Here is a 55,582-nt window from a genome sequence, read left to right on the forward strand (position 1 = left end):
GGTGGGTGTCGGCATGGCCTGGATGGCGGTGACCTGCCGGCCCCAGCCGCTCGTCTCGGGCACGAGCTGGCGGTCGCGCTGGACGAAGCGGCCGCGCACCAGCGTGTGGACGGGGATGCCGGTGACGGAGACGCCCTCGAAGGGGGTGATCTTGCCGCGCGACTGGAGGGTCTCCGCGCGGATCGTCTCGGTCCGGTTCATGTCGACGACGGCGATGTCGGCTTCCGCGCCAGCCTCGATGCGCCCCTTATGGGGCCAGAGGCCGAAGGCCTTGGCCGGCTTCTCGGCCGAGATGGTGACGTAGTGCTCCAGCGTGATGCGCCCTTTCGAGACCTCGTTCAGCATCAGCGGCATCTGCGTCTCGACGCCGGGGAAGCCGCAATCGGCCTGCCAGATCACGTCCTTGGTCTTTTCCTCGACGGTATGGGGCGCGTGGTCGGTCGCGATCATGTCGACCACGCCCGAGTGCAGCGCCGCCCAGATCGCCTCCGAATCCGAGGCTTCCCGCACCGGCGGGTTGACGCGGATGATCGAGCCGAGCCGCGCATAGTCGCGTGAGTCGAGCAGGAGATAGCAGGGGCAGGTCTCGCCGGTGATCTCGACGCCGCGCGCCTTGGCTTCGGCGAGCGGGCGCAGTTCGGCGGCCGAGGAGATGTGCAGGATGTGGATGCGCGCGCCGGTCCACTCCGCCAGCTCCGCTGCGCGGCTGACGGCTTCAGAGGCGACGATGGCCGGGCGCGCCGCGATATGGGCGAGCGGGTCGTTGCGGCCGGCCTCCATCAGGCGATTCTGGCGCCAGGCCATGATCGAGGCCGTCTCGGCATGGAGCGAGATGCGCAGGCCCGAGGGCGCGATGATCTCGAAGCCCTCCAGCATCGCCCCCGTGGAGGGCGAGGGCAGGTTGCCGAAGGTGTTGCCCATGAAGCATTTGAAGGCGTTGACGCCGCCCTCGATCAGGCCCTGGAGCTCGTCGATATTGTCCTCGGCGAGCAGGCCATAGATGCCGTAGTCGACATGGGCCTTGGCGGCGGCCTCCTGCTTCTGGCGCAGCTCCTTGACCGAGCGCGTCGGCGGATTGGTGTTGGGCATCTCGAAGACGGTGGTGGTGCCGCCCATCGCAGCCGCCGCGCTGCCCGTGCGCCAGTCCTCCTTGTGGGTGTAGCCGGGCTCACGGAAATGGACGTGCACGTCGATGGCGCCGGGCAACAGGAACTGGCCGGACACGTCGACCGTTTCGCGCGCCGCCGGCATCGCGGCCGGCGCGCCGACCAGCGCGATCAGCCCGTCCTTGATCGCGACATCGGCAGGGTAGCGCGTCTGGCCGGTGACGACGGTGCCGCCCGTGAGGACGAGATCGGCGATGAAGGGCGTGTCTGTCACGGCTTCGCTCACAGCATGGCCCAGCCGCCATCGACCGGCAGGTCGACGCCGGTGATCTGGCGGGAGACGTCGGAGGCGAGGAAGAGGCAGGCATTGGCCACGTCCTCATCGGTCGAGACGCGCTTCAGCGCGTAGTCGGCAGCGTGCTTCTCGAAGGCGGCCTCCTCCGAGATGCCAAGGCGCTTGGCCATCTCCGGCACGACCTTGCCGCGGAAGCGCGGCCCGTCGACCATGCCCGGCGCGACGCAGTTGACGTTGATGCCGTAGGGGCCGGCTTCGAGCGCGAAGCTCTTGGTGATGCCGCGCAGGCCCCATTTCGAGGCCGAATAGGCCATGCGCCCGGCCCGGCCGCGCATGCCGAAGGTGCCGCCGACATTGACGATCTTGCCGCCCTTCTGCGCGATCATCGCCGGCAGGCAGGCGCGCATGGTGTTGAAGCAGCCGCGCATGTTGAGATCGACGATCTCGTCGAACTCCTCCTCCGTGGTCTCCCAGCCGGTCTTGCCGATCGGCCCCGAGCCGCCGGCAACGTTGACGAGGATGTCGATGCGCCCGCCGAAGGCCGACAGCGTCCGGGCGATGGCGGCCTCGCAATCGCTGCCCTTGGTGATGTCGCAGGCGATGACGATGGCCTGCGCGCCGTTCGCGCGGATCTCCGCCGCGACGGGCTCGATCGCGGCGATGTCGCGGCCGATCAGGGCGAGCCGGCAGCCCTCGGCGGCGAAGGCCCGGGTGACGGCGGCGCCCATGCCCTTGGCCGGGCCGGTGATGACCGCGACGCGGCCGGTGAGGTTCAGATCCATGCTTATGTTCTCGGCAATCGGGCAGGTGTTCGCGGTGGCTCTTGGGTTTGCTGTCATTCCGGGGCGCCCCGCAGGGGCGAACCCGGAATCCACGGGCGAGGTCGCGGCCGTTTCCGACCCTCAGGGTTCACCCGGTCGTGGGTTCCGGGTGCTCGCTGCGCGAGCCCCGGAATGACGGGTGCGGCTCACCCCAGCTTGGTGATGCGGTCGGCCACCGGCGGCAGGAAGGCGCGGCTGAAGACCTCGTCGGGGGCCGGCACGCGCGGCAGGCTGTCGGCCTCGACGACGATCGCGATCGACTTCTTGAAACGGGCGTCGTCGATGTCGCCGATGCCGATTGTGGCGACCTCGGGATGGCTCATTTCCGAGGCGAGGGTGGCGACCAGGCGCTCCTTCTCGACGACCTTGTTGATCAACGGCTCGCGCTTCGCCACCGCCTCGATCGCGGCGTCGTTGTCCTTCAGCGTGTCCTTCAGGCCGCGGTTGATCGCGCGCAGCAGGCCTTTCAGCGCATTGGGGTTCTCGGTCGCGAGTTTGCGCGAGGCGATCATCGCGTTGGAGTAGAGGTCCATCCCGTAATCGCCGAAATTGATGAAGCGGAAGTCCTTGGTGGGGTCGATGCCGACGAGCTTGGCCGAGAAGGCGATGGTGTTGACGAAGCCAAAGACGCCGTCGACCTGCCCGCGCTGCAGCATCTGCTCGCGCAGATTGGGCTGCATGTTGGTGATGGCGACCTTGGTGGCATCGATGCCGGCGAGCTTGGCGAAGGCCGGGAAGAGCTTGAGCGCGCCGTCATTGGCCGGGCCGCCGAGGGTGCGGCCTTCGAGATCCTTCGGCGTCTTGATCGGCCCATCGGCCTTGACCGCGATGGTGAAGGGCGGGCGGTTGTACAACGCCGCGATCGCCAGCGGCGTCGCGGCGCCGGGCTGGGCCCGGGCGACGAGCTGGATCAGCGCGTTGATGTCGCCGAAGCCGATGTCATAGGAACCCGACGCGACCGCCCCGACCGCCGCACCCGAGCCGTTGCCCTGGTCCATAACGATCTCGAGGCCTTCCTCGCGGAAATAGCCCCGGTCGTCGGCCAGGAAGAACCAGCCCTGCGGGCCCTGGTAGCGCCAGTTCAGGATCATCTTCAGGCGGGTGGGGGCCTGCGCCAGCGCCGGCCGCGGCAGGGCGGAGGCCAGTGCGGCGGCACCGGCCGCGAGGGTGAAACGGCGTCGGCTGATCGCGTGCGTCATGCGAACTCTCCCATCGCGGCCCTGTGCCGCTGCCATGGGAAAATCCTAAGGGAGCTTGACCGGTGCCGTCTTGTGCTGACTTCGTGCAAGATCGGTTCGAAAAACGCATCGCTCGGAGAGCTGCGCCATGAGGAACGCGCCATGAGGCATCTGCGCCTGCTGAACTATATCGACGAGGTCGCGCGGGTGGGCTCGATCCGGAAGGCGGCGGAGCGTCTGAACATCACCGCCTCGGCGCTGAACCGGCGTGTGCAGGACGTCGAGGACGAACTCGGCACCAAGATCTTCGAGCGGCTGCCGCGCGGGGTCAGGCTGAATGCGGCCGGCGAATTGCTGATCCGGCACATCCGCAGCCAGCTCGCCGATATGGGCCGGGTCCGCTCGCAGATCGAGGATTTGTCGGGTTTCCGGCGCGGGACGGTCGCGATCGCCTGCAGCCATGCCCTGGCGCATGATTTCCTGCCGGTCGAGATCGCCTCCTATCGCCGGGCGTTTCCGCTCGTCGAGTTCGACGTGCGCGTCGCCAGCCATGGCGAGGCCCTGCGCGCGCTGGCGGGTTACGAGGTCGATCTCGCCCTGATCTTCCGGCTCGACACCAGCATCGGCTTCCAGATCATCGCGTCAGCCGAGCAGCGCCTCGTCGCGATCATGCGGCAGGAGCATCCGCTCGCGAAGGAGGGCAGCATCCGCCTGCGGGACTGCAGCGGCTACCCCCTGGCGCTGCCCGACCGCAGCTATGGCGGGCGTCAGCTGCTCGACCAGGCCGTCGCCAGGAGCTCATTCAAGCTCGTCCCGGTGATCGAATCGAACTCCTTCGAGTTCCTGCGCAACTATGTCCGGCTGGAGGACGCCATCACCTTCCAGATCGAGATCGGTGCCCCCGCCAGCCTGAAGCATCGCGATGGGCTGATCTCGCGCCCCATCGACGAGCGCGACATCCAGCCGGCCCGCTTCGCGATGGGCCAGCTCCATGGCCGGCCGCTGCCCGTGGCTGCGGCAAAATTCGCCGAGCAACTCGCCGCGCGCCTCGAGACGGGCCGGTCTAGAGCCATTTCGGAACGGTGACGCGCTCGAACTGTGCAAGCCCGTCGAGCAGGGCGGAAGGGTCGGGCGAAACCACGATGCCATCCCGATGCGCGCGCGGCAGGAACTCCTGCGCGATCATATGATCGATGAAGCCGATGAAGGGCTGATAATAGCCCGCCACGTCATAGAGGCCGGCGGGTTTGTCGAGCTCGCCGAGCTGGTTCATGGTCCAGGCCTCCATGAACTCCTCGAGCGTGCCGATGCCGCCGGGCATGGCGATGAAGGCATCGGCGAGCGCCGCCATGCGTTCCTGGCGCTGGCGCAGCGTGGGCACGATCTCGGACAGGGTCAGGGCGGGGTGCAGATGACCGAGGCCGGCGAGGCGCTGGGTGATGACGCCATGCGCCCGTCCGCCGGCCGCCAGCACCGCGTCGGCCACGACACCCATCAGGCCCTTATGCGTGCCGCCATAGACGAGCGTGATGCCGCGCCGGCCGATCTCGCGGCCCAGCGCGCGCGCGGCCAGCGTGTAGGTGTCGCCGAGGCCCGCATTGGAGCCGCAGAACAGGGCGATGGAGGAGATGGAGCGTGTCATGAGCTCAGAAGGGTCGGTCGCCGATGAAATTGCAAGCCCGCTGCCGGGCCCGGAGCGTTGCAGGGAGCCGGCGCCGGAGAGACGCTTCACCAGGGCCGGCGCGGGCCGGTGTCGACATGCAGGATCCCGTTCCAGTAGACCTTGTGCCCACCAACCTCGGGCAGGCTGCGCACCCAGGCCATGACGAGGCTCGGGCGCACGCCCGGCACGCGGAAATCCATCGCCTCGCAACGCCGGTGATAGGACCCGCGCCGGGCCCGCCAGGGCGGCCGCCAGGTCGAGGTGACTTTGACCGATCCGAACTTGTCGGAGATCTTGGCCAGGATCAGCTTGAGCTGCGGCGGCAGGCAGGCGGTCGAGGTTCCGGGGTCGGTCGAGATCCCCGGGCGCTCGGGCTTCTCGTCGGGATCGAAAGCCGGTTCGGCGCCCGCCTTCTGGCCCGGTGTCAGCCGTGGCCATTCGGGCCCCTCGTCCTCGTCAGGCTCCGCAGTCGTCGGCATGGCGGGCTCGGGGGGCGATCCCTCCGCAGCCGGGGCGGGCGGCGGCGCCACCACAATGGGCGGCAGCATCGGGCTGGACGGCAGGTCGAGATCGAAAGGGCGCTGCGGCGGCAAGGGCGCGCGCATCGTCTGGCCGTCCTGCGCTGCGGCGGCGACGTTCAGGACGCAGGCAAGCACCAGGGCGCAGCCCGCGAAAGAGGCCAGCCGCATGATCAGGGTGTCGGAGCTTGGATGAAGACGGCCCGCGTCTCGGCGCTGACCAGCGCGAGCTGCGGCGATTTCGAGCACAGCTCGGTGAGCGCGGCGGGCGCCGCGGTGATCTTGTCGAGATCCAGCAGCGGCCGCATCGCGCTCCCGGCAAAATAACCCGCCAGCCATAGCGAGAGCTGGGTCTTGTCGGTTTCGTTCATGGCGGCGAAGTCGGAGCAGCTGGCCCGTGTGAGATCGAGGGCTTCGGCGCGTGCGCTCGGTGTCAGCCACAACGACGCGACCAGGAGCAGCATCGCGGTCGGCAGGGGCCTCACAGGCGCGGTCATGCTGCGTCCTTTTTGGAAGGGTCGGCGAACGCCGCGGCGAATCGGGTCGGCACGACTGTGTCGTGCCGCATCATAATCTGCCAGTCAGAAGCCAGCGCTATACGGCGAAAATCCGGCAGGGCGGGGGGCGAAGAGGCAGTCCGTCTCGAAAAAATGCGCGACTTGCACGAGGATCAACCCAGTTGCGCGATTGTGCGGCGCGGCAGAGTCTTGCTTCATTCTAATGCAGGGTCTAATCGACAGCGGCGGTACAACGCCGCGTCCGTTTGAAGCGGGATCGACCATGCAAGCCCTTCAAGTGCCGTCCCTGCTGAACGACTATCTGCCGCTGGTCATTTTCATCGGCGTGTCCGCGTTCATCGGCCTGGCGCTGCTGATCGCGCCTTTTGCGATTGCCTATTCGAAGCCCGATCCCGAGAAGCTTTCGGCCTATGAATGCGGCTTCAACGCCTTCGACGATGCGCGCATGAAGTTCGACGTCCGCTTCTATCTGGTGGCGATTTTGTTCATCATCTTCGATCTCGAGGTCGCCTTCCTGTTCCCCTGGGCGGTCGCTTTCGGAGGCCTCGGCTGGTATGGTTTTGGGTCGATGATGATCTTCTTGGGCGTGCTGACCGTCGGCTTCGTCTATGAGTGGCGCAAGGGTGCGCTGGAGTGGGACTAACTGTCATCTCGCAGGCGCACAGCGCGCCGCCTACCTGACAGTCACGGTTCACAAGGATACGAGAATGGCAACAACAGCGATCGACCGCGGCGATCCGCTCGTCGCGCCTGCGCCGAAGGGCCTGCTCGGGCCTGACGGTCTGCCTGTCGGCCAGCGCGATCCGTTCTTCACCGCGATCAACAGCGAACTGGCCGACAAGGGCTTTCTGGTCACGGCCACCGACGACCTGATCAACTGGTCGCGCACCGGCTCGCTGATGTGGATGACCTTCGGGCTCGCCTGCTGCGCCGTCGAGATGATGCAGCTGTCGATGCCGCGCTATGACGTCGAGCGCTTCGGCTTCGCGCCGCGCGCGTCTCCCCGCCAGTCCGACGTGATGATCGTGGCGGGCACGCTGACCAACAAGATGGCGCCGGCGCTGCGCAAGGTCTACGACCAGATGCCCGAGCCGCGCTACGTCATCTCGATGGGCTCCTGCGCCAATGGCGGCGGCTACTACCATTACAGCTACTCGGTGGTGCGCGGCTGCGACCGCATCGTGCCGATCGACATCTATGTGCCGGGCTGCCCGCCGACGGCCGAAGCGCTGCTCTACGGCGTGCTGCTGCTGCAGAAGAAGATCCGCCGCACCGGCACGATCGAGAGGTAGGCCATGGCTGAGCCCGTCGATATGATCATGCCAATGCTGCGCGACATGCGGGCCGACATTCTGGCGCGGCTCGACCAGCACTCGACCCGCTTCGATCTCGTGGACAGACGTTTGACGAAGATCGAAGGGCATATCGAGTCCTCCCGGCATGCTCTGACGGCGGACACGTTGATGAGCAAACTCGTCACCGGTGAATTCGAGGAGCGGATCGAAGCTCTCGAAGCCAAGGTTCGCGAGCTGGAGACGCACAAATGAGCGAAGCGCTCGTACAACTCGGCGAAGAGATCAAGGCGGCGCTTCCGGGCGCGGTTACCGAAGCCGTCGTCGCCTTCGACGAACTGACGGTCCATGCCGAGGCGGCCTCGATCGTCGAGGTGATGAAGACGCTCTCGGGCGACCGCCGCTTCCGCTTCGTCAACTTCACCGACATCGCCGGCGCGGACTATCCCGGGCGCGAGAAGCGCTTCGACGTCGTCTACCATCTGCTGGCGCCCTATTCGAACCACCGCATCCGCGTGAAGGTCCAGACCGACGAGGCGACGCCCGTCCCCTCGATCATCGAGGTTTTCCCGGCCGCGAACTGGTACGAGCGCGAGGCCTATGATTTCTACGGCATCCTTTTCTCGGGCCACCCAGACCTGCGCCGCATCCTCACCGATTACGGTTTCGAGGGCTATCCGCTGCGCAAGGACTTCCCGCTGACCGGCTATGTCGAGGTCCGCTATGACGACGAGCAGAAGCGCGTCGTCTACGAGCCGGTGAAGCTCAACCAGGAATTCCGCAACTTCGATTTTCTCTCGCCCTGGGAAGGCACGGACTACGTCCTGCCGGGCGATGAAAAAGCGAAGACGGCGTGATCGGAGCCGGCCATGTCAGAGCATAACATCCGGAACTTCTCGATCAATTTCGGCCCGCAGCACCCTGCGGCGCACGGCGTGCTGCGCCTCGTGCTGGAACTCGACGGCGAGATCGTCGAGCGTGTCGATCCCCATATCGGCCTGCTGCATCGCGGCACCGAGAAACTGATCGAGGCCAAGACCTATCTCCAGGCGCTGCCCTATTTCGACCGGCTCGACTATGTCGCGCCGATGAACCAGGAGCATGCCTACTGCCTGGCGGTCGAGAAGCTGATGGGCGTCACTGTTCCGCGCCGCGGCCAGCTGATCCGCGTGCTCTACTCCGAGATCGGCCGCATCCTCTCGCATATCCTCAACGTCACCACGCAGGCGATGGACGTCGGTGCGTTGACGCCCCCGCTCTGGGGGTTCGAGGAGCGCGAGAAGCTGATGATCTTCTACGAGCGCGCCTCCGGCTCGCGCATGCATGCCGCCTATTTCCGGCCCGGCGGCGTCCATCAGGACCTGCCGCCCTCGCTGATCCACGACATCGCCGACTGGTGCGATCCGTTCCTGCAGGTCTGCGACGACCTCGAGACCTTGCTCACCGACAACCGGATCTTCAAGCAGCGCAATGTCGACATCGGCGTCGTCGATCTCGACACCTGCTGGAAATGGGGTTTCTCGGGCGTGATGGTGCGCGGTTCCGGCGCTGCCTGGGATCTGCGCAAGTCGCAGCCCTATGAATGCTATGACGAGATGGAATTCGACATTCCGATCGGCAAGAACGGCGACTGCTACGACCGCTACTGCATCCGCATGGAAGAGATGCGCCAGTCGGTGCGGATCATGAAGCAGTGCTGCGAGAAGCTTCTGTCCGCCGATGGCGGCGGGCGGGTGTCTTCGCTCGACGGCAAGATGGTGCCGCCCAAGCGCGGCGAGATGAAGCGCTCGATGGAAGGGCTGATCCACCACTTCAAGCTCTACACCGAGGGCTTCAAGGTGCCCGAGGGCGAGGTCTACGCTGCGGTGGAGGCGCCGAAGGGGGAGTTCGGCGTCTACCTCGTCGCCGACGGCACCAACAAGCCCTACCGCCTCAAGATCAAGGCGCCGGGCTTCGCCCATCTCCAGGCCATGGATTTCATGTGCCGCAAGCACATGCTCGCCGACGTCTCCGCGATCCTCGGTTCCCTCGATATCGTCTTTGGTGAAGTTGACCGCTGATGTCCGTCCGTCGTCTCGCCCCCGATCACGTCCAGCCCGCTTCCTTCGCCTTCGACGCGGCGAACGAGAACTGGGCCGACCAGCAGATCGCCAAATATCCGGAAGGCCGCCAGGCCTCGGCCGTGATCCCGCTCTTGTGGAAGGCGCAGGAGCAGCATGATGGCTGGGTGCCGCGCGCCGCCATCGAGGCGGTCGCGCGCAAGCTCGGCATGGCGCCGATGCGCGTCATGGAGATCGCGACCTTCTACACGATGTTCAACCTGCAGCCGGTGGGCGCGCATTTCGTCCAGCTCTGCGGCACCACGCCCTGCGCGCTGCGCGGCGCCGAGGCGCTGAAGAAGGTCTGCCAGGACGTGATCGGCCCGCAATCGACGGTCAGCGCCGACGGCAAGCTCTCCTGGCTCGAGGTCGAATGCCTCGGCGCCTGCTGCAACGCCCCGATGGCGCAGATCAACTTCGACTATTACGAGGATCTGACGCCGGAGAACTTCAAGGCCCTGCTCGAGGATCTGCGCCACGGCCGCCCGGTCAAGACGGGTTCGCAGATCGGCCGCTCCGGCTCCGAGCCGTTCGGCGGCGGCGAGACCCTGAAGGACCCGGCCCTGTATGACGGCACGATGATCGGCGCCGGCGACTGGCAGACGCGCGTCACCGAGCAGCGCAAGGCCGCCGCCGAAGCCGCCGCCGCCAAGGCCGCGGCCGAAGCGGAAGCCAAGAAGGCCGAGGCACCAAAGCCCGACGCGCCCAAGCCCGACGCTCCGAAGACCGATGCGACGCCCGCAGCGGCGACGAAACCGGCGACGGAGACGGCGGCAGCGGGGCGCCCCAAGCCCTCGGAGCCGGACCAGCCCACGGGCGCCGCCAACGATACGCCCGCCGCCAATGGCAAGGTCGATGCGAAGTCCGCCGCGGAATCGGTCAAGCCGGCCGACGCCCCCGCCGACAAGCCGGTGAAGTGAGGTAAGACGATGCTCGCCGACCGCGACCGGATTTTCACCAATCTCTACGGCCTTCACGACCTGTCGCTGAAGGGCGCCATGGCGCGTGGCGCGTGGGACGGCACCAAGTTCCTGCTTGAGCAGGGCCGCGACTGGATCATCGACGAGATGAAGAAGTCCGGCCTGCGTGGTCGCGGCGGCGCCGGCTTCCCGACCGGCCTGAAATGGTCGTTCATGCCCAAGCAGAACGACGGGCGCCCGCACTACCTCGTCGTCAACGCCGACGAGTCGGAGCCCGGCACCTGCAAGGATCGCGAGATCATGCGCAACGACCCGCATACGCTGGTCGAGGGCTGCCTGATCGCCTCCTTCGCGATGGGGGCGCACGCCGCCTATATCTACATCCGCGGCGAATACATCCGCGAGCGCGAGGCGCTGCAGCGCGCCGTCGACGAGGCCTATGCCGCTAAGCTCATCGGCAAGGACAACGTCCACGGCTATCCCTTTGATCTCTATGTGCATCACGGCGCCGGTGCCTATATCTGCGGCGAGGAGACGGCCCTGCTCGAAAGCCTCGAGGGCAAGAAGGGCATGCCGCGGATGAAGCCGCCATTCCCGGCCAATGTCGGCTTGTATGGCTGCCCGACCACGGTCAACAACGTCGAGTCGATCGCGGTGGCGCCAACCATCCTGCGCCGCGGCGCGAGCTGGTTCTCCTCGCTCGGAAACCCCAACAATGTCGGCACCAAGCTGTTCTGCATCTCGGGCCATGTGAACAAGCCCTGCAATGTCGAGGAGGTGATGGGCATCACCTTCCGCGAGCTGATCGACCGGCATTGCGGCGGCGTCCGTGGCGGCTGGGACAATCTCAAGGCGGTCATCCCGGGCGGCTCCTCGGTGCGGATGGTGCCGGCCGAGCAGATCATCGACACGCCGATGGATTTCGACTCTCTCTCCAAGCTGAAATCGGGCCTCGGCACCGCGGCCGTGATCGTCATGGACAAGTCCACGGACGTCATCCGCGCCATCGCCCGCCTCAGCCATTTCTACAAGCATGAGAGCTGCGGCCAGTGCACGCCCTGCCGCGAGGGCACCGGCTGGATGTGGCGCGTCATGGAGCGCATGGTCGAGGGCCGCGCCCAGAAGCGCGAGATCGACATGCTGCTCGACGTCACCAAGCAGATCGAAGGCCACACCATCTGCGCACTGGGCGATGCCGCCGCCTGGCCGATCCAGGGCCTGATCGCGCATTTCCGTCACGAGATCGAGCAGCGCATCGACGACTATGCCGCCAACCCGCACAGCGAGCCCGTGCGCATGATGGCGGCGGAGTGAGAGCATGACCAAACTCATCATCGACGGCATCGAGGTCGACGTCCCCGCCGAATACACGGTCCTGCAGGCCTGCGAGGCGGCGGGCGCCGAGGTGCCGCGCTTCTGCTTCCATGAGCGGCTCTCCATCGCCGGCAATTGCCGCATGTGCCTCGTCGAGGTGAAGGGCGGCCCGCCGAAGCCGCAGGCCTCCTGCGCCATCGGCGTGCGCGATCTGCGCCCCGGCCCCAATGGCGAGCCGCCGGTCGTCTCGACCAAGTCGCCCATGGTCAAGAAGGCGCGCGAGGGGGTGATGGAGTTCCTCCTCATCAACCACCCGCTGGATTGCCCGATCTGCGACCAGGGCGGCGAGTGCGACCTGCAGGACCAGGCGATGGCCTATGGCGTCGACACATCGCGCTATGCCGAGAACAAGCGCGCGGTCGAGGACAAGTATATCGGCCCGCTGGTGAAGACCTCGATGACGCGCTGCATCCAGTGCACGCGCTGCGTCCGCTTCACCACGGAAGTCGCCGGCGGCCAGGATCTCGGCGCCATCGGCCGCGGCGAGGACATGGAGATCACCACCTATCTCGAGCAGGCGATGACCTCGGAGCTCCAGGGCAACGTCGTCGATCTCTGCCCGGTCGGCGCGCTGACCTCGAAGCCCTACCAGAACAAGGCCCGGCCCTGGGAGCTGACCAAGACGCAGTCGATCGACGTAATGGACGCTGTCGGCTCGGCCATCCGCGTCGATTCCCGTGGCAAGGAGGTCATGCGCATCCTGCCCCGCCTCAACGAGGCGGTGAACGAGGAGTGGATCTCCGACAAGACCCGCCACATCGTCGATGGCCTGCGCACGCAGCGTCTCGACCGGCCCTATATCCGCCAGAACGGTGCTCTGCGTCCGGCCACCTGGGCCGAGGCCTTCGCGCTGATCGCGCAGAAGGTGAAGGCGGCGGCGCCTCAGAAGATCGGCGCGATCGCCGGCGATCTCGCCGCTGTCGAAGAGATGTTCGCGCTCCAGAGCCTGATGGCCGCGCTCGGCAGCGCCAATCTCGACTGTCGTCAGGATGGCACAAAGCTGCATCCGAAGTTCGGCCGCGCCAGCTACATCCTCAATGCCGGCATCGCCGGGATCGAGCAGGCCGATGCACTGATGATCATCGGCGCCAATCCGCGCAAGGAGGCGCCGATCCTGAACGCGCGCATCCGCAAGCGCTGGCTGCGCGGCGATTTCACGCTCGGCCTGATCGGCGAGAAGGTCGATCTGACCTATGACTACGCTCATCTGGGCGCAGGGCCGGACACGCTCGCCGGTTTCGGCGACCATGCCCCGGCCAATCGGCAGAAGCCGATGCTGCTGATCGGGCAGGGCGCTTTGGCCCGTCCCGATGGCGAGGCCATCCTGGCCATGGCTGCCAAGGCGGCCCATGCGCTCGGCGTCGTCAAGGACGGCTGGAACGGTTTTGGCGTGCTGCACACGGCGGCCTCGCGCGTCGGCGGGCTCGATCTCGGCTTCGTGCCGGGCGAAGGCGGCCTCGACGTCGCCGGCATGCTCGCGCCGGGTGCGCTCGACGTGCTGTTCCTGCTCGGCGCCGACGAGATCGAGGTGCCGGCAGGCGCCTTCGTGGTCTATCAAGGCACGCATGGCGACAAGGGCGCGCATCGCGCCGACGTCATCCTGCCGGGCTCGGCCTACACCGAGAAATCCGGCACCTACGTCAACACCGAAGGCCGCGTGCAGATGACCGACCGCGCCACCTTCCCGCCGGGCGACGCCCGCGAGGACTGGGCGATCCTGCGGGCGCTCTCTGCCGCTCTGGCTAAGACGCTGCCCTTCGACTCGCTGGCCGGCCTGCGCAAGGCGCTCTACGCGGCGCACCCGCATTTCGCCGCGCTCGACCGGCTCGATCCGGCGGACGCCTCGGGGCTCGGCACGCTCGCCGATCTCGGCGGCAAGGCCGAAAAGACCGGCTTCGTCTCGCCGGTTGCCGATTTCTACCAGACCAACCCGATCGCGCGCGCTTCCGCCGTGATGGCCGAATGTTCGGCACTGGCTTCGGGCCGGTTGCAGCAGGCGGCGGAGTAAGCGGCCATGAACTGGGACCTCGTTCTCGATCTCGCGATCATGCTGGGCAAGAGCTTCCTGCTCATCGCCTGCCTGCTGGTCTTCATCGCCTATATCCTGCTGGCCGATCGCAAGATCTGGGCGGCGGTGCAGTTGCGGCGCGGCCCCAACGTGGTCGGGCCCTTCGGCCTGTTCCAGAGCTTCGCCGATCTGCTGAAATTCGCCTTCAAGGAGCCGATCATCCCGTCGGGCGCCAACAAGGGCGTCTTCCTGCTGGCGCCGCTGGTCACCTGCCTGCTGGCGCTGTCGGCCTGGGCGGTGATCCCGGTCGCCGAAGGCTGGGCGATCGCCGACATCAATGTCGGTATCCTCTATGTGCTCGCGATCTCGTCGCTCGGCATCTACGGCATCATCATGGCCGGCTGGGCCTCGAACTCGAAATACCCCTTCATGGGCGCGCTGCGCTCGGCGGCGCAGATGGTGTCCTACGAGGTCTCGATCGGCTTCGTCATCATCACCGTCCTGCTCTGCGTGGGCTCGCTGAACCTCTCGGCCATCGTTGAGGCGCAGAACACCAAGGTCGGCCTGTTCGGCTGGTACTGGCTGCCGCTGTTCCCGATGTTCGTGATCTTCTTCATCTCGGCGCTGGCCGAGACGAACCGGCCGCCCTTCGATCTGCCGGAGGCGGAATCGGAGCTCGTGGCCGGCTACATGGTCGAATACTCGTCGACCCCGTATCTGCTGTTCATGCTCGGCGAATACGTGGCGATCATGACCATGTGCGCCATGATGGTGATCCTGTTCCTTGGAGGCTGGCTGCCGCCGTTCCCGATCGCGCCCTTCACCTGGGTGCCGGGCGTCATCTGGTTCATGCTCAAGGTCTGCGCGGTCTTCTTCATGTTCGCGATGGTGAAGGCCTTCGTGCCGCGCTACCGCTACGACCAGCTGATGCGGCTGGGCTGGAAGGTCTTCCTGCCGCTCTCGCTGGTCTCGGTCGTGGTCGTGGCGTTCGTGCTGCAGCTCACGGGCTGGGGCCCGGCGCGCTGATGACGGTCTCGGCCGGCCTGATCGGCGCGCTGATCGGGCTGGTGCTGGGGATCGTGGAATACAGGATCGTGTCGGGGCTGCTCATCGGGGCGCTGCGCCGAACCGATCGATCGCAGACGCAGGCCGAGCGCGACGACTACGAGCGTCGCATCGGCTTCGTCAGGGCGGCGCTGGTGGTGTTGATGATCGGCGTCACGCCGGTGCTGGGTTATCTCATCGGCCAGACGGTGTTTGGCTGAGTTGGAAGGACAGGAAGGCGATGTCGCTCGCACAAGCCGCCAAGGGCCTGCTGCTGAAGGAGTTCGTCGGCGCGTTCGCGCTGTCGATGCGCTATTTCTTCAAGCCGAAGGCGACCTTGAACTACCCCTTCGAGAAGGGGCAGCTCAGCCCGCGCTTCCGCGGCGAGCACGCGCTGCGCCGCTATCCCAACGGGGAAGAGCGCTGCATCGCCTGCAAGCTCTGCGAGGCGATCTGCCCGGCGCAGGCCATCACCATCGAAGCCGGCCCGCGGCGCAACGACGGCACGCGCCGCACCACGCGCTACGACATCGACATGACGAAGTGCATCTATTGCGGCTTCTGCCAGGAGGCCTGCCCGGTCGACGCCATCGTCGAGGGGCCGAACTTCGAATTCGCGACAGAGACGCGCGAGGAGCTGTTCTACGACAAGGACCGGCTGCTCGCGAACGGCGCCCGCTGGGAACGCGAGATCGCGCGCAACATCGCGATGGATGCGCCGTATCGGTGACGACATGCGTCATTCTCGGGCGAAGCGCAGCGCAGACCCGAGAATCTCTGGCAGGAGATGCTCGGGTCAAGCCTGAGCATGACGGAATGAGACCAAGTCAGGCCCGCCGCGCGGTTGTGACCCGTGACGGCCCTGACTATACGCTTCCAACGGCGTCCGGCGAGAGTCGGGCGCAGGTGAACACGAGAGCCGCCCCCGACGGGCGGAAAGGCTGACCGAGATGAATGCCGCAGCGGCTTTCTTCTATCTGTTCGCAGGCATCACAGTCGCTTCGGCGTTCATGGTGGTGACATCGCGCAACCCCGTTCACTCGGTGCTCTTCCTGATCCTGGCCTTCGTCAACGCGGCGGGCCTGTTCCTGCTGCTCGGGGCCGAGTTCCTGGCGATGCTGCTGATCGTCGTCTATGTCGGCGCGGTCGCGGTTCTCTTCCTCTTCGTGGTGATGATGCTCGACGTCGATTTCGCCGAGTTCCGCCAGGGCTTCCTGAACTACCTGCCGATCGGGGCGCTGATCGGGCTGATCTTCGCGGTCGAATTGCTGCTGGTCGTCGGCGCCTGGGTCATCGACCCGCAGATCGTCAGGGCGCCGGTGGCCGCCATTCCCGCCGGCATCACCAACACCGAGGCGATCGGGCGGGTGCTCTACACGCAGTATGTCTACTACTTCCAGGCGGCCGGCCTCGTGCTGCTGGTAGCCATGATCGGCGCGATCGTGCTGACCCTGCGCGAGCGCCCCGGCGTCAAGCGCCAGGACATCGCGCAGCAGAACGCCCGCACCAAGGCGACCGCGATGGATGTCAAGCAGGTGGCGTCGGGCGCCGCGCTGCCGGAGGAGACCGTCTGATGATCGGGCTTGGCCATTACCTCGCCGTCGGCGCGATCCTGTTCACGCTCGGCGTGCTCGGCATCTTCCTGAACCGCAAGAACGTCATCGTCATCCTGATGTCGGTCGAGCTGATCCTGCTCGCGGTCAACCTGAACTTCGTCGCCTTCTCGAGCTTCCTGAACGACATCGTCGGGCAGATCTTCGCGCTGCTGGTGCTGACGGTCGCCGCGGCCGAGGCCGCCATCGGGCTCGCCATTCTCGTCGTCTACTTCCGCAACCGCGGCACGATCGCGGTGGAAGACATCAACATGATGAAAGGCTGAGGCGCGCCCGCGCCCGGAACCGCCCCATGTATCACGCGATCGTCTTCCTCCCCCTGATCGGCTTTCTGATCGCTGGCCTCTTCGGCCGGCTGATCGGCGCGCGCGCTTCGGAGTTCGTCACCACCGCGCTGCTGATCGTTTCGGCGCTCCTGTCCTGGGTCGCCTTCTTCAATGTCGGCTTCGGCGCCGGCACGACCCGCATCCAGGTCGCGACCTGGATGGCCTCGGGCGGGCTGCAGGTCGACTGGGCCTTCCGCGTGGACACGCTGACCGTGGTGATGCTGGTCGTGGTCAACACCGTGTCCTCGCTCGTGCATGTGTATTCGATCGGCTACATGCATGAGGATCCGCACCGGCCGCGCTTCTTCGCCTATCTGTCGCTGTTCACCTTCGCCATGCTGATGCTGGTGACGGCCGACAACCTCGTGCAGATGTTCTTCGGCTGGGAGGGCGTCGGTCTCGCCTCCTATCTGCTGATCGGCTTCTGGTACCAGAAGCCCTCGGCCTGCGCCGCGGCGATGAAGGCCTTCATCGTCAACCGCGTTGGCGATTTCGGCTTCCTGCTCGGTATCTTCCTGGTCTTCGTGCTGACGGGCTCGGTCGCCTTCGACTCCATCTTCCCGCAGATCGCCGGGTTGACCGAGCGAACCTTCCGCTTCCTCGGCTATGACTGGAACGCGCTGACGCTGACCGCGCTGCTCCTGTTCATGGGCGCGATGGGCAAGTCGGCGCAGTTCATGCTGCACACCTGGCTGCCCGACGCGATGGAGGGCCCGACCCCGGTCTCGGCGCTGATCCACGCCGCCACCATGGTCACCGCCGGCGTCTTCATGGTCGCGCGCCTGTCGCCGATCTTCGAATATGCGCCCGTCGCGCTCACCGTCGTCATCGTCATCGGCGCGACGACAGCGTTCTTCGCCGCCACGATCGGCCTCGTGCAGAACGACATCAAGCGCGTCATCGCCTATTCGACCTGCTCGCAGCTCGGCTACATGTTCGTCGCGCTTGGCGTCGGCGCCTATTCGGCCGGCGTCTTCCACCTCTTCACCCATGCCTTCTTCAAGGCGCTGCTGTTCCTCGGCGCCGGCTCGGTCATCCACGCGATGCATCACGAGCAGGACATGCGCAACATGGGCGGATTGCGGAAATACATCCCGCTGACGGCCGCCGCCATGACGATCGGCACGCTGGCGCTGACCGGTTTCCCGTTGCTCGCAGGCTATTTCTCGAAGGATGCGATCATCGAGAGCACCTATGCCGCGGTCGCCCATAAGGGCTTCGCTGCGTCCTACGCCTATGTGCTGCTGGTGGTCGCTGCCTGCATGACCTCGTTCTACTCCTGGCGCCTCTACTTCATGACCTTCGAGGGCAAGCCGCGCTGGGGTGCGGATGCCCACGCCGCACACGGTCATGCCGCGCATGGTCACGACGATCATGCCCATGCGCATGACCATCACCACGGCCATGATCACAAGCCGCATGAGAGCCCGCTGGTGATGCTGATCCCCCTCGCCGTGCTCTCGCTCGGCGCCATCGCGGCCGGCTTCGCGTTCAAGGGTGTCTTCATCGGCGATGGCTACGACGCCTTCTGGAAGGCCTCGCTCTTCACGGCTAAGGACAACCACATCCTGCACGAGATGCACGAGGTGCCGAAATGGGTGATCTGGTCGCCCTTCGTCGCCATGCTGATCGGCTTCGTGCTGGCGCTCTACATGTACGTCCTGCGTCCGGATGTGCCGGGCCGGCTCGCCGCCGCCAATCCGGCCCTCTACAAATTCCTGCTCAACAAGTGGTATTTCGACGAGCTCTACGACTTCCTGTTCGTGAAGCCTTCGATGTGGATCGGAAAGTTCCTCTGGAAGAAGGGCGACGGCTTCGTCATCGACGGCATGGGCCCCGATGGCGTCTCCGCCCGGGTCGTGGACGTCACCGACCGGGTCGTGCGGCTCCAGACCGGCTATGTCTATCACTACGCCTTCGCCATGCTGATCGGCGTCGCAGGCTTCGTGACCTGGTATCTCGTGGCGCGCGGGTGAGATGATGTTCGGCTTCGGTATCCTCACCGGTCTTCTGGTCCTGCCGCTGGTCGGCGCGGCCTTCATTCTGGCGCAGCGTGGCGATCAGGCCTCGGTCGATTCCAATGCCCGCTATGCGGCACTGGCCGCGACGGTGGCGACCTTCGTGCTCGCCTGCTTCGCCTGGGCGCAGTTCGACCCGGCCAATCCCGGCTTCCAGATGGTCGAGACCCATGCCTGGGTCTCCGACGCGATCAAGTTCAAGCTCGGCGTCGACGGCTTCTCCTTCCCCTTCGTCGTGCTCACCGCCTTCCTGATGCCGTTCTGCATCCTGGCGTCCTGGCATTCGATCACGAAGCGCGTGCGCGAATACATGGTCGCGTTCCTGATCTTGGAGACGCTGATGATCGGCGTCTTCGTGGCGCTCGACCTCGTGCTGTTCTACCTCTTCTTCGAGGGCGGCCTGATCCCGATGTTCCTGATCATCGGCATCTGGGGCGGAAAGCGGCGCGTCTACGCCTCCTACAAGTTCTTCCTCTACACGCTGCTGGGGTCGGTGCTGCTGCTGCTGGCGCTCATGGCGATGTACTGGCACGCCGGCACCACCGACATCCCGACGCTGCTGGCGCACAAGTTCCCGGCGGGCATGCAGACCTGGCTCTGGCTCGCCTTCTTCGCCTCCTTCGCGGTGAAGATGCCGATGTGGCCGGTCCACACCTGGCTGCCGGACGCCCACGTCGAGGCGCCCACCGCCGGCTCCGTCGTGCTCGCCGCAATCATGCTGAAGATGGGCGGCTACGGCTTCATCCGCTTCTCGATCCCGATGTTCCCTGAGGCGTCGGAGTACTTCGCCTCCTTCGTCTTCGCCCTCTCCGTCATCGCCATCGTCTACACCTCGCTGGTGGCGCTGATGCAGGAGGACATCAAGAAGCTGATCGCCTACTCCTCCGTCGCCCATATGGGCTTCGTCACGATGGGCCTGTTCACCCTGACGCCGCAGGGCATCCAGGGCGCGATGTTCCAGATGGTCAGCCACGGGCTGGTCTCGGGCGCGCTCTTCCTCTGCGTCGGCGTGATCTATGACCGGATGCACACCCGCGAGATTTCCGCCTATGGCGGGCTGGTCAACCGCATGCCGGTCTATGCCGTGATCTTCATGGTCTTCACCATGGCCAATGTCGGCCTGCCCGGCACGGCCGGCTTCGTCGGCGAATTCCTGACGCTGCTGGGCGCCTTCAGGACCAACCCCTGGGTGGCGTTCATCGCCTGCTCGGGCGTCATTCTCTCGGCCGCCTATGCGCTCTGGCTCTATCGCCGGGTCATGTTCGGTGAGCTGGTCAAGCCCGAGCTCAAGGACATCGCCGATCTTGATCGCCGCGAAATGGCGATCCTGGTTCCGCTGGTTCTGCTCACGGTCTGGTATGGCATTCGTCCCGGCACGATCCTCGACGCCTTTGCCGCGCCGACCGAAGCTCTCATCAAGAATTATCAGGCCGCACTCACCGCCGCGAAAACGGCGATGCTGGTCATTCAGTAAGGTCTTTCAGGATGGCTCTGCCCGCTCTCGGCCCGGCGCTTCCGGAAATCATCCTCGCGCTGGGCGCCATCGCCATGGTGCTGTTCGGCGCGATCCGCGGCGAGCGCGCGACGCGCCAGCTCGAGGGTGCGGCACTGGCGCTGTTTGCGCTGGCGCTGGTGTTCGTGCTCTCGGGCGAGGGCAGGGTGCTGACCTTCAACGACGGCTTCGTCGTCGATAGCTTCGCCCGCTTCTTCAAGGTGCTGACGCTGCTGGGCGCGGCTGCCGCGATCCTGCTCTCCTCGGATTCGCTGCGCCGTGACGGCACGATGCGGTTCGAGTTCCCGATCCTCGTCGTCCTCGCCACCGTCGGCATGATGATGATGATCTCGGCCAACGACCTCATCAGCCTCTATGTCGGCCTCGAACTGCAGTCGCTGGCGCTCTACGTCGTCGCCGCCTTCGACCGCGACAATCCGAAATCGACCGAAGCCGGCCTGAAATACTTCGTCCTCGGCGCGCTCTCCTCGGGCATGCTGCTCTACGGCGCCTCGCTGGTTTATGGCTTCACCGGCACGGTCAACTATGCCGGCATCGCCGCGGCGGTCCAGGGCGGCAACCCCGGCATCGGGCTGATCTTCGGCATCGTCTTCATCGCGGCCGGCGTCGCCTTCAAGATCTCGGCCGTGCCCTTCCACATGTGGACGCCCGACGTCTACGAGGGCGCTCCGACCCCGGTCGCCGCCTTCTTCGCCTCCGCCCCCAAGATGGCGGCGATGGCGATGGTCGTGCGCATCTTCGTCGGCGCCTTCCCGGGCGCGCTGCATGAATGGCAGCAGATCGTCATCTTCATCGCCATCGCCTCGATGGCGCTCGGCGCCTTTGCCGCCATCGGCCAGAGCAACATCAAGCGCCTGCTCGCCTATTCGTCGATCGCGAACATGGGCTACGCGCTGGTCGGCCTCGCCGCCGGCACCGCGAGCGGCGTCCAGGGCGTGCTGGTCTACATGGCGATCTATCTCGCCACGACGCTCGGCGCCTTCGCCTGCGTGCTGCTGATGCGCCGCGACGGCAAGGCCGTCGAGGACATCAACGAACTCGCAGGGCTCTCGCGCACCAACCCGTGGATGGCCTTCGCGCTCTCCATGATGATGTTCTCGCTCGCCGGCATCCCGCCGCTCGCCGGCTTCTGGGCGAAGTTCTACGTCTTCCTCGCCGCCATCGACGCCAAGCTCTACGTGCTCGCCGTCATCGGCGTCGTGACCAGCGTCGTCGGCGCCTATTACTATCTGCGCCTGGTCAAGGTGATGTATTTCGACGAGGCCAAGCCCGCCTTCGAGAAGGGCGACATCGGCGTCCGCGCCGTGCTGCTGGTGTCGGCGCTCTTCGTGCTGGCGCTCTCGCTCCTGCCCGCCCCGCTGCTCAATTCGGCCGGCGCGGCGGCGAAGTCGCTGTTTTGAGTGTGGCCGTCATGCTCGGGCTTGACCCGAGCATCTCAGGACGTGAAGCCTCCGGTGTTGTATCCGGCCGGAGATTCTCGGGTCTTCGCTGCGCTGCGCCCGAGAATGACGACCCGTCCCATGCTCGGTGAAGCCGCCCGCGCCGCCGGTTACCGGCTGATCGTGCGCGACGAGGTCGGCTCGACCATGGAGGAGGCGCGCCGTGCGCTTCACCAAGGCGAACCCGGCAAGCTCTGGATCGTCGCCCGCAGCCAGAAGGCCGGCCGCGGTCGCCATGGCCGGCAATGGACCTCGCCGCCGGGCAATCTCTACGCGAGTCTTCTCCTGGTGAACCCCTGCGAGCCGGCGCTCGCGCCGCAGCTCGGCTTCGTCGCGGGGCTCGCCCTGCACGATGCCGCCGTGCGCGTGACCGGGCTGGCGGCGCCGCGGCTGGCGCTGAAATGGCCCAACGATCTCCTGATCGACGGCGCCAAATGCTCCGGTCTCCTGCTCGAAGGAGAGAGCCGGGCAGGGCAGTTTGCGGTCGTCGCCGGGCTCGGCATCAACATCGCCTCCTGCGCCCAGGGCACGCCCTATCCGGCCAGCTTCCTCAAGGCGCATGCGCCACAAGTGACGATCGAGGCCGCGCTGGGGGCCCTCTCCGATGCCTGGGCTGCGCGTTTCGCGACCTGGCAGGTGTCGGGCGGTTTTGCAGCCATTCGCCAGGCCTGGCTCGAACGGGCGGCCTTCCTGGGGCAGACGATCACGATCCGCCCTCCCGAAGGCGCCGTTTCCGGCATTTTCGCCGGGATCGACGCGAGCGGGCGCCTTCTGCTGGAGACACCCGCTGGCAACCGCAGCTTCGATGCGGGGGATCTGTTCTTCGGCCCGCCGTCCAACCACCCGCCGGAGGCCTGAGGCGCCCGTCGCAAGCGGTTGCTGGCAGGCGACAGGTCGCCGCTATGGAGACCTGGGACGTGGCGTGGTAGGGCTCGCCCGCAAAACCGGCGCCGCCCCGCGCCCCGCTTTCAGTCAGGATATTTCGTGACCCGTTCCAAAGACCAGCTCGTTTTCGTTCCTCTCGGCGGTCTCGGCGAGATCGGCATGAATGCCGCCCTCTATGGCTTTGGACCGGAAGGTCGGCGGAAATGGATCCTGGTCGATTGCGGCCTGTCCTTCGCCGGTCCGGAGGTTCCGGGCGTCGACATCATGCTGCCGGACCTGCGCTACATCATCGAGGAACGGGCGAACCTCCTCGGCATCGTCATCACCCACGCGCATGAGGATCATATCGGCGCGCTGGCCGCGCTCTGGCCGTCCCTGCGCGCACCGGTCTACTGCACGAAGTTCGCCGCCGGCCTGCTCGCGACGCGCCGTCTCTCCGAGCCCGGTGCGCCGAAGGTGCCGATGAACATCATCGCGCAGGGCGGCAGCTTTAAGCTCGGCCCCTTCGAGATCGAGTTCGTGCCGGTCGCGCACTCCATCCCCGAGTCGAACGCGCTCGCCATCCGCACCCCCGTCGGCCTCGTCGTCCACACCGGCGACTGGAAGATCGACGTCACGCCGCAGGTCGGCTTGCCGACCGACGAGAAGCGCCTGCGCGAACTCGGCGACGAGGGCGTTCTCGCGATGATCTGCGATTCGACCAACGTCATGCGCGACGGCACCTCGCCGAGCGAGGCCGACGTCGCCGCCAAGATCAAGGAACTCGTACACTCCGCCCCCGGTCGCGTTGCTGTCACCACCTTCGCCTCCAACGTCGCCCGCCTGCGCGCCGTCGCCGAAGCCGCGATGGCGGACCAGCGCGAGGTCGTCGTCGTCGGCCGCGCCATGGACCGCGTCATCGATGTCGCCCGCGAATGCGGCTATCTCGACGGCATCCCTGCTTTCCGCTCCGCCGACACCTATGGCTATCTGCCGCGCGACAAGGTCGTCTGCCTGCTGACCGGCAGCCAGGGCGAGCCGCGCGCCGCGCTCTCGCGCATTGCCTCCGACGATCATCCCGAGATCACGCTGACACCTGGCGACCGGGTGATCTTCTCCTCGCGCACCATTCCCGGCAACGAGAAGGCCGTCGGCGCGATCCAGAACGCGCTCGCCCGCGACAACATCGAGATCATCACCGACCGGACGCATCTGGTCCATGTCTCCGGCCATCCGCGCCGCGAGGAAATGGCCCGGCTCTATGGCTGGCTCAAGCCGAAGATCGTCATCCCCGCCCATGGCGAGGACCTGCATCTGTCCGAGCATGCGACCTTCGCGCGCGGCCTCGGCGTCAAGATCGTGGTGCGCGCCGGCAACGGCGATGTGGTCGAGATCACCCCCGAGGGCGCCAGCAAGATCGACGAGGTCACCCATGGCCGCCTCTACCAGGATGGCAACCTCCTGGTGAACGCGCTCGAGAAGACGATTCCCGAGCGCCGCCGGCTCTCCTTCGTCGGCATGATCTCGGTTGCGGTCGCCATCGACGAAAAGGGCGGTCTCGCCGGCGATCCTGAGATCGCGGTGCTGGGCCTGCCGCCCTATACGCGCGATGGCACGGGCTTCGACGAGTATGTCGCCGAGGCCGTGTCGGAACTGATCGACGGCATCCCCAAGGCCCGTCGCCGCGACCCCGAAGCCCTGCGCAATGCGCTTGAGCGCGGCCTGCGCAGCGCCGTCAACGAGGAGTGGGGCAAGAAGCCGCTGGTGCATGCGCTGGTGATCGAGGTTTAAGTAGCGCCTGACATTGGGGTTCGGCGTCATCCTGGGCGAAGCGCAGCTTCGTCCCGGGATCCATCAAAGGGCTCAAGCGGCGCCCGATGATGGATCCCGGAGCAGCGCCGCTTCGCGGCTTGTCCAGGATGACGGGTGTTTCGGAACCAGATCCTGATCTGCGAGGAGTGGAGGAAGACATCATGATCGGACGCCTCAACCACGTTGCCATTGCCGTGAGGGATCTCGCCGCCGCGAGCGCGCTTTATCGCGACACGCTGGGGGCGCGCGTGTCTCAGCCGCTGCCGCAGCCGGAACATGGCGTCACCGTCGTCTTCGTCGAGTTGCCCAACACCAAGGTCGAGCTGCTGGAGCCGCTGGGCGAGGATTCGCCGGTGGCCAAGTTCATCGCGCGCAATCCCGACGGCGGCATCCACCACATCTGCTACGAAGTCGACGACATCATCGCCGCGCGCGATCGGCTCAAGGAGAGCGGCGCGCGGGTGCTGGGCTCGGGCGAGCCGCGCATCGGCGCCCATGGCAAGCCGGTGCTGTTCCTGCATCCCAAGGATTTTACCGGCACGCTGGTCGAGCTCGAACAGGCCTGATGACGGTGAACGCATCCGACATCACGATCTTCGGCGCGCCGGAGCCCGGTTCGGCCCGCCCGTTTAGTGCCGCGACGCGCGCCGGCGGGCTCGTCTTCGTCTCCGGACATTCCGCGCCGCATGATCCGCAGCGCGGCATCCATCGGGGAGAGACGCCGGCCGACGAGGTCCGCAACGCGCTCGCGCATATCGCCGGTATCCTGAAGCAAGCCGGCAGCGCGCTCGACCGTGTCGTCCAGATGACGATGCTGATCACCGATCCGGCCGATTACGCCGCCTGCAACGCCGAATATGTGAAGCATTTCCCCGGTGGCCTGCCGGCGCGCCACACGGCGCGCTTCGGCGTGCCGACGCAGGCCCGCGTTGCCTTTGCCTGTATTGCGCTCGCGGGCGACGATGCGATGGCGGGCTGCCACGCAGGGGCGGGCGACCACACCAAGGATCGACAGTCATGACCTTCGCCAGCGCCTTCGCGGTCTACTTTGTCGTCTGGTGGACTGTGCTCTTCGCGGTGCTGCCCTTCGGCATCCGCAGCCAGGTCGAAACCGGCGAGGTCGTCGAGGGCTCCGAGCCCGGCGCGCCGGCCGTGCCCGGCCTGCGGCGCAAGGCGCTGATCACCACGCTGATCTCTTTCGTGGTGTTTCTGTTCGTCTGGTATGGCTGGGCAGCGCTCGGCTTGTGAAGCCGGCGTAAGAGCGGCCCGCCGGCCGCATCAGGGCCGAGGGCGACGCCGTCTGCACTGACGAGCAGGGCAAGCACGGGATCGGGATAGCAGACAAAGAAAAAGGCAAGGCCGATGCCTTGCCTTCTCTAGTCTGTTTTTACCGCAGTAACGGCGCGCGTCTGTTCGCGTGCGACTCGTATACTAGGCGGGCGTTTGTCCTCCCGAGACCTGGTCCGCGGCGCTTTGATCAACAAAGCGTGTCCAGCAAGGGTTTGATAACCGATTGCCACACGTCTGTCATCACTTTGAGCAGGTCCAGCCTCAACTTTTTGCAAATTTATTCTCCGCTGCACTTGTGCGCTGCAACATCGTGCGATTCGGGCTCCTCAAACGCCTTGTTCCGGCCAAAGGATGCCGTTACGACCCCCGACAGTGAGACAACCGTCGGATCACCGGCGGCCATGGAGATGACAATGCTGCGCAATTTCCTCGCTACCTTCGCTGTCATGGCGTCGCTTGGCCTCGCCGCGATGCCCGCCCAGGCCCAGGCGCCGGACCCCAACAACACGCTGATCCTGGACACCAAGGACGGCCCGGTGACGATCCGGCTGCGGCCCGATCTCGCGCCCAAGCATGTCGAGCAGATCAAGACGCTGACCAAGCGCGGCTTCTATGACGGCATCGTCTTCCATCGCGTCATCGACGGCTTCATGGCGCAGACCGGCGATCCGACCGGCACCGGTACCGGCAGCTCCGACCTGCCCAATATCAAGGCGGAATTCACGCCGACCCCCTACAAGGTCGGGTCCGTCGGCATGGCGCGTTCGCAGTCGCCCGATTCGGCGAATTCGCAGTTCTTCATCTGCTATGAGGGCTGCGGCTCGCTGACCGGCCAATACACGCTGTTCGGCGAGGTCGTCTCCGGCATGGACGCGGTGCGCAAGATCAAGAAGGGCGCACCCGGCAGCGGCCAGGTTTCGAGCCCCGACAAGATCGTCCGCATGCGCCTGCAGGCCGACGCGAAGTAAGGCCCGCAGCCGGCAAGGGCAGGGCGATGCGCCCTGAGCGGACGGGGCTCGTACTCGTCGTGGTCGTTGCAGCCACGGCGGGAGCCATGGCCCAGGGCACGACCGATTTCGGCCTGCCCCCTGCATCGGGCTCGCAGAACCCCGTCCTGCCGCCGCCTTCCGGTTCGCAGAACCCGGTTCTGCCCCCTCCGTCAGGCCAGCGTTACGTGCCTGGCGTCGGCGGCCGCTTTGGCGGCGAGACCGATGTGCCGGGAGGCAGCATCCGGCCGACCCCGCCTGCGCCGCGGGCGGGGAGCGGTGAAATCGGCGTGGTCGGTACGGTCGATCCGACCATGACCACGCCCGATGCCGAGGCGCTCGACCGGCTCAGTGACATCGCACCGGCGCTGCGCCGGTGCTGGGCGCCGCCCGCGATCACGGGGCCCGATACGGGCGTGATGGCGACGGTGCGGTTCAGCCTGCGTCGCGACGGCTCGCTGTTTGGCCAGCCGCGCGTGACCTGGGAAACCCGGCGAACCGAGGCCGACCTGAGGCAGCGCTTCACCGACTCCGTCGTTGCGGCCGTTCACGCCTGTACGCCAATGAGGTTGTCGCCGAAGCTGGGAGCCGCTATCGCGGGGCGACCCTTGTCCATCCGCTTCCACGGCCGCGCGCCGTCAAACGAAAGGCCGATCTGATGTCCCTCGATCCCGAGAACACCCTCGTCATGGAAACCACCAAGGGCAAGGTGGTGATCAAGCTGCGTCCCGATCTCGCGCCCAACCATTGCGAACGCCTCAAGCTGCTCGCGCGCGAGGGCTTTTATGACGGCATCGTCTTCCATCGCGTCATCGACGGCTTCATGGCCCAGGTCGGCTGCCCGCACGGCACCGGCACCGGCGGCTCGAAGCATCCCGACCTGGCGCAGGAGTTCAACGCCGAGCCGCATGTCCGCGGCGTCTGCTCGATGGCCCGCTCGCAGAACCCGAATTCGGCCAACAGCCAGTTCTTCATCGTCTTCGAGGACGCCCGCTTCCTCGACAAGCAGTACACCGCCTGGGGCCAGGTCGTCGAAGGCATGGAGATCGTCGACACGATCAAGCGCGGCGAACCTGTGCGCGATCCCGATTCGATCGTCTCGATGAAGGTCATGGCCGACCTGGCCTGAACCCGATCGTGGATGTCGGGCTCTTCGATTTCGACCTCCCTGAAGACCGCATCGCGCTGAGGCCAGCCAGCCCGCGCGATGCGGCGCGTCTGCTCGTCGTCAGGCCGGACGCGGCACAGCCCTTCGAGGATCGCGGCATCCGCGACCTCGCGAGCCTGCTGCAGCCTGGCGACGCGCTCGTCCTCAACGATACCCGTGTGATCCCGTCGCGGCTCTATGGCCGCCGCTCCCGCGGCGAGGCATCGGCCCGCATCGAGATCATGCTGCACAAGCGCGAGGCGCCCGATTGCTGGCGCGCCTTTGCCAGGCCGGCCAAGAAGCTCGCGCTCGGCGACAGCGTGACCTTCGGCGATGCGTCGGAAGGCGCCGCCTGCGAACTCGGCCGCCTGCAGGCGGAGATCGTCGCCAAGGCCGAGGGCGGCGAGGTCGAATTGCGATTTGCGCTGTCGGGGCCCCATCTCGACGCAGCCATCGCCCGCCTCGGCGAATTGCCGCTGCCGCCCTATATCGCCGGCAAGCGCGCCACCGATGCAGCCGATGCGACCGACTACCAGACCATGCACGCCCGCGCCGACGGGGCGGTGGCGGCGCCGACCGCCGGCTTGCATTTCACGCCGGAACTCGTTGCGGCGCTGGAGGCGCGTGGCGTGACGCGCCATCTGGTGACGCTGCATGTCGGCGCCGGCACCTTCCTGCCCATGAAGGCAGACGACACGAACGATCACCGCATGCATGCCGAATGGGGCACGGTCTCGCCCGAAACGGCGGCCGCGCTGAACGCGGTGCGGGCGAGGGGCGGGCGCATCGTCGCGGTCGGCACCACCTCGCTGCGCCTCCTCGAAAGCGCGACGGACGCGAACGGCGTCATCGCGCCATTTTCAGGCGACACCGCGATCTTCATCACGCCGGGCTATCGCTTCAGGGCGGTCGATCTGCTTTTGACGAATTTCCATCTGCCGCGATCGACGCTGTTCATGCTCGTTTCGGCCTTCTGCGGGCTGGACGTGATGAAACGCGCCTATGCGCATGCCATCGCCGACCATTACCGCTTCTACTCCTATGGCGACGGCAGCCTGCTGCATCGGGCGAAGCAGCCCTAGCCATCGTTGCGGCGCTTGCGCCCGCAACGATGATGAGCCGAGCGCTGCGCGGCGCGACAATGCGTGTTCCGGCTCGCCTTTGCCCGGCGAAAATGCTACCCGGCACGAACGAACAGGAAGTCTGACGGACCATGGCCGATATTTTCCGCGAGATCGACGAGGAGGTCCGCCGCGACAAGGCGGCGGAGCTCTGGAAGAAATATGGCTGGCTCGTCACCGGCCTCGCCGTTCTGGCGGTCGCAGCGGTCGCTGGCTGGCAGTTCTGGCTGCATCGCGAGCAGCAGGCCTCGCAGGTGGTCGGTGCCCGTCTGGAAGCCGCGCTCAAATCCTCGCGGGACGGCAATGGCGCGGAAGCCGAGGCGATCCTGGGCGAACTCGCCGCGAGCGCCCCGGCTGGCTATCGCCAGATCGCGCGGTTCCGCCTGGCGGCCGAGACCGCCAAGCGCGACGCCGCCGCGGGCGCGACCGCCTTCGACGCCCTCGCCAATGATGGCGCGCTGACCCCGCTCTATCGTGACCTGGCGCGCCTGCGCGCCGGCATGCTGCGCGTCGACCTCGTGCCCTATCCCGAGTTGAAGGCTGCTCTGGAGCCGCTGGTGACGCCGCAGGGGTCCTGGCGCCACTCGGCCCGCGAATTCCTCGGCATCGCCGCGCTGAAGGCCAACCTGTTCGAAGATGCCGGCCGCTGGTTCGACGCCATCGTTACCGATCCGCAATCGCCGGCCGTGCTGCGCCAGAGGACCGAACTCTACCTGGCGCTGGTGCGCGGCGGCCCGGTCGAGACCAAGAACTGACGAATAAGAACTGAGCTTTATACAACGAACCTCATCCTGGGCGACCACAGGTCGACCCGGGATCCATGCCTGAGCCTCTTTCGAACAGCGTTCCGGCCTGAATCCGGATCGGCGCGGCTTTGCCGCTTGTCCGAAATGACGGTTCGTTTTTATCGTCTTGGTGGTTTGACCCCTGTCGGGCCGCCTCGGCGAAACAGGATTATCTGAACTGACATGACCGCCACCGTCGCCATCATCGGCCGCCCCAATGTCGGCAAGTCGACGCTGTTCAACCGGCTCGTCGGCAAGAAGCTCGCGCTCGTCGACGACCTGCCGGGCGTGACGCGCGACCGGCGCGAGGGTGAAGCCTCGCTCGGGCATCTGCGCTTCAAGATCGTCGACACCGCCGGTCTGGAAGAGGCCGATCCGGCCTCGCTCGCCGGCCGCATGCGCGCCCAGACGCAGACCGCGATCGACGAGGCTGACGTCATCCTGTTCATGATCGACGCCAGGCTCGGCCTGACGCCGATGGACCAGCCCTTTGCCGACCTGGTGCGAAAATCCGGCAAGCCCGTCATCCTGCTCGCCAACAAGGCCGAGGGACGGAAGGGGCTCGACGGCATCTTCGAATCCTACGCGCTGGGTCTGGGCGATCCCGTGCCGTTCTCGGCCGAGCATGGCGAGGGCACGTCGGACCTGCTGGAGGCGCTTGCGCCTTATGTCGATGTCGAGCCGGAGGAAGAGGAGCCCTTCGACGAGAGCTATGGCGACAAGAAATGGGTCGAGGCGCCTGCCGCCTTCGTCGACGAGGAGGCGGAGTACAACGACCCCAACAAGCCGCTGCGCGTCACCATCATCGGCCGCCCCAATGCGGGCAAGTCGACGCTGGTCAACCGCATGATCGGCGAGGACCGCCTGCTGACGGGCCCCGAGGCCGGCATCACCCGCGACACCATCTCGGTCGACTACGAATGGCGCGGGCGCCCGGTGAAGCTGTTCGACACGGCCGGCATGCGCAAGCGCGCCCGCATCGAGGAGAAGCTCGAGAAGATGTCGGTGCAGGATGCGCTGCGCGCCATCCGCTTCGCCGAGGTCGTCGTCGTGCTGCTCGACGCCACCATTCCCTTCGAGAAGCAGGACCTGACGCTGGTCGATTTCACCGAGCGCGAGGGCCGCACCGTCGTCATCGGCCTGAATAAATGGGACCTCGTCGCCGACAAGAACGGCCTGCTCGCCGAGCTGAAGGAGAAGGCGACGCATCTGCTCGCACAGGTGCGCGGCGTGCCGATCATCCCGCTCTCGGGGCTGGCTGGCGAGGGCATCGACCGGCTGATGCAGGCCGTGTTCCAGGCCTATGACGTCTGGAATCGCCGCGTCTCGACGGCCAAGATCAACCGCTGGCTCGAAGGCGTGCTCTCGGCCCATCCGCCGCCAGCCGTGGCCGGCCGGCGCATCAAGATCCGCTACATGACGCAGGCTAAGGCGCGTCCGCCGACCTTCGCGCTGTTCGGCAACCAGCTCGACCATTTGCCGGTGTCCTACACCCGCTATCTGGTCAACAATCTGCGCGAGGCCTTCGAGCTGCCGGGAACGCCCGTCCGCCTGCACACGCGCGGCGGCGAGAACCCCTACGACAAGAACAAGCGCGCGGGGTGACAACCCAGCGCGTCATTCTTGGGCGGAGCCCTCGGGTCCGATCTTCGATCGGCCCAAGGATAAACTCCACGCAGACCCGAGAATCTCCGGCAAGAGATGCTCGGGTCAAGCCCGAGCATGACGCCTGAGCCTCAGCCCGGCATCTGCGGCGTGAGCACCTTGCCCTGCGGGAAATCGAAGATCTTGCCGCTCTCGCTCCAGCCCGGCGAGGCGATCGCGACCAGATGCGGCGCCAGGTCCTCGGGCGTCTTCAGCGTCAGCGGGTCCTCGCCTGGCATCGCCTCGGCCCGCATCCGCGTGCGCAAGGCGCCAGGATTCACCATCATCACCTTGAGCGGAGTCGTCGCGGTTTCGGCGGCATAGGTGCGCCCCATCGCCTCGACCGCGGCCTTGGAGATCGAATAGGGCCCCCAATAGGCCAGGCATTTATGGGCGGCGCCCGAGGTCATCAGGATCACGCGGGCCGCGTCCGAGGCCTGCAGCGCCGGCTCGACCGATTTCAGCAGGCGCCAGTTGGCGGTGACGTTGGTGTCGAACACCTTGGCCCATTCCTTGGCCGAGGCATGGGTCAGCGGCGAGAGCGGGCCGAGGATGCCGGCATTGGCGAGCAGGATGTCGAGCTTGCCCCAGCGCTGCAGCAAAGCGGGGCCGAGCTTCTCGATCGCCGGCGCGTCGCCGAGATCGAGCGGAACCAGCGTAGCCGTGCCGCCGACTGAACGGATCTCGTCGTCGAGCTCTTCGAGTGCGCCGCTGGTGCGGGCGAGCGCGACGACATGGGCGCCGGCCTGTGCGAAGGCGAGCGAAGCCGCCCGCCCGATGCCGCGCGATGCGCCGGTGACGAGCGCGACGCGCCCGGAGAGAGGTTTGGTCATCGGCTTTGCGATCTCGCTTGGTTCAACCGCGTGTCATCCCGGACAAGCCGCGTAGCGGCGCTGATCCGGGATCCATGCCTGAACCGTGCCGGCATGGATCCCGGGTCTCCCTTCGGTCGCCCGGGATGACCCGCATCATAGGGTAGGGGGTATCGGTTCAGCCGGCCTCGGCCAGGAGCGAGATCTGCTGCTTGGCGCTCTCGCCGATCACATCGGTCAGCGAGGTCGGATAATCGCCGGTGAAGCAGTGATCGGTGAACTGCGGCCGGACCGGATCGCGCCGCTCATGCCCCATCGCGCGATAGAGGCCGTCGACCGACAGGAAGGCGAGCGAATCGGCGCCGACGAACTGGCGCATCTCCTCCAGCGAGTGGGTCGCGGCGAGCAGCTTCTCGCGGTCGGGCGTATCGATGCCGTAATAGTCGGGATGGGTGATCGGCGGGGAGGAGATGCGGAAATGCACCTCCCGCGCCCCGGCCTCGCGCATCATCTTCACGATCTTGAACGAGGTCGTGCCGCGCACGATCGAATCATCGACCAGTACGATGCTCTTGCCCTCGACGACCGAGCGGTTGGCGGAGTGCTTCAGGCGCACGCCGAGTTCGCGGACCTTCTGCGTCGGCTCGATGAAGGTGCGCCCGACATAGTGGTTGCGGATGATGCCGAGTTCGAAGGGAATGCCGCTCGCCTGCGAGAAGCCGAGCGCGGCGGGCACGCCGGAATCGGGAACGGGCACGATGACGTCGGCATGGGCCGGAGCCTCGGCCGAGAGCTGAGCGCCCATCGCCTTGCGGCGCTCATAGATGCTGCGGCCCTTCACGATCGAATCGGGGCGGGCGAAATAGATGTATTCGAAGATGCAGGGCCGCTCGGGCGTCGCCGGGAACGGCTTGTGGCTCTCGATCCCGTGCTCCGAAATCACCACGACCTCGCCATTCTCGACCTCGCGAATGAACTTGGCGCCGATGATGTCGAGCGCGCAGGTCTCCGATGTCAGGATCGGCGCGCCGTCGAGCTCGCCCAGGACGAGGGGGCGGATGCCGAGCGGATCGCGCGCGCCGATCAGCTTCTTGTTGGTGATGCCGACGAAGGCATAGGCGCCCTCGATCTGCCGGATCGCCTCGACGAAACGCTCGATGAAGCGCGGCTTGCGGCTGCGCGCGACGAGATGCAGCAGCACCTCGGTGTCGGAGGTCGACTGGTAGATCGCGCCGTCGCGCACGAGATTGCGCCGCAGCGTCAGGCCATTGGTCAGGTTGCCGTTATGGGCGACCGCAAAGCCACCGCCATGGAGTTCGGCGAAGAGCGGCTGGACGTTGCGCAGGATGGTCTCGCCCGTCGTCGAATAGCGGACATGGCCGACGGCCTGATTGCCCTTGAGCTTCTCGATCACCGACGCTTCGGAGAATGCGTCGCCGACGAGCCCGAGGCGGCGCTCCGAGTGAAAGCGCGCGCCGTCGAAGGTGACGATGCCCGCCGCCTCCTGGCCACGGTGCTGGAGCGCATGCAGGCCGAGCGCTGTCAGTGCGGCGGCGTCGGCATGGCCGAAGATGCCGAACACGCCGCATTCCTCCCGCAACCGATCGGCATAGGGGTCGAAAGCGGCCTCAGTCTCGGTCTTCGAGATCATCGTAAGGCTCCATGCGTCGCGGACGGGTCGGTCCTTACACGCCAATTAGGGACGAGTCGGGGCGGGCGTCGTCGGGCGGGTGGCGTCGATGGCGCGCTGCAGCGCCTGGCGATCGGTGGCGTTGGGCACCTCGGTGCGGCGCTGGGGCTCAGTGCCCGGCGTCGCCGGCTGGCGCGGCTCCTCGGCGGGGGCCTCGGTCGGCTCGGCGCCGGTCTTGGGCTTCAGCAGGTTCTTGATGAAATCGGCGTTGACGTCCTGCGGCAGCATCGTCAGCAGCGAACGCCCGGTTTCTTCCAGCATCGGCTTTGCCTTGGCGTCCTTGGCCCAGGCCGGCATGTTCTTGTCGCCCATCAGCGCGGCGAAGAAGAGATAGCCGATCACCGCCAGCAGGACGCCGCGGCCGGCGCCGAAGACGAAGCCGAGCGTGCGGTCCAGCGCGCCGATTCGCGAATCGAGCACGAAATCGGAAATCCGCGCGGTCAGCAGCGAAACGACGATCAGCGTCAGCAGGAAGAGGGAGGCGATCGAGGCGATCAGCGCGATCGTCTCGTTGGGGATGTACTGCTTCAGGACCGGCAGGAGTTGCGGGTGGAACACCCAGGCCACGGCGGCGGCTGCCGCCCATGAGGCGATGGCGAGCACCTCGCGGGTCAGCCCGCGAACGGCCGCCAGCAAAGCCGAGATCAGAACCACGCCGATGACGACGAGATCGAGAATGGTCACAGGCATGGATGAGCCGCTTCGTTATGGTCTCGGAATGGCCTGCAACAGATGGGCTGGCCGCGTCGCGTTTGCTATACGCGCTCGCGCCCTCTGCGTCACTATTGCGACGATCTCAATTCTCACCCTTGCGCGGCGCCCGCGCGGCAATATCGGCAACGAGTTCCGTGACATGGCCAAAACGCCTGAGGTTCAGCCCGCTGCCGTCACCGGCATCGGCGCCGCCCGAGGGCATCAGGGCCGCCTCGAATCCGAGCTTTGAGGCTTCGCGCAGCCGTGCCGCCGCCACGGAAACCGGACGGATCGCCCCCGACAGCGCGATTTCACCGAAATAGACCGATTCGGGTGGCAGAATGGCGCCGGTCAGCGAGGAGACCAGCGCGGCGGCAACGGCAAGATCGGCGGCGGGCTCGTTCACCCGCAGGCCGCCGGCAACGTTGAGATAGACGTCGTGCTGTCCCAGCCGCAGCCCGCCATGCGTTTCGAGCACGGCGAGCACCATGGCCAGCCGGCTGTTGTCCCAACCGACGACGGCGCGACGCGGCGTGCCCAGTGAGGTCGGCGCGACCAGCGCCTGGATCTCCACCAGCACAGGCCGCGTGCCCTCGACGCCTGCAAAGACGGCGGCGCCCGGCGCGGCCTGGTCGCGCCCGGCCAGGAACAGCGCCGAGGGGTTGGTGACCTCCGATAGGCCCATGCCCGTCATCTCGAACACGCCGATCTCGTCGGTCGCGCCGAAACGGTTCTTCTGGCCGCGCAAGATGCGGAAGGCATGCGCGCCTTCGCCCTCGAAGGAGAGCACGGCGTCGACCATGTGCTCGACCACGCGCGGCCCGGCGATCTGCCCGTCCTTGGTGACATGGCCGACCAGGATCAGGCAGGCGCCGCTGGTCTTGGCGTAGCGGATCAGCGCCTGCGCCGATCCGCGCACCTGCGTCACCGTTCCGGGCGCGCTCTCGACCTCGCCCGACCACATCGTCTGGATCGAATCGATCACCACCAGGGCAGGGCGGTTGCCCTGGCCGAGCGTGGCGATGATGTCCTCGACATTGGTTTCGGCCGCGAGTTCCACCGGCGCCTCGGCCAGACCCATCCGCTCGGCGCGTAAGCGGACCTGCCCGGTCGATTCCTCGCCCGAAACATAGACGACGCGCCGTCCCGACAGCGCGAGCGCCGCGCAGGCCTGCATCAGGAGGGTCGATTTGCCGATGCCGGGATTGCCGCCGATCAGCAGCACCGAGCCCGGTACGAAGCCGCCGCCGGTGACGCGGTCGAGTTCGCCGATGCCCGACACGATCCGCGGTGAATCCTGCGTGTCGCCCTTGAGGCTCTCGAGCGCGAAGACGCGGCCCCGCGCCTTGCCGCCGGCGCCGCGCGCACCGGTCACCGGTGCCGCCTGGGCCTCCTCCGACAGCGACGACCAGGTGCCGCAGGCGTCGCACTTGCCCTGCCAGCGATGATAGACCGCGCCGCATGCTTGGCAGGTATAGGTGGGGCCGCGCTTGGCCATTAGGCGATGGCCCCGCGCATCCATCTGCCGCCGTCATCCCGGACAAGCGGCGCAGCCGCGCAGCTCCTGGATCCATCGGAGGGCTCCGGAGCTCTACGATGGATCCCGGAGCTGCGCTTCGCTCCGTCCGGGATGACGGCGCGGGTGACCAGAGCAGTCATCTCAAACCCCGACATAGCGCCGCGCATGGCGGCGGCCGAGGCTGGTCAGGATCTCGTAGCCGATGGTCTTGGCCCCCGCGCCGACGACGTCCAGATCGAGCGGGCCGCCGATCAGCGTGACCGGGTCGCCCCGCTTCACCGACGCCGCGGGTAGGTCCGTGACGTCGAGAATGACCAGATCCATCGAGACCGTGCCGACGAAGGGGCACACCACGCCATCGACGATCGCGCTGCCGCCCGGGCTGGCGTCGGTGCCGCTCGCATTGCGCGGGTAGCCGTCGGCATAGCCGAGGCAGATCGTGGCGAGCCGGCTGTCGCGCCTGGCCGTCCACCGCCCATTATAGCCGACCTGCGAGCCGGCCCGGACGTCGCGCAGCTGCAGCACGCGCGAGGTCAGTCCGACGACCGGCCGCATCGGATTGGGCCGGCCAGGGGTCGGGTTGCCGCCATAGAGCGCATAGCCGGGACGCGTCAGCTGGTAGGACGGGCAGTCGCTCAGGAAATGCCCCGAGGAATTCTTCAGTGAGGCCGGGATGCCGGGGAAGGACGCGGCGATGGCGGAGAAGGCGGCCATCTGGCGCGCATTGGCCGGGTCCGCCTCGTCTTCAGAGGAGGCGAAATGGCTCATCACCAGCCCGATGCCGGCAGCATCGATTTCGGATCGCAGCGCCGCGATCGCGCCTGGGCCATCGCTCGCCGAGAGACCGAGGCGGTTTATCGCGGTGTCGAGATGCAGGGCCGCCGGCCTGACTGAAGCCCCGCTGGCGCGAAAGCCCGCCCATTCCCGCAACTCCTCGGCCGAACCGAGCACCGGCGACAGATCATGCGCGGCATAGCGTTCGCCGCTGCCGGGCAGCAGCCCGTTGAGGATGTAGATCGTGGCGTCGGGCGCTACGGCGCGGGCCCGGATGCCCTCGGAGAGATGCGCGACGAAGAAGCTCTTGCAGCCGGCGGCGGCGAGCGCGGTCACGGCCGGCTCGATGCCGAGTCCGTAGGCGTTCGCTTTGACAACGGCGGCGGCCTCCGTTCCCGCGCGGGCCTGGAGCGCGCGCCAGTTGGAAACGAGCGCCCCGAGGTCGATCGTCAGGATGGTGCCGCAGGTATCGGCGTCGGGCGTGTCGAAGGCGCTCATTCGCGGTCCGGGAGTCGCATTTCATCGGCGCGGTCGGAGAAGCGCGTCACTTCGGCGTCGAACTGCAGGGCGATCGCGCCGGTCGGGCCATGGCGCTGCTTGCCGATGATGAGTTCGGCGACGCCATGGGCGGCCTCCATCTCGATCTGCCACTTGTTGTGCTCTTCGGTGCCCGGCCGCGGCTCCTTGCCCTTGAGATAGTATTCGTCGCGATAGACGAACATCACCACGTCCGCGTCCTGCTCGATCGAGCCGGATTCACGCAGGTCCGACAGCTGCGGCCGCTTGTCGTCGCGGCTCTCGACCTGGCGCGAGAGCTGCGAGAGCGCGACGATCGGCACGACCAGTTCCTTCGCCAGCGCCTTCAGGCTGGTCGTGATCTCGGTCAGCTCCTGCACGCGGTTCTGGCCGTTCTTGTTCGAGCCGGAGAGCAGCTGCAGATAGTCGATGAACAGGACGTCGAGACCCTTCTGGCGCTTGAGGCGGCGGGCGCGGGCAACGAGCTGGGCGATCGAGATGCCGCCGGTCTGGTCGATATAGAGCGGCAGCTTCTCAATCTGTGCCGCGACGTCGGTCAACCGGGCGAAATCGGCCTCGGTGATGCGGCCCTGCCGGATCTTGTAGGACGAGATGCCCGACTGCTCGGCGACGATACGCGTCGCGAGCTGGTCGGCCGACATTTCCAACGAGAAGAAGGCGACGATGCCGCCATCGACGGTCTTGATCGTGCCGTCGGTCTGGCGCTCGCCACGCCAGGCCTTGGCGATGTTGAAGGCGATGTTGGTGGCCAGCGAGGTCTTGCCCATGGCCGGGCGGCCGGCGAGCACGATCAGGTCTGACGGCTGCAGGCCGCCCATGCGCTGGTCGAGGTCGCGCAGGCCCGACGAAATGCCCGACAGGCCGCCGGCGCGCTGATAGGCTTTCGCCGCCATGTCGATGGCGGTGTAGAGCGCATTATCGAATTTCTGGAAGCCGCCCTCGTAGCGTCCCTTTTCGGCGAGTTCGTAGAGCTTGCGCTCTGCCTCCTCGATCTGCTCGCGCGGCGGCGCATCGACCGGAGAATCATAGGCGACATTGACCAGATCCTCGCCGACGCCGATCAGCTGGCGGCGGATCGCCAGGTCATAGACGGTGCGGCCGTAATCGCCGGCATTGATGACCGTCGTCGCCTCCGCCGCGAGGCGGGCGAGATATTGCGAGGCGGTGATGCCGCCGAGATCGATCTCGCCGACGAAGGTCTTCAGCGTGATCGGCGTCGCGATCTTGCCGGCCCGGATCAGGCTCGAGCTCAGCTCGAAGACGCGCTGGTGGATCGGCTCGAAGAAATGGTCCGGCAGCAGAAAGTCCGAGACGCGGTAGAAGGCGTCGTTGTTGACCAGGATCGCGCCCAGCAGCGCCTGTTCGGCCTCGATGTTGTGAGGCTGGACGCGATATTCGGCCTCGCGGGTTTCGAGGCGGGTGACGAGGGCGGTTGCTGTGGCCATGGCCTTCGATAGGTCAGAATCGCCCCGCGGCGGAACGGGAACAAATAAGGAACGCAAGAATTAGGCGGAACTCTGCCCGCTGTCCACAGCTTTGGCCCCCGATCGCCGATCGTGGGCCAGTTCCTTGCTTCGGCAGGGCGCCCCTGGACGCTGGCTTCAATGAGGCGGCTGGACCAGGATCTTGATGTGCTGCTTGTCATGGACGAGCGCTTCGAAGCCCTCCGAGACGATGTCGTCGAGCGCGATGCGCTTGGTCACCAGCGAATCCGCCTGGAAGAAGCCCTTGGTCATCAGCGTCATCACGGCCGGGAAGATATCGCGATAGGCGATGATGCCCCGGACCACGCGCTCCTTGAGCACCACGGTGTTGGGCTGGAAGGCGGCCTCCTTCTCCCAGATCGAGACGATCACGGTTTCGCCTTCGTAATGCGTCGCCTCGATGCATTGCTGCAGCACTTTGGGCACGCCGGTGACTTCGAAGGCGACATCGACGCCGCCGGTCGTCAGGTCTCGAATCGTGGCGACCGGGTCGTCCTTGGAGGGGTCGGTGACGGTCGTCGCCCCGAGTTCGAGCGCCTTGGCGCCGCGCTCGGCGGAGAGTTCCACGACATGGATCGCCGCAGCGCCGGCGACGCGCAGCGCCTCGACCAGGAGCAGCCCGATCGGCCCCGCCCCGAAGACGGCCGCGGTGCCGCCCGCCTTGAGGCTGCTGAGCCGCACCGCATGCAGCGCGACGGCGGCCGGCTCGACCAGCGCGCCCTGTTCGAAGGAGAGGCCCTCCGGCATCACATGCACCATGCGCTCATCGACGACGGTGTGGCAGGCAAAGCCGCCGCCGCCGCCCGACAGGCCGTGAAATCCGAGCTTGTCGCAGAGATTGTACTTGCCGCGTCGGCAGGCCTCGCAGACGCCGCACGCCAGGATCGGCTCGACGACGACGCGGTCCCCGAGCCGGATACGCGTGACCTTGGCGCCGATCGCGACCACCTCGCCGGAAAACTCGTGCCCCATGACGATCGGGGCGCGGTCATGGCTCAGCGGGTGCGGCTGGTCGACGGGAATGAAGATCGGGCCGGCGAGGTACTCGTGCAGATCGCTGCCGCAAATGCCCGCCCAGGCGACCTTGATCTTGACCTGCCCGGCCGCCGGCTGCGGTTCGGCTACCTCCTCGACGCGAATGTCGTGGGCTTTGTGCCAGCATGCGGCTTTCATCGGCGTCGGTCCTTTGCGTCACCCCAGCGCGCCTCTCATGCCGCGGGCAGGGGCGCCGCGCCTTGATCTCGCGCATGAGACGACCCCCGATCGCTCCGCTGTTGCGATGACCGAGCCGGGCCCGATCGCGCTCACGAAAAAGGGCGCCGCGAATGCTCGCGGCGCCCTCAAAGTCAGGCCGGAACGGCCGTGCTGATCTCAGCGGTCGTCTTCGCCGGCTTCGGCCAGGGCCGCGCCGACCTCGAGGCCGAGATCGTCGAGGTCGAACGCCTCGCGGGCGGTGACGTCCTCACCGCGCACCTGGCGCTCGGCTTCCTGGGCCGAACGGGCGATGTTGACGGTGACGGTGACCGAAACCTCCGGATGCAGCACGACCGGGATCGTGTGCAGGCCGAGCGTCTTGATCGGCGCGTTCAGCGTGATCTGGCTGCGGGCGACGTGGAAGCCCTCGGCGACCAGCGCCTCGGCGATGTCGCGGGTCGAGACCGAGCCGTACAGCACGCCGGATTCACCCGACTGGCGCAGCATCACGACGCTCAGGCCGTCGAGCGTCTCGGCGACCGACTCGGCCTCCGACTTCAGCTCGAGGTTGCGGGTCTCGAGCTCGATCTTCTGGCTCTCGAAGCGCTTGCGGTTCTCCTCGGTGGCGCGCAGCGCCTTGCCGCGGGCAAGCAGGTAGTTGCGGCCGAAGCCGTCGCGGACGCGGACGACTTCGCCCATCTGGCCGAGCTTGGCGACGCGTTCGAGCAGGATCACTTCCATGGTGTTGTCTCCTTTGAGAGCGGTTCGTGTGGACTGTCAGGCCTTGGGAGGCGGGGGCGGCATCGCAGCCCGCTTGCGCAGGCCGAGAAGGGTGTCGAGAATTCCGGCGAGCGCCAGCAGCGGGGTCAGGACGGCCTGCATCACGACGAGCGCGACGTAGATGCTGACCAGCATCGGGGTGCGCCAGGCCTGGCCGCGCGAGAGGTCGTGCAGCATGGCGAGCCCCGTGAAGGTGAAGCTGACCAGAAGCGCCCCGACCAGAGCCACGCCAGCCAGCCCGACGAAGCCGTCGAACGTGGCAACCGCCAGCCCGGCGACCATCAGCAGCAGCGCCTGGCGCGGCAGGCTCGTCAGGGGGATGAAGGGCCAGGGCCTGGGCAGACGGCCCGAGAGCTGCACCGTCTTGGCCGCGAGCCAGAGATTGGCGGTGATCGTGCTGATGACCGAGGCGGCGATACCCAGAGGCACCGCCCGCACGAGCAGCGGCGTGATATTGGCGGCGAGTTCGGCCTGGGTGGTCCCCTCCGCCAGGGTCAGCACCCGGCTGCGCACCATCTCCGCCAGCAGATTCTCGACGATGCGCGCGATCACGGCGCGATACGCCTCGTAATCGGTCGTCATCATCAGCGCGCTGGCCACCGTCGCGACCGTGGCCGTGCCGGCCATCCAGAGCATCAGACGGCCGAGCGGATACCATTCGGTGGCGCCTTCGCCATCGGTGCGGGCCAGCAGTGCGAGATAGGCGATCCACCAGGCCGGCAGCGCGATGATCAGCGTGAACGCGATGCCGGCAGGCACGCTGAGCGCGATCGACACCGCAACGGCGCCGGCGCCGACGGCAAACAGCCCGGCGCGGTGGTTCCAGCCGAGGGCGGCGATGAAGATCGGGAGGGGGGCGGCCGAGTACAGCAGCACGGCCAGCGGCGATCCGGTGATCACCACTGAGAAGAGCAGAGCCGCTACGAGGCCCGCGCCGATGCCGACGACCGGAATCATTCTTGTGTCCTGCTGTCCCGCTGCTCCCGGGCCTGAAGGGCCGGGCAGGGTGAGAGGCGTTGGCCTCAACGAACCCGATGGAGTTTCACCACCGGGCGACTGGGTAGGCGAGAGAGTCAGAAAGCTGGTGGCGAGGGCTCGCCACCAGCCATGGATCAGTTCCGCTCAGCGGATGACGTAGGGCAGCAGGCCGAGGAAGCGGGCGCGCTTGATCGCCTGGGCGAGTTCGCGCTGCTTCTTGGCGGAAACCGCCGTGATGCGCGACGGCACGATCTTGCCGCGCTCGGAGATGTAGCGCGAGAGCAGGCGCACATCCTTGTAGTCGATCTTCGGGGCGCCCTCGCCCGAGAAGGGGCAGGACTTGCGGCGGCGGAAGAAGGGGCGGCGTGCGCCAGCAGATGCAGTCGACATGGCTCAGGCCTCCGCGCCGGTCGTTTCGGGAGCAGCTTCGTCGTCGCGACGCGGACGGTCGCGACGCGGGCCGCGATCGCCACCGCGGTCGAAGCGATCACCGCCGCCGGGACGGTCGAAGCGGTCGCCCCGCTCGCCACGATCATCGCGGTCGCGCTTCTGAAGCATGGCCGACTGGCCTTCCTCGAGCTCTTCGACGCGGATGGTCATGAAGCGCAGCACGTCTTCGTTGATGCGCATCTGGCGCTCCATCTCGGCCACGGCGGCCGAGGGGGCGTCGATGTTCAGCAGCGAGTAATGCGCCTTGCGGTTCTTCTTGATGCGGTAGCCCAGCGACTTGACGCCCCAGTACTCGATCTTGGGGACCGAGCCGCCATTCGCCTCGATGATGCCCTTGAACGTCTCGACAAGGGCTTCGACCTGCTGCGCGCTGACGTCTTGTCGCGCGAGCAGAACATGCTCGTACAATGCCATGGTTGGCCTTCCTCGTTTCACCCTGTTTCGTTCGGCGCGGAGCCCTCCGAGCCCTGGATAAGGCCCGACAGGATTTCATCGAAGGCGGAGACACGGGATGACGGCTCGAAGAATGAGCCTGCAGCGCGGTCTCTTGTTGATTTGAGACGGCGCTGCCATCCGTTCAGCCTCCGGCCGAACAAACAGGAGGCGGTGGTTACAGGCAGAGCGTCCGGTATGCAACCAAAATCGGCTCCTGGACGGTCTTTGCGGCGCGTTCATTGTGGCTTCACGCTTGACTTGGCCCGCAAGGCAGTGTGACAGCGCGGTGAATCCGCTCAAATCCTTTGAATTCGAAGGCTTGCCGAATGACGACCGCGTACATCTTCCCGGGGCAGGGCTCTCAGGCCGTCGGCATGGGCAAGACGCTGGCCGCTGCGTTCCCCGCGGCCCGTGCCGTGTTCGACGAGGTCGATGCGGCACTGTCGCAGAAACTCTCGACGCTGATGTTCGAGGGCCCTCTCGACGAACTGACCCTCACCGCCAATGCCCAGCCCGCGCTCATGGCCGTCAGCCTGGCCGTCATCCGCGTGCTCGAGGCGGAAGCCGGCCTCGACTTGAAGCGCGATGCCGCTTTCGTAGCCGGCCATTCGCTCGGCGAGTACTCGGCGCTCGCCGCCGCGGGAACCTTCAGCATTACCGACGCCGCGCGCCTCCTACGCATCCGCGGCGACGCCATGCAGAAGGCGGTTCCGGCAGGCGAAGGCGCGATGGCGGCCCTGCTCGGCGCCGAATTCGATCTGGCAAAGGCGATCGCCGCCGATGCGGCGCAGGGACAAATCTGCGAGGTCGCCAACGATAATGGCGGGGGACAGGTCGTGCTCTCCGGCGCCAAGGCCGCGATCGAGCGCGCCATTGCGCTTGCCGGAGAACGTGGTGTCAGGCGCGCCATGCTTCTGCCGGTTTCCGCGCCTTTCCATTGCACGTTGATGCAGCCGGCCGCGCAGGCCATGCAGGCGGCGTTGGCCGAGGTGGCGATGCAGCCGCCCGTCGTTCCCGTCATGGCCAATGTCGGCGCCGCACCGCTGGTCGAGCCCGACGCCATTCGCGCCTCGCTGGTGGCGCAGGTCACGGGCACGGTGCGCTGGCGCGCCTGCGTCGAGGCCATGACGGCCGCCGGCGTGACGCGGTTCGTCGAAGCCGGCAGCGGCAAGGTTCTGGCCGGGCTGGTGAAGCGGATTGCGCCGGGCGCCACGCCCATGTCGGTGGGAACGGCCGAGGATATCGTCGGTCACAAGCCCTGAAAGGGCATCAAGAACGGCCGAATGCCGAAAGGGAGAGACGGATGCTTGATCTGACGGGCAAGAAGGCCCTGGTCACCGGCGCGACCGGGGGTCTGGGTGGGGCGATCGCGCGTGCATTGCATGCGCAGGGCGCCACGGTGGCGTTGTCGGGCACGCGGGCCGAGGCGCTCGAGGCCCTGGCCGCCGAACTCGGCGAGCGCGTCGTGATCACGCCCTGCAACCTCGCCGACAAGGACTCGGTCGAAGCGCTGGTTCCGGCGGCCGAGGAGAAACTCGGCGGCCTCGACATCCTCGTCAACAATGCCGGGGTGACGAAGGACAACCTGTTCGTGCGTCTCAAGGATGAGGATTGGGACAGCGTCATCGCGATCAATCTGACGGCCGCGTTCCGGCTCTCGCGCGCGGCGGTGAAGTCGATGATGCGTCGCCGCTATGGCCGCATCGTCTCGATCGGCTCCGTGGTCGGCACCAGCGGCAATCCGGGACAGGGCAACTACGCGGCCTCCAAGGCGGGGTTGATCGGCATGTCCAAGGCGCTGGCCGCCGAGGTCGCCAGCCGCAACATCACTGTCAACGTCGTCTCGCCGGGCTTCATCGAGTCGCCGATGACGCAAGGTCTGACCGACAAGCAGCGTGAGGGCATCCTCTCCGACGTCCCGATGGGGCGCCTCGGCTCCGGCGCCGATGTGGCGGCGGCCGTCGCCTTCCTCGCTAGCACCGAGGCGGGCTACGTGACCGGGCAGACGCTGCATGTCAATGGCGGAATGACAATGATCTGAATGGCTTGCGAAGGTTTCCGTCGAGATTGAACCTTCGCTGCGACGCACTCGCCAGTCCCGATTGCCTGTGTTAACTAGCGCCGTCGGGCGGCAATGCGGACCCCGGGGGACTTGACGGGAACCCGGTTGTTGCGTTTGTGCAGGCTTCGAGTTCCGGCCCGTCCACACCGTCAGGCGTGGTGGGATTCAGGAGTGACGGTCCCTCTCTGCGGCGCGATCGCGTGCTGCGTGTTTAATCTTTAAGGAAAAGTCCCATGAGCGATGTCGCCGAGCGCGTGAAGAAGATCGTGGTCGAGCATCTCGGCGTCGAGCCGGAGAAGGTCGTGGACGGCGCGAACTTCATCGAGGACCTCGGGGCCGACAGCCTCGACACGGTCGAGCTCGTGATGGCGTTCGAAGAAGAGTTCGGTGTCGAGATCCCCGACGATGCGGCCGAGACGATCGTGACGGTCGGCGACGCCGTCAAGTTCCTGTCCAAGACCGCCTGATCGATCGCTTCGTCGATCGCTGCAGAAAGCGCCATGGTTTCACGCAGTCTCCCGATACGACGTGTCGTCGTGACCGGTCTTGGCATGGTGACCCCGCTTGCCAGCGGCGTCGAAGCGACCTGGTCTCGTATTCTCGCCGGCGCCAGTGGCGCCGGCCCCATCACAAGCTTCGACTGCAGTGACCTGCCGGCGCGCATCGCCTGCAACATCCTGCGCGGCGATGGCACCAACGGCACCTTCAATCCCGATGACTGGATGGAGCCCAAGGAGCAGCGCAAGGTCGATGACTTCATCGTCTTCGCCATGGCCGCCGCCAAGCAGGCGCTGACCGACGCCAACTGGAAGCCGGAGACCTACGAGGACCAGATCGCGACCGGCGTCGCCATCGGCTCGGGCATCGGCGGCCTCGGCGGCATCTACGAAGGCTCGATCCTCCTCAAGGAGCGTGGCCCGCGTCGGCTTTCGCCCTTCTTCATTCCCGGCCGGCTGAGCAACCTCGCCGCGGGCTATGTCTCGATCGAGCATGGCCTGAAGGGCCCCAATCATTCTGTCGTGACCGCCTGCTCGACGGGCGCCCATGCCATCGGCGACGCTTCGCGCATGATCGCGCTCGGCGATGCCGACGTGATGCTCGCCGGCGGCGCCGAATCGGCGATCAACCGCCTCGGCATCGCCGGTTTCTGCGCCTGCCGCGCGCTCTCGACCGATTTCAACGAGACGCCGGAGAAGGCGTCGCGCCCCTATGACAAGGACCGCGATGGCTTCGTCATGGGCGAGGGCGCCGGCGTGCTCGTGCTCGAGGAGCTGGAACACGCCTTGGCCCGCGGTGCGCGCATCTATGCCGAGGTTGTCGGCTACGGCATGTCGGGCGACGCTTATCACATCACCTCGCCGGCCGAGGATGGCGACGGCGCCTATCGCTGCATGCAGGCGGCGTTGAACCGGGCCGGCATCACCGCGTCGGACCTCGACTACATCAACGCCCACGGCACCTCGACGCCGCTCGGCGACGAGATCGAACTGCGCGCGGCCGAGCGCCTGCTCGCCAACTCGCCGCGCAAGCCGGCCATGTCGTCGACGAAGTCGGCGACCGGGCACCTGCTCGGCGCAGCCGGTGCGGTCGAGGCGATCTTCGCGATCCTGGCGATCCGCGACCAGATCGCGCCGCCGACCATCAATCTCGACAACCCGTCCGTCGAGACCGATCTGGACCTCGTTCCGCATGTCGCCCGCAAGCGGAAGATCGATGTGGTCCTGTCGAATTCCTTCGGCTTTGGCGGGACCAACGCGTCGCTGGTGATGCGCCGTTATGTCGATGGGGCCTGAGAGTCCGGCCACAGCGCGCTTTCGCCATAATCCTCGGTAGAGTGCGCTGCTCCTGCAGGAACGCGATTTTCCTTTCACAGGCGTCGTGAATCCGGTTCTAATATGCGACGAACGGCCGATCGTGCCGGTGCGTCGATCATTGCGTCTGGCCACCATGCGTTCTGTGATGAAGTCGAAAATGCGAGCGCTACAGCCGTGAACCAATCGCCCCGCGTCGCCCCCAAGAGCCCAAGCGAGGCGTTGAAGCCGGTGGCCCCGCCTGCGCCGCCGCCCAAGGCGCGCCGCCGTCGGCGCAGCAGCCCTTTCATCGCGATGATGAGCGGCCTGTTCACGGCGCTGCTGGTGATCGGCGGCCTGATGGGGGCCGGGATCGCGATGGTCGGCAGCCAGAGCCGCGCACCGGGTCCGCTCGCCAGCGATCGCGTCCTGATCATCCCCAAGGACAGCGGCCTGACCGATATCGCCGATCTGCTCCAGCGCGAGGGCATGATCGACCATCCCTGGTCGTTCCGCATTTCGGCTCTGGTCAGCGGCAACTGGACCAAGCTCAAGGCCGGCGAATATCTGTTCAAGGCGCGCGCCAGCCAGGCCGAGATCCTCGACATCATCGCAGACGGCAAGGTCGTCGAACACTCCATCACCGTGCCCGAAGGGCTGACCAGCGAGCAGATCGTGGCGCGCCTGCGCGAAAACGAACTGCTGACCGGCGACATCATCCAGGTGCCGCGCGAGGGGTCGATCCTGCCCGACACCTACAGGATTCCGCGCGGGTTCAGCCGGCAGGCGATCATCGACCGGATGACGCGCGACCAGCGCGCCGTTCTGGCCCGTATCTGGGAGCGCCGGCCCGCCGACCTGCCGATCAAGACGCCGCAGGAACTCGTCGTTCTGGCTTCGATCGTCGAGAAGGAGACCGGTCGCGCCGACGAGCGGCCGCGTGTTGCCGGCGTCTTCATCAACCGTCTCAACCGCAAGATGCGGCTGCAATCCGATCCGACGATCGTCTACGGCCTCGTCGGCGGCAAGGGCACGCTTGGCCGCTCGATCCTTCGCACCGAGATCACCCAGCCGACGCCCTACAACACCTATGTCATCGACGGGCTGCCGCCGGGGCCGATCGCCAATCCCGGACGCGCGGCGATGGAGGCGGTGGTCGCGCACTCCCGCACCAAGGACCTCTATTTCGTCGCCGACGGCAGCGGCGGCCATGCGTTCGGCGAGACGCTCGAACAGCACAACCGCAACGTCGCGCGCTGGCGCCAGATCGAGGCGGCGCGCCGTGACCCTGGTAAGCCGCCTGCGGAGGCCTCTGTCGACAAGGTCGAGCCGCCGGCCGCGCCCGATACGCGCTCGGAGGCGCCGGCTCAGCAGCCCGCTGACAGCGGTGCGATCGAGACCTGGCCCGTGCCCGGCAATCGCCGTGCCGGCGCGGGCCCGCAACAGCAGGGTGCGGCTCTGGCCGGGGGCGTGCGTGCGCGCGCCTTCGATGCGTCGGAGGGCACGCCGCGAGACCCGCTTTTGAACAAGACCTTCGACCTCAATTCCCCCAAGGCGATTCCCGCGCTGCGGCCCTGATCGGGCCTCGCGCCGTGCCACCATCCCCAGCCGGGTGAACGGGGCAGGCTCCGCGCACTTGCTCCGCAATGGCCCCGCCACTACGGTCCGGCCGCGTCGCGGGGCGGAGACAGATCGCATGGCAATCGAGAGCATGACGGGCTTCGCCCGGGCGGCCGGCACGGTGGGCATCCATGCCTGGGCCTGGGAGATCCGCAGCGTCAACGGCCGCGGTCTCGACATCCGCGTGCGCGTGCCGCCCGGCTTCGAGGTGCTGGCGGAGGCCGCGCGCAAGCAGCTGACCGGCGCCTTTGCCCGCGGCACCCTCCACGTCAATCTTCAGATCACCAGCGATGCCGGTCCGCCGCGACCGCGCATCAACGAGGCGGCGCTCGCCGCGCTGCTGCAGGCGATCGCGCGGCTGCCCGCCTCCGAGGCGGTGCGGCCGCCTTCCTATGACGGCCTGCTCGCCATCCGGGGCGTCGTCGAACTCGCCGAAGAGGGCGAGGACACGCTGGCCGTGGTCGAGGCGCCGGTGCTCGCAGGGCTCGAATCGGTCGTGATTGCCCTCAAGGACGCGCGCGCCGCCGAGGGGCGCGCGCTTGAAGGCCTGCTGACGGGCCATCTCGAAGCCATCGCCGGGCTGGCGAGCCAGGCCGAGCACCATCCGGCCCGCGGCGTCGAGGCCATTCGCGAGCGGATCGCCGCCCAGATCGGCCTGCTGCTGGACGCCAGCCAGGCGCTCGATCCGCAGCGCCTGCATCAGGAGGCCGCGCTGCTGGCGGTGAAGGCCGATATCCGCGAGGAGATCGACCGGCTGCAGGCCCATGTCGCGGCGCTGCGGCTTTTGCTCGAGCAGGGCGGCCCGATCGGCCGCAAGCTCGATTTCCTGTCGCAGGAGTTTGGCCGCGAGGCCTCGACGCTCTGCGCCAAGGCGGGCGATGCCGGGCTGTCGCGCATCGGTCTCGAACTGCGCACCGTGGTCGATCAGATGCGCGAGCAGGTTCAGAATGTGGAGTGAGTGCTGATGGCCGATGTCGCGCGCCCGGCCCGTCGTGGGCTGATGTTGATCTTGTCGTCTCCCTCCGGCGCCGGGAAGTCGACGCTCACCCGCAATCTCAAGACCGAGACCAATCTCGACCTCTCCGTCTCGGTGACGACGCGCGCCAAGCGCGCTTCCGAGATCGACGGGGTGCATTACCGCTTCATCGACAGGCCGGACTTCGACCAGATGAAGCAGCACAACGAACTGCTGGAATGGGCCGAAGTCCATGGCAATGGCTATGGCACCCCCCGCAAGGAGGTCGAGGCGTCTCTGGCGGCGGGCCGCGACGTGCTGTTCGACATCGACTGGCAGGGCACGCAGCAGATCGTGGCGAAGGCCCGCGCCGACGTGGTGACGATCTTCATCCTGCCGCCCTCGATGGCGGAGCTGCGCTCCCGGCTGGTGCGCCGGGCCGAGGACGCACCCGACGTCATCGCCAAGCGCCTGGCGAATGCGCGCGACGAGATCGCGCGCTGGAACAAGTACGACTACGTCATCGTCAATGACGATCTTCAGGCGGCTTATGAATCGGTCAAGGCGATCCTGATCGCCGAACGCCTGAAGCGCGAACGCGCAACGGGGCTGTCGGCTTTCGTCGCGGGGCTGCTCGAGGAACAGCTGCCTTGACAGCGCTGGTCACAGGCGCGCCGCCAGCGTGTTGGCGAGCCTGACGAAACCGCCGACCGGCACCTCCTCGGCCCGGGCCGTCGGCGCGAGGCCCGCCGCCTCGATCCAGTCGCCGGGCTCCGCCAGCACGGCCTTGAGGCTCTGGCGCAGCATCTTGCGGCGCTGGCCGAAGGCCGCGAGCGTGATCCGCTCCAGCAGGCGCCGGTCGCAGGGCTCCGGCTGCGCCCGCGGCACCAGCTGCACCACCGCCGAGGTGATCTTGGGCTGAGGCACGAAGGCGCTGCGCGGCACGTCGAACAGGATCCTGGTCTCGCAGCGCCAGTTGCAGAGCACGGCGAGGCGGCCGTAATCGGCCCGCTGCTCCGGCGTCGCCACGATGCGCTCGGCGACCTCGCGCTGGAACATCAGGGTCAGCGAGGTCCACCAGGGCGGCCAGGCCTCGCCGCTGAGCCAGCCGACCAGCAGCGGCGTGCCGATGTTGTAGGGCAGGTTGGCGATGATCCGCGCCGGTTGGCCGTCGAGATGATCAGACAGGTCGACCGCCAGCGCATCGCCGTCGACGATGTCGAGACGGCCGGGATAATGCGCCGCGATCTCCTCCAGCGCCGGCAGGCAGCGCCGGTCGCGTTCGACCGCGATGACGCGTCCCGCGCCGCCGGCCAGCAGCGCCCGGGTCAGCCCGCCCGGCCCAGGCCCGATCTCAACGACGGTCTCGCCGTCCAGCGGGCCCGCCGACCGGGCGATCCGCGAGGTCAGGTTGAGATCGTAGAGGAAATTCTGCCCCAGCGATTTCTGCGCCATCAGGCCGTGGCGCTCGACCACCTCGCGCAGGGGCGGCAGGGTATCGATCTGGCTCATCTCGGCGTCCGTTGCTGCTGGGCGACCATGCGCGCCGCCAGCTTGAGTGCCGCGATCAGGCTGTCGGGTCTCGCGATGCCCCGGCCGGCGATGTCGAAGGCCGTGCCGTGGTCGGGCGAGGTGCGGATGAAGGGCAGGCCCAGCGTGACATTGACGCCTTCGTCGAAGGCGATCGTCTTGATCGGGATCAGCGCCTGATCGTGATACATCGCCAGCGCGCAGTCATAGCCGGCCCGCGCCCGGGCATGGAACATCGTGTCGGCCGGGTAGGGGCCGGTCGCGTCGATGCCGAGACGGCGCAGCGCGTCGACCGCCGGACGCACGATGGCGGCATCCTCATGGCCGAGTGCGCCATCCTCGCCGGCATGGGGATTGAGCCCCGCCAGCGCCAGCCGTGGCACCGCGATCCCGAAGCTGCGCGTCAGCCCTTCCGCCACGATCCGCCCGGTTTCGACAATCAGTTCCGTCGTCAGCAGATCGGGAACCCGCCGCAGCGGCACATGGATCGTCACCGGCACGACGGCGAGTTCTTCGCACCACAGCATCATCACGGGCAACGGCGCCGTGCCGCCCTTGGCGGCGAGGTGGGCGAGGAATTCGGTATGGCCCGGATGAGCGAAGCCTGCCGCATAGAGCACCGATTTCGCGATCGGGTTGGTCACGACCGCACCGGCGTGACCGTCCTGCACGGCAGCGACCGCGCGCGTGATCGCCGCGATCGTACCGGCTGCCGTCTCAGGGTCAGGGCGCCCGGGCTCGACATGCGTCGTCTCGACGAGCGGGATCACCGGCAGCGCGTCACGGAAGCAGCGCCCGGCCTCGTCCCAGCCGCAGGCGGCCAGCGGGATGTCGAGCGACAGCCGCCGCGACAGACGTGCGAGGTGGTCCAGATCGGCGATGCAGGCGAAGGGCGGCAAGTCGAGCGCATCGCGGCGCTGCCAGGCGAGCAGCGCCAGCTCGGGTCCGATGCCGGCCGGGTCGCCCTGGGTCAGGGCAAGCGGCGGTAGCGGCATGTCGACCTCCGCGCGCATCGAATGATCCCTGTCGCCGGGGCGCCGCAATCGGCCTCAGCGGCTCGCGGTCACGCCGTCGCCCACGGTCGATCCGTCGAGATTCTGCTGATAGCTGATCTCGCCGAGCGTGCGCAGTTCGAGCCGGAACATGACGGTCCGGGTGTCCTTCGTCGCCCCGGACTGCCGGTCCGCATAGCTCTGCGAGTAGCTGACGTCGAACACCGTGCATTCGTCCGTGTAGTTGATGCCGAAAGACGTCGACGCCGTCTGGAACAGTCCCGTATCGACGTATTTCGGCACGGCGACGGTCGAAGGCGAGGCCTGCCAGGCGGTCCACTGCGCCGACCGCAGCTCGCGATCGTATTTGTACTTGTCGAGGTCGAACAGCACGCCTGCGCGGACACGCCAGTTCGGCGTCACCAGAAGCGAGCCGTTGAGCGACAGGCCCTCGCGGCGACGGAAGATGCCGAGGTTGGGCTGCGGCTCGTAGCGCCCATAGCCGACGGAGGTCGTGACGACGCTTGTCGCGTAGGTCGCCGCGGCGTCGATCCGCTGCGTCTCGTAGGTCGTCGCGTTCAACCGTGTCGCACCGGTGAAAAACAGCCCCTTCATCGGCGAGAACTGCGCGCGCGCGACGATGTCGGAGGTGTCCGTCTCCAGCCCCGAATCGAGGCCGGTATTGACGAGGTCCCCGGAAGCGAAGGAGTTGCGTCCCCCCAGATGGTAGGACTGGCCGATCAGCAGGTTGGCGAAGCCCTCCTTGCCGAAGCGCCCGGTATAGAGCGCGCCGACATTGGCGCGCGTGCCGCCTTCGACGCGGTCATAGCCGGAGAACTTGCCGCTCCATTCGAACAGGTTGTTGGCATCGAAGACCAGGCTCTGCGAATCCTCGTTGGCGACGCGCAAGCTGTTGGTTTCGTTGGGGCGCGCGACGATCTGCGCGACCGGCTCGATGATATGCGTGCCCCAGGAGGTCTTGGCCACGAAGGGGTAGCGATACATCAGGCCGATCGCGGGCATCGCCCGCCCGAAGACCTCGTCGGAGGTGTCGGCGATCGTCCGAACATTGCTGTTGGGATAGCCGGTCGTGTCCGGGTTGACCGAGAAGATGTCCGCCCGCACCGAGGCGTAGGGCGTCCAGACCTGCCCGATCGGATCGATGATGTTGCGCCGCCAGGACACTTCCGCCGTGGCCCGCGCGACATTGCCGGCCAGGCCGCGAACCAGGCAGGTGTTCTTCTGGTAGACGGCGCAGCCATCATACAGCGAATAGCCCGTGCCGCTGCTCGTCGTCCCGCTGACCAGGAAGGCGCTCTGCTGGGGCAGTTGCTGGAACGCCGCCGCGTCGCGCGTCAGATGGGTGACGTTGGCATTGAGGGTGATCTCGCCGCCCAGAAAGCTCGGCTTATGAATGCGCTTGTTGTAGTCGATCACCGGCAACACGACCGGCTGCTGCTTTTGCCAGTCGGTCGAGGTCAGCGGCTGGAAGTAATAGCCGCGCAGATCGAACCAGCCGGTCGGGGTCTGGCCGTTCAGATAGGCCGTGGAGATGACCTCCTGCAGATAGGTCGTCGTGCTGATGCTCTCGTTCAGGATGCGGTAGTTCTTGTAAAACCAGCGATCCGTCGACATCGAGGCGTTCCAGCCGAACGTCCAGCGCGGATTGATGAAGAACTTGCCGTTGGTCTCGACCGAGCCGCGGAAATCGTCGTCTCCGGCGCCCAGGGGGGATGCCAGAAACGCGGATTTGTCTTGCTGGAAGATGCCCGATGCGCGGATCGTATAGGAGCCGTTCATGACGCGATGACGCCACTCGACCTGGCCGAGCAGGCCCTGCCGGGTCAGATAGGTCGGCGTCACCGTCAGATCGTAGTTCGGTGCCAGGTTCAGGAAGTAGGGCAGGCCGATCCCGTAGCCCAGCGCGCCGGTGTTCAGGAACTTGGGCGACAGGAACCCGGATTTCCGCTTCACCGTCGAATCGGGGCCGGACATATACGGGATATAGGCCAGCGGCACGCCGGCGAACTCGAGCCGGGCCTCCTCGTAATAGATCGTCTGCTCGGCCTTCTTGTGGATGATGCGCGCCGAGCGGACCTGCCAGAGCGGCGGCCGCTCCGGGTTGTCCTTGCAGGGCTCGCAGGCCGTGTAGATGCCCTTCTCGAAGATAAAGGTCTCGCCGTCGGTGCGCTCGGCCCGCGGGGCGCTGAAGCGCGTCTTGTCCGGGTTCACCACCCGCAGCGAATCGATGAAGCCGTCGCGGAAATCGTCGGTCAGATTGAAGCGGTCGCCGGTGATGACGGTGCCGTTCGCCTCGGTGATGCGGGCATTGCCGGTCGCGATCACGCGCTTGCCGGCCTGGTCATAGGTGACCTTGTCGGCCTCGATGGTGCGGCCCTGATAGAGGATCTGCACGTCCCCGACGGCGGAAACGGTCTTCTTGTCGTTGTCATAGACGAGTTCGCGCGCGTCGACGACCATGCGGTCCTGCGGCTTGGCCGCCGGAGGCGTTTGCGCGAAAGCCGTCCCGGACGCGACCAGGACATAGGCGAGGCTCGAGGCGAGGGCGGTCGCCGCGGCAAATCGCGCCATGCGTGTCACGCCCGGAACCATACGCTCAATCCTAAATTAACCATAGGCACAGTACGATTACCCGTCTTCCTGATGGAGGAGGGCCAACGCGCCCAGCATCGCACCGATCGCCGCGGGCAGCCAGGCTGCGATCACGGGATTGACGATACCGGACGAGCCGAGCTCCTCCGACAGCTGTGTCGCAACATACAGCATGAAGCCCGCAGCGACACCAGCTATCACCAGTTTGGTCACCCCACCAAACCTGAAAAATCTTAAGGAAACAGACGCAGCCACGAGCACCATCGCGATCAGTAGCAGGGGGCGCGCCATCAGCGATTGATAGCGCAGCTCATAGCGTGTCGTATCCAGGCCGGCACGGGCCGTTCGTTCGATGACGGCTGGCATCGCCCAGAATCCGACGGCCTCGGGCGGGGTGAAGCTCTGGCGCATCTGTTCGGGCTCGAGCGTCGTCGCAAACAGATAGCTCTTGTAGGTCTGTGGCTCTTCGGCGACGGAAACGACGCGGGCGTCGCTCAGCTCCCAATAGCCCTGATGCAGCACGGCCTGGCGCGCGTCGATGCGCTCGCTGAACCCGCCCCCCGGCGAAAAGCTGAAGATCGCCACCTGTGTCAGCCCGTTGCCGTCGGGCAGGGCGCCGGCGGCCCGGATGATGGCCTGTCCGTCGATACTGCGCTGGCGCAGCCAGATATCGGGCGCATTGCTGGTTTGGGCCCCGCGGACGAACAATCGCGTCTCGAGGGCGGTGGCCTTGCGCTTCAGATCCGCCGCCACGGGGTTGTAGACCAGGATCGAAACGAGCCCGATCACGCCGGCCACCATCGCGGCCGGCTGCAGGAACTGCCAGGCCGAGACGCCGACCGAGCGCGCCACCACGAGTTCGAGCTTCCGGCTCAGCGTCAGCAGCGCGAACATCCCGCCGAACAGCACGGCGAAGGGGAAGATCTGCTCGGCGACGCTGGGCACGCGAAACAGTGCCAGCTGCACGATCAGCGGCGTCGTCGCGGCCGGCGAATCGCCGGCCCGCCGCATCAGCTCGACGAAATCGAGCGTGCCGATCAGGAAGAAGAAGGTCCCGAACACCCCCAGGATCGAGCGGGTGAACTGCTTCGTCAGATAGCGACCGAAGGTCGAGGTGAGCAGCATCAGGCGCGCCTGAACCGGGCCGTCAGGCCGATGAAGGGCGCCACCAGCGGCGCCGAAAGCCGCGACAGAAGCGGCCGAAGGCGCTGTCCGTACAGGATCACGGCCGCTGCGATGGCGATCGCGGCCACCGGCAGGATATAGAGCAGGGCGGCCGC

57 protein-coding genes (1 of these 57 cut by a window edge) are annotated in these 55,582 nt (G+C 66.9%); 35 read left to right on the plus strand and 22 right to left on the minus strand.

The window, feature by feature from the left end; translation table 11 throughout:
* The 3 genes from allB to Q8S38_RS14595 all read right to left on the minus strand — a co-directional run.
* Positions 1-1,380: allantoinase AllB (gene allB, locus Q8S38_RS14585; RefSeq protein ID WP_305681157.1), on the minus strand; the 1,380-nt coding region annotated here is incomplete at its 3' end.
* 8 nt (positions 1,381-1,388) lie between these two features.
* On the minus strand, positions 1,389-2,183 hold the full coding sequence (locus Q8S38_RS14590; protein ID WP_305681158.1) for an SDR family NAD(P)-dependent oxidoreductase: 795 nt from the start codon (positions 2,181-2,183) through the stop codon (positions 1,389-1,391).
* Positions 2,184-2,368: 185 nt separating this feature from the next.
* Complete coding sequence (locus Q8S38_RS14595; protein ID WP_305681159.1) at positions 2,369-3,421, minus strand: ABC transporter substrate-binding protein; 1,053 nt, start codon at positions 3,419-3,421, stop codon at positions 2,369-2,371.
* A 141-nt stretch (positions 3,422-3,562) separates the two neighbouring features.
* On the opposite strand from Q8S38_RS14595, the gene Q8S38_RS14600 reads away from it, so the two are divergent.
* Positions 3,563-4,486, plus strand: a complete 924-nt coding sequence (locus Q8S38_RS14600) for a LysR family transcriptional regulator (protein WP_305681160.1) — start codon at positions 3,563-3,565, stop codon at positions 4,484-4,486.
* On the opposite strand, the gene Q8S38_RS14605 is transcribed toward Q8S38_RS14600, so the two are convergent.
* From Q8S38_RS14605 to Q8S38_RS14615, 3 genes are all read right to left on the minus strand, one after another.
* Positions 4,464-5,042, minus strand: coding sequence for an LOG family protein (locus Q8S38_RS14605; RefSeq protein WP_305681161.1), 579 nt, complete (start codon positions 5,040-5,042; stop codon positions 4,464-4,466). The genes Q8S38_RS14600 and Q8S38_RS14605 overlap by 23 nt on opposite strands.
* 86 nt (positions 5,043-5,128) lie before the next feature.
* Positions 5,129-5,752, minus strand: coding sequence for a YcbK family protein (locus Q8S38_RS14610; protein ID WP_305681162.1), 624 nt, complete (start codon positions 5,750-5,752; stop codon positions 5,129-5,131).
* Between the two features lie 2 nt (positions 5,753-5,754).
* A complete protein-coding gene (locus Q8S38_RS14615; protein WP_305681163.1) occupies positions 5,755-6,045 on the minus strand; it encodes an HdeA/HdeB family chaperone in 291 nt (96 codons plus the stop codon).
* 331 nt (positions 6,046-6,376) lie between these two features.
* On the opposite strand from Q8S38_RS14615, the gene Q8S38_RS14620 reads away from it, so the two are divergent.
* The 27 genes from Q8S38_RS14620 to der all read left to right on the plus strand — a co-directional run bounded on the left by Q8S38_RS14620 (position 6,377) and on the right by der (position 31,355).
* Positions 6,377-6,742: an NADH-quinone oxidoreductase subunit A gene (locus tag Q8S38_RS14620; protein ID WP_305681329.1), complete on the plus strand. Its 366-nt coding sequence runs from the start codon at positions 6,377-6,379 to the stop codon at positions 6,740-6,742.
* 64 nt (positions 6,743-6,806) lie between these two features.
* Entirely contained in the window at positions 6,807-7,391 is a 585-nt protein-coding gene (locus tag Q8S38_RS14625) for a NuoB/complex I 20 kDa subunit family protein (protein ID WP_054141301.1), read from the plus strand.
* Positions 7,392-7,394: 3 nt separating this feature from the next.
* A complete protein-coding gene (locus Q8S38_RS14630; protein ID WP_305681164.1) occupies positions 7,395-7,646 on the plus strand; it encodes a hypothetical protein in 252 nt (83 codons plus the stop codon).
* Positions 7,643-8,248, plus strand: coding sequence for an NADH-quinone oxidoreductase subunit C (locus Q8S38_RS14635; protein WP_305681165.1), 606 nt, complete (start codon positions 7,643-7,645; stop codon positions 8,246-8,248). The genes Q8S38_RS14630 and Q8S38_RS14635 overlap by 4 nt, the downstream gene beginning before the upstream one ends.
* Positions 8,249-8,260: 12 nt before the next feature.
* Positions 8,261-9,451 carry an NADH-quinone oxidoreductase subunit D gene (locus Q8S38_RS14640; protein WP_305681166.1) on the plus strand — a complete coding sequence of 397 codons (1,191 nt, stop codon included), beginning with the start codon at positions 8,261-8,263 and terminating at the stop codon, positions 9,449-9,451.
* Positions 9,451-10,410 (plus strand): NADH-quinone oxidoreductase subunit NuoE, encoded by a 960-nt coding sequence (gene nuoE, locus Q8S38_RS14645; RefSeq protein WP_305681167.1) that lies wholly within the window; start codon positions 9,451-9,453, stop codon positions 10,408-10,410. Before Q8S38_RS14640 ends, nuoE begins: the two co-directional genes overlap by 1 nt.
* A gap of 9 nt (positions 10,411-10,419) precedes the next feature.
* Positions 10,420-11,724: an NADH-quinone oxidoreductase subunit NuoF gene (gene nuoF, locus Q8S38_RS14650; RefSeq protein WP_305681168.1), complete on the plus strand. Its 1,305-nt coding sequence runs from the start codon at positions 10,420-10,422 to the stop codon at positions 11,722-11,724.
* Between the two features lie 4 nt (positions 11,725-11,728).
* Positions 11,729-13,792, plus strand: coding sequence for an NADH-quinone oxidoreductase subunit NuoG (nuoG, locus tag Q8S38_RS14655; protein ID WP_305681169.1), 2,064 nt, complete (start codon positions 11,729-11,731; stop codon positions 13,790-13,792).
* Between the two features lie 6 nt (positions 13,793-13,798).
* Positions 13,799-14,818, plus strand: a complete 1,020-nt coding sequence (gene nuoH / locus Q8S38_RS14660) for an NADH-quinone oxidoreductase subunit NuoH (protein WP_305681170.1) — start codon at positions 13,799-13,801, stop codon at positions 14,816-14,818.
* Positions 14,818-15,057: a hypothetical protein gene (locus Q8S38_RS14665; RefSeq protein ID WP_305681171.1), complete on the plus strand. Its 240-nt coding sequence runs from the start codon at positions 14,818-14,820 to the stop codon at positions 15,055-15,057. Before nuoH ends, Q8S38_RS14665 begins: the two co-directional genes overlap by 1 nt.
* 20 nt (positions 15,058-15,077) lie before the next feature.
* Positions 15,078-15,566 carry an NADH-quinone oxidoreductase subunit NuoI gene (nuoI, locus tag Q8S38_RS14670; protein ID WP_054141310.1) on the plus strand — a complete coding sequence of 163 codons (489 nt, stop codon included), beginning with the start codon at positions 15,078-15,080 and terminating at the stop codon, positions 15,564-15,566.
* 220 nt (positions 15,567-15,786) lie between these two features.
* Positions 15,787-16,410 carry an NADH-quinone oxidoreductase subunit J gene (locus Q8S38_RS14675; protein WP_305681172.1) on the plus strand — a complete coding sequence of 208 codons (624 nt, stop codon included), beginning with the start codon at positions 15,787-15,789 and terminating at the stop codon, positions 16,408-16,410.
* The gene (gene nuoK, locus Q8S38_RS14680; RefSeq protein ID WP_054141432.1) at positions 16,407-16,715 is read left to right on the plus strand and encodes an NADH-quinone oxidoreductase subunit NuoK; all 309 of its coding nucleotides are present in this window, start codon (positions 16,407-16,409) and stop codon (positions 16,713-16,715) included. The genes Q8S38_RS14675 and nuoK overlap by 4 nt, the downstream gene beginning before the upstream one ends.
* 26 nt (positions 16,716-16,741) lie before the next feature.
* Positions 16,742-18,751, plus strand: coding sequence for an NADH-quinone oxidoreductase subunit L (gene nuoL / locus Q8S38_RS14685; RefSeq protein ID WP_305681173.1), 2,010 nt, complete (start codon positions 16,742-16,744; stop codon positions 18,749-18,751).
* A gap of 4 nt (positions 18,752-18,755) precedes the next feature.
* A complete protein-coding gene (locus Q8S38_RS14690) occupies positions 18,756-20,267 on the plus strand; it encodes an NADH-quinone oxidoreductase subunit M (RefSeq protein ID WP_305681174.1) in 1,512 nt (503 codons plus the stop codon).
* 11 nt (positions 20,268-20,278) lie between these two features.
* Positions 20,279-21,706: an NADH-quinone oxidoreductase subunit NuoN gene (nuoN, locus tag Q8S38_RS14695; RefSeq protein ID WP_305681175.1), complete on the plus strand. Its 1,428-nt coding sequence runs from the start codon at positions 20,279-20,281 to the stop codon at positions 21,704-21,706.
* A 105-nt stretch (positions 21,707-21,811) separates the two neighbouring features.
* Complete coding sequence (locus Q8S38_RS14700; protein ID WP_305681176.1) at positions 21,812-22,603, plus strand: biotin--[acetyl-CoA-carboxylase] ligase; 792 nt, start codon at positions 21,812-21,814, stop codon at positions 22,601-22,603.
* 126 nt (positions 22,604-22,729) lie between these two features.
* On the plus strand, positions 22,730-24,400 hold the full coding sequence (locus Q8S38_RS14705; RefSeq protein ID WP_305681177.1) for a ribonuclease J: 1,671 nt from the start codon (positions 22,730-22,732) through the stop codon (positions 24,398-24,400).
* A 182-nt stretch (positions 24,401-24,582) separates the two neighbouring features.
* Entirely contained in the window at positions 24,583-24,987 is a 405-nt protein-coding gene (mce, locus tag Q8S38_RS14710; RefSeq protein ID WP_305681178.1) for a methylmalonyl-CoA epimerase, read from the plus strand.
* Positions 24,987-25,442, plus strand: a complete 456-nt coding sequence (locus Q8S38_RS14715) for a RidA family protein (RefSeq protein ID WP_305681179.1) — start codon at positions 24,987-24,989, stop codon at positions 25,440-25,442. The genes mce and Q8S38_RS14715 overlap by 1 nt, the downstream gene beginning before the upstream one ends.
* Positions 25,439-25,669, plus strand: coding sequence for a DUF1467 family protein (locus tag Q8S38_RS14720; RefSeq protein WP_305681180.1), 231 nt, complete (start codon positions 25,439-25,441; stop codon positions 25,667-25,669). Before Q8S38_RS14715 ends, Q8S38_RS14720 begins: the two co-directional genes overlap by 4 nt.
* Before the next feature lie 455 nt (positions 25,670-26,124).
* Positions 26,125-26,679, plus strand: coding sequence for a peptidylprolyl isomerase (locus Q8S38_RS14725; protein ID WP_305681181.1), 555 nt, complete (start codon positions 26,125-26,127; stop codon positions 26,677-26,679).
* Between the two features lie 86 nt (positions 26,680-26,765).
* Positions 26,766-27,356: a hypothetical protein gene (locus Q8S38_RS14730; protein WP_305681182.1), complete on the plus strand. Its 591-nt coding sequence runs from the start codon at positions 26,766-26,768 to the stop codon at positions 27,354-27,356.
* Complete coding sequence (locus tag Q8S38_RS14735) at positions 27,356-27,826, plus strand: peptidylprolyl isomerase (RefSeq protein WP_305681183.1); 471 nt, start codon at positions 27,356-27,358, stop codon at positions 27,824-27,826. Before Q8S38_RS14730 ends, Q8S38_RS14735 begins: the two co-directional genes overlap by 1 nt.
* Positions 27,827-27,834: 8 nt before the next feature.
* Positions 27,835-28,926 carry a tRNA preQ1(34) S-adenosylmethionine ribosyltransferase-isomerase QueA gene (gene queA / locus Q8S38_RS14740; protein WP_305681184.1) on the plus strand — a complete coding sequence of 364 codons (1,092 nt, stop codon included), beginning with the start codon at positions 27,835-27,837 and terminating at the stop codon, positions 28,924-28,926.
* A 131-nt stretch (positions 28,927-29,057) separates the two neighbouring features.
* Positions 29,058-29,720: a tetratricopeptide repeat protein gene (locus Q8S38_RS14745; RefSeq protein WP_305681185.1), complete on the plus strand. Its 663-nt coding sequence runs from the start codon at positions 29,058-29,060 to the stop codon at positions 29,718-29,720.
* A 213-nt stretch (positions 29,721-29,933) separates the two neighbouring features.
* Complete coding sequence (gene der, locus Q8S38_RS14750; RefSeq protein ID WP_305681186.1) at positions 29,934-31,355, plus strand: ribosome biogenesis GTPase Der; 1,422 nt, start codon at positions 29,934-29,936, stop codon at positions 31,353-31,355.
* 131 nt (positions 31,356-31,486) lie between these two features.
* On the opposite strand, the gene Q8S38_RS14755 is transcribed toward der, so the two are convergent.
* The 11 genes from Q8S38_RS14755 to rpsF form a co-directional block, all read right to left on the minus strand.
* Complete coding sequence (locus Q8S38_RS14755) at positions 31,487-32,227, minus strand: SDR family NAD(P)-dependent oxidoreductase (RefSeq protein WP_305681187.1); 741 nt, start codon at positions 32,225-32,227, stop codon at positions 31,487-31,489.
* A 157-nt stretch (positions 32,228-32,384) separates the two neighbouring features.
* Complete coding sequence (gene purF, locus Q8S38_RS14760; RefSeq protein WP_305681188.1) at positions 32,385-33,857, minus strand: amidophosphoribosyltransferase; 1,473 nt, start codon at positions 33,855-33,857, stop codon at positions 32,385-32,387.
* A gap of 45 nt (positions 33,858-33,902) precedes the next feature.
* The gene (locus Q8S38_RS14765; RefSeq protein ID WP_305681189.1) at positions 33,903-34,586 is read right to left on the minus strand and encodes a CvpA family protein; all 684 of its coding nucleotides are present in this window, start codon (positions 34,584-34,586) and stop codon (positions 33,903-33,905) included.
* Between the two features lie 106 nt (positions 34,587-34,692).
* On the minus strand, positions 34,693-36,087 hold the full coding sequence (gene radA / locus Q8S38_RS14770; RefSeq protein WP_305681190.1) for a DNA repair protein RadA: 1,395 nt from the start codon (positions 36,085-36,087) through the stop codon (positions 34,693-34,695).
* A 162-nt stretch (positions 36,088-36,249) separates the two neighbouring features.
* The gene (gene alr / locus Q8S38_RS14775; RefSeq protein WP_305681191.1) at positions 36,250-37,380 is read right to left on the minus strand and encodes an alanine racemase; all 1,131 of its coding nucleotides are present in this window, start codon (positions 37,378-37,380) and stop codon (positions 36,250-36,252) included.
* Positions 37,377-38,864 (minus strand): replicative DNA helicase, encoded by a 1,488-nt coding sequence (locus tag Q8S38_RS14780; protein ID WP_305681192.1) that lies wholly within the window; start codon positions 38,862-38,864, stop codon positions 37,377-37,379. The genes alr and Q8S38_RS14780 overlap by 4 nt, the downstream gene beginning before the upstream one ends.
* A gap of 156 nt (positions 38,865-39,020) precedes the next feature.
* The gene (locus tag Q8S38_RS14785; RefSeq protein ID WP_305681193.1) at positions 39,021-40,076 is read right to left on the minus strand and encodes a 2,3-butanediol dehydrogenase; all 1,056 of its coding nucleotides are present in this window, start codon (positions 40,074-40,076) and stop codon (positions 39,021-39,023) included.
* Positions 40,077-40,274: 198 nt separating this feature from the next.
* Positions 40,275-40,838, minus strand: coding sequence for a 50S ribosomal protein L9 (rplI, locus tag Q8S38_RS14790; protein WP_305681194.1), 564 nt, complete (start codon positions 40,836-40,838; stop codon positions 40,275-40,277).
* A 36-nt stretch (positions 40,839-40,874) separates the two neighbouring features.
* Positions 40,875-41,834, minus strand: a complete 960-nt coding sequence (locus Q8S38_RS14795) for a DUF2232 domain-containing protein (protein WP_305681195.1) — start codon at positions 41,832-41,834, stop codon at positions 40,875-40,877.
* 165 nt (positions 41,835-41,999) lie between these two features.
* Positions 42,000-42,245 (minus strand): 30S ribosomal protein S18, encoded by a 246-nt coding sequence (gene rpsR / locus Q8S38_RS14800; protein WP_038367644.1) that lies wholly within the window; start codon positions 42,243-42,245, stop codon positions 42,000-42,002.
* Between the two features lie 3 nt (positions 42,246-42,248).
* Positions 42,249-42,719 (minus strand): 30S ribosomal protein S6, encoded by a 471-nt coding sequence (gene rpsF, locus Q8S38_RS14805; RefSeq protein WP_305681196.1) that lies wholly within the window; start codon positions 42,717-42,719, stop codon positions 42,249-42,251.
* Positions 42,720-43,066: 347 nt separating this feature from the next.
* Between rpsF and fabD the strand changes: the two genes are divergently transcribed.
* The 7 genes from fabD (at position 43,067) to gmk (ending at position 49,821) form a co-directional block, all read left to right on the plus strand.
* Positions 43,067-44,002, plus strand: a complete 936-nt coding sequence (fabD, locus tag Q8S38_RS14810; RefSeq protein ID WP_305681197.1) for an ACP S-malonyltransferase — start codon at positions 43,067-43,069, stop codon at positions 44,000-44,002.
* Positions 44,003-44,043: 41 nt separating this feature from the next.
* Positions 44,044-44,781 carry a 3-oxoacyl-[acyl-carrier-protein] reductase gene (gene fabG / locus Q8S38_RS14815; RefSeq protein WP_305681198.1) on the plus strand — a complete coding sequence of 246 codons (738 nt, stop codon included), beginning with the start codon at positions 44,044-44,046 and terminating at the stop codon, positions 44,779-44,781.
* Between the two features lie 254 nt (positions 44,782-45,035).
* Entirely contained in the window at positions 45,036-45,269 is a 234-nt protein-coding gene (locus tag Q8S38_RS14820) for an acyl carrier protein (RefSeq protein ID WP_054207921.1), read from the plus strand.
* Between the two features lie 54 nt (positions 45,270-45,323).
* Positions 45,324-46,595 carry a beta-ketoacyl-ACP synthase II gene (fabF, locus tag Q8S38_RS14825; RefSeq protein ID WP_305681330.1) on the plus strand — a complete coding sequence of 424 codons (1,272 nt, stop codon included), beginning with the start codon at positions 45,324-45,326 and terminating at the stop codon, positions 46,593-46,595.
* Between the two features lie 195 nt (positions 46,596-46,790).
* On the plus strand, positions 46,791-48,170 hold the full coding sequence (gene mltG, locus Q8S38_RS14830; RefSeq protein WP_305681199.1) for an endolytic transglycosylase MltG: 1,380 nt from the start codon (positions 46,791-46,793) through the stop codon (positions 48,168-48,170).
* 118 nt (positions 48,171-48,288) lie between these two features.
* Positions 48,289-49,170, plus strand: a complete 882-nt coding sequence (locus Q8S38_RS14835; protein WP_305681200.1) for a YicC/YloC family endoribonuclease — start codon at positions 48,289-48,291, stop codon at positions 49,168-49,170.
* Between the two features lie 6 nt (positions 49,171-49,176).
* On the plus strand, positions 49,177-49,821 hold the full coding sequence (gmk, locus tag Q8S38_RS14840) for a guanylate kinase (RefSeq protein WP_305681201.1): 645 nt from the start codon (positions 49,177-49,179) through the stop codon (positions 49,819-49,821).
* 9 nt (positions 49,822-49,830) lie between these two features.
* Here gmk and rsmA read toward each other — a convergent pair whose 3' ends face one another.
* The 5 genes in view from rsmA to lptF are tightly spaced (at most 57 nt apart) and all read right to left on the minus strand, a layout consistent with a single transcriptional unit that may run on beyond the window.
* Positions 49,831-50,679, minus strand: a complete 849-nt coding sequence (gene rsmA, locus Q8S38_RS14845) for a 16S rRNA (adenine(1518)-N(6)/adenine(1519)-N(6))-dimethyltransferase RsmA (protein WP_305681202.1) — start codon at positions 50,677-50,679, stop codon at positions 49,831-49,833.
* Positions 50,676-51,710: a 4-hydroxythreonine-4-phosphate dehydrogenase PdxA gene (gene pdxA, locus Q8S38_RS14850; RefSeq protein ID WP_305681203.1), complete on the minus strand. Its 1,035-nt coding sequence runs from the start codon at positions 51,708-51,710 to the stop codon at positions 50,676-50,678. Before pdxA ends, rsmA begins: the two co-directional genes overlap by 4 nt.
* Positions 51,711-51,746: 36 nt before the next feature.
* The gene (locus Q8S38_RS14855) at positions 51,747-54,281 is read right to left on the minus strand and encodes an LPS-assembly protein LptD (protein ID WP_305681204.1); all 2,535 of its coding nucleotides are present in this window, start codon (positions 54,279-54,281) and stop codon (positions 51,747-51,749) included.
* A 57-nt stretch (positions 54,282-54,338) separates the two neighbouring features.
* On the minus strand, positions 54,339-55,427 hold the full coding sequence (lptG, locus tag Q8S38_RS14860; protein WP_305681205.1) for an LPS export ABC transporter permease LptG: 1,089 nt from the start codon (positions 55,425-55,427) through the stop codon (positions 54,339-54,341).
* On the minus strand, positions 55,427-55,582 hold the 3' portion of the coding sequence (gene lptF, locus Q8S38_RS14865; protein WP_305681206.1) for an LPS export ABC transporter permease LptF. It continues 1,038 nt past the right edge of the window; only the last 156 of its 1,194 coding nucleotides appear in the window; the start codon falls outside the window, past its right edge; its stop codon occupies positions 55,427-55,429. The genes lptG and lptF overlap by 1 nt, the downstream gene beginning before the upstream one ends.

Source organism: Allobosea sp., assembly GCF_030695125.1.
Classification (GTDB): domain Bacteria; phylum Pseudomonadota; class Alphaproteobacteria; order Rhizobiales; family Beijerinckiaceae; genus Allobosea.

What these genes read in the sequence shown, in the direction of transcription:
- Q8S38_RS14590 (WP_305681158.1), bottom strand. Translation starts at nt 2,183, where the DNA reads ATGGATCTGAACCTCACCGGCCGCGTCGCGGTCATCACCGGCCCGGCC.
- Q8S38_RS14595 (WP_305681159.1), bottom strand. Translation starts at nt 3,421, where the DNA reads ATGACGCACGCGATCAGCCGACGCCGTTTCACCCTCGCGGCCGGTGCC.
- Q8S38_RS14600 (WP_305681160.1), top strand. Translation starts at nt 3,563, where the DNA reads ATGAGGCATCTGCGCCTGCTGAACTATATCGACGAGGTCGCGCGGGTG.
- Q8S38_RS14605 (WP_305681161.1), bottom strand. Translation starts at nt 5,042, where the DNA reads ATGACACGCTCCATCTCCTCCATCGCCCTGTTCTGCGGCTCCAATGCG.
- Q8S38_RS14610 (WP_305681162.1), bottom strand. Translation starts at nt 5,752, where the DNA reads ATGCGGCTGGCCTCTTTCGCGGGCTGCGCCCTGGTGCTTGCCTGCGTC.
- Q8S38_RS14615 (WP_305681163.1), bottom strand. Translation starts at nt 6,045, where the DNA reads ATGCTGCTCCTGGTCGCGTCGTTGTGGCTGACACCGAGCGCACGCGCC.
- Q8S38_RS14625 (WP_054141301.1), top strand. Translation starts at nt 6,807, where the DNA reads ATGGCAACAACAGCGATCGACCGCGGCGATCCGCTCGTCGCGCCTGCG.
- Q8S38_RS14630 (WP_305681164.1), top strand. Translation starts at nt 7,395, where the DNA reads ATGGCTGAGCCCGTCGATATGATCATGCCAATGCTGCGCGACATGCGG.
- Q8S38_RS14635 (WP_305681165.1), top strand. Translation starts at nt 7,643, where the DNA reads ATGAGCGAAGCGCTCGTACAACTCGGCGAAGAGATCAAGGCGGCGCTT.
- Q8S38_RS14640 (WP_305681166.1), top strand. Translation starts at nt 8,261, where the DNA reads ATGTCAGAGCATAACATCCGGAACTTCTCGATCAATTTCGGCCCGCAG.
- nuoE (WP_305681167.1), top strand. Translation starts at nt 9,451, where the DNA reads ATGTCCGTCCGTCGTCTCGCCCCCGATCACGTCCAGCCCGCTTCCTTC.
- nuoF (WP_305681168.1), top strand. Translation starts at nt 10,420, where the DNA reads ATGCTCGCCGACCGCGACCGGATTTTCACCAATCTCTACGGCCTTCAC.
- nuoG (WP_305681169.1), top strand. Translation starts at nt 11,729, where the DNA reads ATGACCAAACTCATCATCGACGGCATCGAGGTCGACGTCCCCGCCGAA.
- nuoH (WP_305681170.1), top strand. Translation starts at nt 13,799, where the DNA reads ATGAACTGGGACCTCGTTCTCGATCTCGCGATCATGCTGGGCAAGAGC.
- Q8S38_RS14665 (WP_305681171.1), top strand. Translation starts at nt 14,818, where the DNA reads ATGACGGTCTCGGCCGGCCTGATCGGCGCGCTGATCGGGCTGGTGCTG.
- nuoI (WP_054141310.1), top strand. Translation starts at nt 15,078, where the DNA reads ATGTCGCTCGCACAAGCCGCCAAGGGCCTGCTGCTGAAGGAGTTCGTC.
- Q8S38_RS14675 (WP_305681172.1), top strand. Translation starts at nt 15,787, where the DNA reads ATGAATGCCGCAGCGGCTTTCTTCTATCTGTTCGCAGGCATCACAGTC.
- nuoL (WP_305681173.1), top strand. Translation starts at nt 16,742, where the DNA reads ATGTATCACGCGATCGTCTTCCTCCCCCTGATCGGCTTTCTGATCGCT.
- Q8S38_RS14690 (WP_305681174.1), top strand. Translation starts at nt 18,756, where the DNA reads ATGTTCGGCTTCGGTATCCTCACCGGTCTTCTGGTCCTGCCGCTGGTC.
- nuoN (WP_305681175.1), top strand. Translation starts at nt 20,279, where the DNA reads ATGGCTCTGCCCGCTCTCGGCCCGGCGCTTCCGGAAATCATCCTCGCG.
- Q8S38_RS14700 (WP_305681176.1), top strand. Translation starts at nt 21,812, where the DNA reads ATGACGACCCGTCCCATGCTCGGTGAAGCCGCCCGCGCCGCCGGTTAC.
- mce (WP_305681178.1), top strand. Translation starts at nt 24,583, where the DNA reads ATGATCGGACGCCTCAACCACGTTGCCATTGCCGTGAGGGATCTCGCC.
- Q8S38_RS14715 (WP_305681179.1), top strand. Translation starts at nt 24,987, where the DNA reads ATGACGGTGAACGCATCCGACATCACGATCTTCGGCGCGCCGGAGCCC.
- Q8S38_RS14720 (WP_305681180.1), top strand. Translation starts at nt 25,439, where the DNA reads ATGACCTTCGCCAGCGCCTTCGCGGTCTACTTTGTCGTCTGGTGGACT.
- Q8S38_RS14725 (WP_305681181.1), top strand. Translation starts at nt 26,125, where the DNA reads ATGCTGCGCAATTTCCTCGCTACCTTCGCTGTCATGGCGTCGCTTGGC.
- Q8S38_RS14730 (WP_305681182.1), top strand. Translation starts at nt 26,766, where the DNA reads ATGGCCCAGGGCACGACCGATTTCGGCCTGCCCCCTGCATCGGGCTCG.
- Q8S38_RS14735 (WP_305681183.1), top strand. Translation starts at nt 27,356, where the DNA reads ATGTCCCTCGATCCCGAGAACACCCTCGTCATGGAAACCACCAAGGGC.
- Q8S38_RS14745 (WP_305681185.1), top strand. Translation starts at nt 29,058, where the DNA reads ATGGCCGATATTTTCCGCGAGATCGACGAGGAGGTCCGCCGCGACAAG.
- der (WP_305681186.1), top strand. Translation starts at nt 29,934, where the DNA reads ATGACCGCCACCGTCGCCATCATCGGCCGCCCCAATGTCGGCAAGTCG.
- Q8S38_RS14755 (WP_305681187.1), bottom strand. Translation starts at nt 32,227, where the DNA reads ATGACCAAACCTCTCTCCGGGCGCGTCGCGCTCGTCACCGGCGCATCG.
- purF (WP_305681188.1), bottom strand. Translation starts at nt 33,857, where the DNA reads ATGATCTCGAAGACCGAGACTGAGGCCGCTTTCGACCCCTATGCCGAT.
- Q8S38_RS14765 (WP_305681189.1), bottom strand. Translation starts at nt 34,586, where the DNA reads ATGCCTGTGACCATTCTCGATCTCGTCGTCATCGGCGTGGTTCTGATC.
- radA (WP_305681190.1), bottom strand. Translation starts at nt 36,087, where the DNA reads ATGGCCAAGCGCGGCCCCACCTATACCTGCCAAGCATGCGGCGCGGTC.
- alr (WP_305681191.1), bottom strand. Translation starts at nt 37,380, where the DNA reads ATGAGCGCCTTCGACACGCCCGACGCCGATACCTGCGGCACCATCCTG.
- Q8S38_RS14780 (WP_305681192.1), bottom strand. Translation starts at nt 38,864, where the DNA reads ATGGCCACAGCAACCGCCCTCGTCACCCGCCTCGAAACCCGCGAGGCC.
- Q8S38_RS14785 (WP_305681193.1), bottom strand. Translation starts at nt 40,076, where the DNA reads ATGAAAGCCGCATGCTGGCACAAAGCCCACGACATTCGCGTCGAGGAG.
- rplI (WP_305681194.1), bottom strand. Translation starts at nt 40,838, where the DNA reads ATGGAAGTGATCCTGCTCGAACGCGTCGCCAAGCTCGGCCAGATGGGC.
- Q8S38_RS14795 (WP_305681195.1), bottom strand. Translation starts at nt 41,834, where the DNA reads ATGATTCCGGTCGTCGGCATCGGCGCGGGCCTCGTAGCGGCTCTGCTC.
- rpsR (WP_038367644.1), bottom strand. Translation starts at nt 42,245, where the DNA reads ATGTCGACTGCATCTGCTGGCGCACGCCGCCCCTTCTTCCGCCGCCGC.
- rpsF (WP_305681196.1), bottom strand. Translation starts at nt 42,719, where the DNA reads ATGGCATTGTACGAGCATGTTCTGCTCGCGCGACAAGACGTCAGCGCG.
- fabD (WP_305681197.1), top strand. Translation starts at nt 43,067, where the DNA reads ATGACGACCGCGTACATCTTCCCGGGGCAGGGCTCTCAGGCCGTCGGC.
- fabG (WP_305681198.1), top strand. Translation starts at nt 44,044, where the DNA reads ATGCTTGATCTGACGGGCAAGAAGGCCCTGGTCACCGGCGCGACCGGG.
- Q8S38_RS14820 (WP_054207921.1), top strand. Translation starts at nt 45,036, where the DNA reads ATGAGCGATGTCGCCGAGCGCGTGAAGAAGATCGTGGTCGAGCATCTC.
- Q8S38_RS14835 (WP_305681200.1), top strand. Translation starts at nt 48,289, where the DNA reads ATGGCAATCGAGAGCATGACGGGCTTCGCCCGGGCGGCCGGCACGGTG.
- gmk (WP_305681201.1), top strand. Translation starts at nt 49,177, where the DNA reads ATGGCCGATGTCGCGCGCCCGGCCCGTCGTGGGCTGATGTTGATCTTG.
- rsmA (WP_305681202.1), bottom strand. Translation starts at nt 50,679, where the DNA reads ATGAGCCAGATCGATACCCTGCCGCCCCTGCGCGAGGTGGTCGAGCGC.
- pdxA (WP_305681203.1), bottom strand. Translation starts at nt 51,710, where the DNA reads ATGCGCGCGGAGGTCGACATGCCGCTACCGCCGCTTGCCCTGACCCAG.
- Q8S38_RS14855 (WP_305681204.1), bottom strand. Translation starts at nt 54,281, where the DNA reads ATGGCGCGATTTGCCGCGGCGACCGCCCTCGCCTCGAGCCTCGCCTAT.
- lptG (WP_305681205.1), bottom strand. Translation starts at nt 55,427, where the DNA reads ATGCTGCTCACCTCGACCTTCGGTCGCTATCTGACGAAGCAGTTCACC.